The organism is Ideonella lacteola (assembly GCF_038066555.1).
In the GTDB taxonomy this organism is placed as follows: Bacteria; Pseudomonadota; Gammaproteobacteria; order Burkholderiales; family Burkholderiaceae_C; genus Ideonella; species Ideonella lacteola.
Window position 1 is genome coordinate 57672 of the sequence record NZ_JBBUTG010000022.1, and the last position, 47961, is coordinate 105632.

At 65.8% G+C, this 47961-nt stretch carries 46 protein-coding genes (1 of these 46 cut by a window edge); 21 read left to right on the forward strand and 25 right to left on the reverse strand.

Annotation, left to right across the window (positions count from 1 at the left end):
• Positions 1-108, reverse strand: partial view of a hypothetical protein gene (locus AACH06_RS23865; protein ID WP_341428299.1) — the start only. Its footprint begins 366 nt before the window's first position; the window shows 108 of its 474 coding nt (coding positions 1-108); it begins with the start codon at positions 106-108; its stop codon lies beyond the left edge, outside the window.
• 137 nt (positions 109-245) lie between these two features.
• Between AACH06_RS23865 and AACH06_RS23870 the strand changes: the two genes are divergently transcribed.
• The 3 genes from AACH06_RS23870 to AACH06_RS23880 are packed head-to-tail and all read left to right on the forward strand — an operon-like array spanning position 246 to position 2559.
• Complete coding sequence (locus AACH06_RS23870) at positions 246-788, forward strand: hypothetical protein (RefSeq protein WP_341428300.1); 543 nt, start codon at positions 246-248, stop codon at positions 786-788.
• Positions 785-1780, forward strand: a complete 996-nt coding sequence (locus tag AACH06_RS23875) for a hypothetical protein (RefSeq protein WP_341428301.1) — start codon at positions 785-787, stop codon at positions 1778-1780. The genes AACH06_RS23870 and AACH06_RS23875 overlap by 4 nt, the downstream gene beginning before the upstream one ends.
• Positions 1780-2559, forward strand: coding sequence for a CsgG/HfaB family protein (locus AACH06_RS23880; protein WP_341428302.1), 780 nt, complete (start codon positions 1780-1782; stop codon positions 2557-2559). Before AACH06_RS23875 ends, AACH06_RS23880 begins: the two co-directional genes overlap by 1 nt.
• Positions 2560-2770: 211 nt before the next feature.
• Here AACH06_RS23880 and AACH06_RS23885 read toward each other — a convergent pair whose 3' ends face one another.
• The 3 genes from AACH06_RS23885 to AACH06_RS23895 form a co-directional block, all read right to left on the reverse strand.
• Positions 2771-3916 carry a hypothetical protein gene (locus AACH06_RS23885; RefSeq protein ID WP_341428303.1) on the reverse strand — a complete coding sequence of 382 codons (1146 nt, stop codon included), beginning with the start codon at positions 3914-3916 and terminating at the stop codon, positions 2771-2773.
• Positions 3913-4194: a hypothetical protein gene (locus AACH06_RS23890; protein WP_341428304.1), complete on the reverse strand. Its 282-nt coding sequence runs from the start codon at positions 4192-4194 to the stop codon at positions 3913-3915. Before AACH06_RS23890 ends, AACH06_RS23885 begins: the two co-directional genes overlap by 4 nt.
• 121 nt (positions 4195-4315) lie before the next feature.
• The gene (locus AACH06_RS23895; RefSeq protein ID WP_341428305.1) at positions 4316-5113 is read right to left on the reverse strand and encodes a hypothetical protein; all 798 of its coding nucleotides are present in this window, start codon (positions 5111-5113) and stop codon (positions 4316-4318) included.
• A gap of 231 nt (positions 5114-5344) precedes the next feature.
• Here AACH06_RS23895 and AACH06_RS23900 point away from each other — a divergent pair, with 231 nt between their 5' ends.
• Positions 5345-7594, forward strand: coding sequence for a winged helix-turn-helix domain-containing protein (locus AACH06_RS23900; protein ID WP_341428306.1), 2250 nt, complete (start codon positions 5345-5347; stop codon positions 7592-7594).
• A gap of 206 nt (positions 7595-7800) precedes the next feature.
• A complete protein-coding gene (locus tag AACH06_RS23905; RefSeq protein ID WP_341428307.1) occupies positions 7801-8808 on the forward strand; it encodes a Kelch repeat-containing protein in 1008 nt (335 codons plus the stop codon).
• Between the two features lie 177 nt (positions 8809-8985).
• Here AACH06_RS23905 and AACH06_RS23910 read toward each other — a convergent pair whose 3' ends face one another.
• Positions 8986-10011 carry a sodium-dependent bicarbonate transport family permease gene (locus AACH06_RS23910; RefSeq protein WP_341428308.1) on the reverse strand — a complete coding sequence of 342 codons (1026 nt, stop codon included), beginning with the start codon at positions 10009-10011 and terminating at the stop codon, positions 8986-8988.
• A gap of 72 nt (positions 10012-10083) precedes the next feature.
• Here AACH06_RS23910 and AACH06_RS23915 point away from each other — a divergent pair, with 72 nt between their 5' ends.
• A complete protein-coding gene (locus AACH06_RS23915; RefSeq protein WP_341428309.1) occupies positions 10084-10989 on the forward strand; it encodes a LysR family transcriptional regulator in 906 nt (301 codons plus the stop codon).
• Here AACH06_RS23915 and AACH06_RS23920 read toward each other — a convergent pair whose 3' ends face one another.
• The 13 genes from AACH06_RS23920 to AACH06_RS23980 form a co-directional block, all read right to left on the reverse strand.
• Entirely contained in the window at positions 10990-12543 is a 1554-nt protein-coding gene (locus AACH06_RS23920; RefSeq protein ID WP_341428310.1) for a methyl-accepting chemotaxis protein, read from the reverse strand. It abuts the gene before it with no gap.
• Between the two features lie 65 nt (positions 12544-12608).
• Positions 12609-13844 carry a patatin-like phospholipase family protein gene (locus tag AACH06_RS23925; RefSeq protein ID WP_341428311.1) on the reverse strand — a complete coding sequence of 412 codons (1236 nt, stop codon included), beginning with the start codon at positions 13842-13844 and terminating at the stop codon, positions 12609-12611.
• Between the two features lie 17 nt (positions 13845-13861).
• Positions 13862-15127, reverse strand: a complete 1266-nt coding sequence (locus tag AACH06_RS23930) for a methyl-accepting chemotaxis protein (RefSeq protein WP_341428312.1) — start codon at positions 15125-15127, stop codon at positions 13862-13864.
• A 13-nt stretch (positions 15128-15140) separates the two neighbouring features.
• A complete protein-coding gene (locus AACH06_RS23935; protein ID WP_341428313.1) occupies positions 15141-15515 on the reverse strand; it encodes a response regulator in 375 nt (124 codons plus the stop codon).
• The gene (locus AACH06_RS23940) at positions 15512-15766 is read right to left on the reverse strand and encodes a hypothetical protein (protein WP_341428314.1); all 255 of its coding nucleotides are present in this window, start codon (positions 15764-15766) and stop codon (positions 15512-15514) included. The genes AACH06_RS23935 and AACH06_RS23940 overlap by 4 nt, the downstream gene beginning before the upstream one ends.
• On the reverse strand, positions 15766-18093 hold the full coding sequence (locus tag AACH06_RS23945) for a chemotaxis protein CheA (protein WP_341428315.1): 2328 nt from the start codon (positions 18091-18093) through the stop codon (positions 15766-15768). Before AACH06_RS23945 ends, AACH06_RS23940 begins: the two co-directional genes overlap by 1 nt.
• Positions 18090-18530 (reverse strand): response regulator, encoded by a 441-nt coding sequence (locus tag AACH06_RS23950; RefSeq protein ID WP_341428316.1) that lies wholly within the window; start codon positions 18528-18530, stop codon positions 18090-18092. The genes AACH06_RS23945 and AACH06_RS23950 overlap by 4 nt, the downstream gene beginning before the upstream one ends.
• Positions 18527-19408 (reverse strand): CheR family methyltransferase, encoded by an 882-nt coding sequence (locus AACH06_RS23955; RefSeq protein WP_341428317.1) that lies wholly within the window; start codon positions 19406-19408, stop codon positions 18527-18529. Before AACH06_RS23955 ends, AACH06_RS23950 begins: the two co-directional genes overlap by 4 nt.
• Entirely contained in the window at positions 19405-20028 is a 624-nt protein-coding gene (locus AACH06_RS23960; protein ID WP_341428318.1) for a HEAT repeat domain-containing protein, read from the reverse strand. Before AACH06_RS23960 ends, AACH06_RS23955 begins: the two co-directional genes overlap by 4 nt.
• A 13-nt stretch (positions 20029-20041) precedes the next feature.
• Entirely contained in the window at positions 20042-21115 is a 1074-nt protein-coding gene (cheB, locus tag AACH06_RS23965; protein WP_341428319.1) for a chemotaxis-specific protein-glutamate methyltransferase CheB, read from the reverse strand.
• 39 nt (positions 21116-21154) lie between these two features.
• A complete protein-coding gene (locus tag AACH06_RS23970) occupies positions 21155-22762 on the reverse strand; it encodes a chemotaxis protein CheW (protein WP_341428320.1) in 1608 nt (535 codons plus the stop codon).
• Positions 22763-22791: 29 nt separating this feature from the next.
• A complete protein-coding gene (locus tag AACH06_RS23975; RefSeq protein WP_341428321.1) occupies positions 22792-24723 on the reverse strand; it encodes a methyl-accepting chemotaxis protein in 1932 nt (643 codons plus the stop codon).
• 242 nt (positions 24724-24965) lie between these two features.
• The gene (locus AACH06_RS23980) at positions 24966-26051 is read right to left on the reverse strand and encodes a substrate-binding domain-containing protein (RefSeq protein ID WP_341428322.1); all 1086 of its coding nucleotides are present in this window, start codon (positions 26049-26051) and stop codon (positions 24966-24968) included.
• Positions 26052-26199: 148 nt separating this feature from the next.
• Between AACH06_RS23980 and AACH06_RS23985 the strand changes: the two genes are divergently transcribed.
• The 7 genes from AACH06_RS23985 to AACH06_RS24015 are packed head-to-tail and all read left to right on the forward strand — an operon-like array spanning position 26200 to position 34489.
• Positions 26200-27873 (forward strand): OFA family MFS transporter, encoded by a 1674-nt coding sequence (locus tag AACH06_RS23985; RefSeq protein ID WP_341428323.1) that lies wholly within the window; start codon positions 26200-26202, stop codon positions 27871-27873.
• A gap of 25 nt (positions 27874-27898) precedes the next feature.
• Complete coding sequence (locus AACH06_RS23990) at positions 27899-28384, forward strand: formate dehydrogenase subunit gamma (protein WP_341428324.1); 486 nt, start codon at positions 27899-27901, stop codon at positions 28382-28384.
• Positions 28381-29940 carry a formate dehydrogenase beta subunit gene (locus AACH06_RS23995; protein ID WP_341428325.1) on the forward strand — a complete coding sequence of 520 codons (1560 nt, stop codon included), beginning with the start codon at positions 28381-28383 and terminating at the stop codon, positions 29938-29940. Before AACH06_RS23990 ends, AACH06_RS23995 begins: the two co-directional genes overlap by 4 nt.
• A gap of 14 nt (positions 29941-29954) precedes the next feature.
• A complete protein-coding gene (gene fdhF, locus AACH06_RS24000) occupies positions 29955-32858 on the forward strand; it encodes a formate dehydrogenase subunit alpha (protein WP_341428326.1) in 2904 nt (967 codons plus the stop codon).
• Entirely contained in the window at positions 32855-33694 is an 840-nt protein-coding gene (fdhD, locus tag AACH06_RS24005) for a formate dehydrogenase accessory sulfurtransferase FdhD (protein ID WP_341428327.1), read from the forward strand. The genes fdhF and fdhD overlap by 4 nt, the downstream gene beginning before the upstream one ends.
• A 32-nt stretch (positions 33695-33726) precedes the next feature.
• Entirely contained in the window at positions 33727-34206 is a 480-nt protein-coding gene (locus AACH06_RS24010) for a nuclear transport factor 2 family protein (protein ID WP_341428328.1), read from the forward strand.
• Between the two features lie 4 nt (positions 34207-34210).
• A complete protein-coding gene (locus tag AACH06_RS24015) occupies positions 34211-34489 on the forward strand; it encodes a formate dehydrogenase subunit delta (protein ID WP_341428329.1) in 279 nt (92 codons plus the stop codon).
• 48 nt (positions 34490-34537) lie between these two features.
• Here AACH06_RS24015 and AACH06_RS24020 read toward each other — a convergent pair whose 3' ends face one another.
• Complete coding sequence (locus AACH06_RS24020) at positions 34538-34912, reverse strand: hypothetical protein (protein WP_341428330.1); 375 nt, start codon at positions 34910-34912, stop codon at positions 34538-34540.
• A 270-nt stretch (positions 34913-35182) separates the two neighbouring features.
• Here AACH06_RS24020 and AACH06_RS24025 point away from each other — a divergent pair, with 270 nt between their 5' ends.
• Together AACH06_RS24025 and AACH06_RS24030 are read left to right on the forward strand one after the other, a co-directional pair.
• Complete coding sequence (locus tag AACH06_RS24025; RefSeq protein ID WP_341428331.1) at positions 35183-36064, forward strand: serine hydrolase domain-containing protein; 882 nt, start codon at positions 35183-35185, stop codon at positions 36062-36064.
• A 128-nt stretch (positions 36065-36192) separates the two neighbouring features.
• Complete coding sequence (locus AACH06_RS24030) at positions 36193-36975, forward strand: hypothetical protein (protein ID WP_341428332.1); 783 nt, start codon at positions 36193-36195, stop codon at positions 36973-36975.
• Positions 36976-36978: 3 nt separating this feature from the next.
• Here AACH06_RS24030 and AACH06_RS24035 read toward each other — a convergent pair whose 3' ends face one another.
• Positions 36979-37443 (reverse strand): hypothetical protein, encoded by a 465-nt coding sequence (locus AACH06_RS24035; RefSeq protein WP_341428333.1) that lies wholly within the window; start codon positions 37441-37443, stop codon positions 36979-36981.
• 91 nt (positions 37444-37534) lie between these two features.
• Positions 37535-41164: a hypothetical protein gene (locus AACH06_RS24040; protein ID WP_341428334.1), complete on the reverse strand. Its 3630-nt coding sequence runs from the start codon at positions 41162-41164 to the stop codon at positions 37535-37537.
• A 124-nt stretch (positions 41165-41288) separates the two neighbouring features.
• On the opposite strand from AACH06_RS24040, the gene AACH06_RS24045 reads away from it, so the two are divergent.
• The 5 genes from AACH06_RS24045 (at position 41289) to AACH06_RS24065 (ending at position 44203) form a co-directional block, all read left to right on the forward strand.
• Positions 41289-41675 (forward strand): hypothetical protein, encoded by a 387-nt coding sequence (locus tag AACH06_RS24045; protein ID WP_341428335.1) that lies wholly within the window; start codon positions 41289-41291, stop codon positions 41673-41675.
• 424 nt (positions 41676-42099) lie between these two features.
• Entirely contained in the window at positions 42100-42747 is a 648-nt protein-coding gene (locus tag AACH06_RS24050; protein WP_341428336.1) for a tRNA-uridine aminocarboxypropyltransferase, read from the forward strand.
• A 38-nt stretch (positions 42748-42785) separates the two neighbouring features.
• Complete coding sequence (locus tag AACH06_RS24055) at positions 42786-43487, forward strand: prepilin peptidase (protein WP_341428337.1); 702 nt, start codon at positions 42786-42788, stop codon at positions 43485-43487.
• Positions 43488-43554: 67 nt separating this feature from the next.
• On the forward strand, positions 43555-43818 hold the full coding sequence (locus AACH06_RS24060) for a hypothetical protein (protein ID WP_341428338.1): 264 nt from the start codon (positions 43555-43557) through the stop codon (positions 43816-43818).
• Between the two features lie 82 nt (positions 43819-43900).
• Positions 43901-44203 (forward strand): cupin domain-containing protein, encoded by a 303-nt coding sequence (locus AACH06_RS24065; RefSeq protein ID WP_341428339.1) that lies wholly within the window; start codon positions 43901-43903, stop codon positions 44201-44203.
• Positions 44204-44266: 63 nt separating this feature from the next.
• Here AACH06_RS24065 and sorU read toward each other — a convergent pair whose 3' ends face one another.
• Complete coding sequence (sorU, locus tag AACH06_RS24070) at positions 44267-44593, reverse strand: SorU family sulfite dehydrogenase c-type cytochrome subunit (protein WP_423222078.1); 327 nt, start codon at positions 44591-44593, stop codon at positions 44267-44269.
• Between the two features lie 64 nt (positions 44594-44657).
• The gene (sorT, locus tag AACH06_RS24075) at positions 44658-45857 is read right to left on the reverse strand and encodes a SorT family sulfite dehydrogenase catalytic subunit (RefSeq protein ID WP_341428340.1); all 1200 of its coding nucleotides are present in this window, start codon (positions 45855-45857) and stop codon (positions 44658-44660) included.
• Positions 45858-46176: 319 nt separating this feature from the next.
• Between sorT and AACH06_RS24080 the strand changes: the two genes are divergently transcribed.
• Positions 46177-47346 carry a rhodanese-like domain-containing protein gene (locus AACH06_RS24080; RefSeq protein WP_341428341.1) on the forward strand — a complete coding sequence of 390 codons (1170 nt, stop codon included), beginning with the start codon at positions 46177-46179 and terminating at the stop codon, positions 47344-47346.
• A 120-nt stretch (positions 47347-47466) separates the two neighbouring features.
• Here AACH06_RS24080 and AACH06_RS24085 read toward each other — a convergent pair whose 3' ends face one another.
• Entirely contained in the window at positions 47467-47667 is a 201-nt protein-coding gene (locus AACH06_RS24085; RefSeq protein ID WP_341428343.1) for an IS3 family transposase, read from the reverse strand.
• Between the two features lie 126 nt (positions 47668-47793).
• The coding region (locus AACH06_RS24090) for a transposase (protein WP_341428344.1) at positions 47794-47961 on the reverse strand (168 nt) is incomplete at its 5' end.

Below are 47961 nucleotides of genomic sequence, written 5' to 3' on the forward strand. Positions count from 1 at the left end.
CGGCCTGCTCAGCAGCCAGGCCCAGGACAGGATCTGTACACACAGAACAGAGGTCAGAACACCTGCGGCGCAAGCCAGCCGGGACGTGTCGCGAGGAAAAGCCTTCATGGTCCAAGCGCCAACGAAATCGGCGCGTCCAGGCGGACATGGCCCACGCATTCAGCGGATGGGCGACTGCGATGTCCGCTTTGGCGACGAGGCTGCGTTGGTGCGGTCGTACCCCTGACAACACGGAAGGACGCTTTGTGAAGAACACGCTCTCCAATCACCGCGCCGGGCGAGCGCCGCTGGCCGTGGCCCCGGCCCCGGCCATCGTTCCGGTCATCCCGCTGGCCATCGTGCTGGCGTTGGGCCTGACGTCCCCGGCGCAGGCGCTGGAAACGGCCTGCGCCAAGGGCATCACCCAGGCCAACATGAAACTGCTGGACGCGCCTGCCTTTCACCAGAGCAAGCGCTTCGCCAACACGAGCCTCGAGATCATCAAGGTCGACGGCAAGCTGTTTCAGCGAATGGGCAACGAACCCTGGGCCGCGTCGCCGTTGTCCCTTCAAGACCTGCGCCAGGGTGCGCTGACACACCAGCGCCTGATGCAGAGCTGTGAGCGCGACGGCGCCGACGCCGTCGACGGCGTTGCTGCCGAGGTCTATCGCCTCACGGTCAAGGGCCCGGGCGGAGCTGCGGTGGCGCTGAAGGTGTGGATCGGCGCTGCGGATGGGCTGCCCTACCGGGAGGAAGGCGCCGATCTGAAGAGCAGCACGTCGTACCGACACGTCAAGGCGCCGCTATGAAGCTGGCAGCTGTGCCTTCCATCTCGCGGGCCGCCGTGGCGGTGGCCATGCTGCTGTCGACCGGCATCGCCCCGGCGCAATCCACCGGGCATTCGCTGAGTGCGCGCAGCGCCGCGCCGGTGTCCCCAGCGGGCGAGCTGGGCGTGGCGGGGGCGTGGGAGCGGCTACCTGGCTGCGCGCGAAACATCGCCGCCGGTACGGCCGACCAGGTCATCGTGACCGGGTGCGAGCCTCGAGCCAGCGCCGTGCGAGATCTGTTCAGGTACGAGGCAGCCGGGTCATCCCCGGGGCGGTTCGTCCCGATGGGCGGCCAGGCCAGCGCCGTGGCCATCGGCGGGCCCGATTCGCAAGGCGTGTGGGCCATCGGGCCGCAGGGCCAGGTCTTCGCCAGCACCGGCGGCGTGTTCGACAAACCCACAGCGGCCGGTACTGTCTCGTGGGTGCGGGTCGATTTCTCGGCGACATCGATCGCCGCCGGGCCGGACAGCGTGTGGATCGTGACGACGCGACCCCACGTGAGCCCCTACGGGAATGTGGCGGCCTACGGACGCTTGCAGTGCGACGTGGTGGGGCGAGGCGCCACGCCCTGCCGCGTGACCGGATGGAGCGAGCTGCCGATCGCCGCCGCACAGGTGGCCTTGGGAGACGAACCGTGGATCGTCGACACGCAGGGCACGATCCAGCGGCTCAGCGCCGGCCGTTGGCAGACGGTGCCCGGCTGCGCGCGCGCCATCGCGGCGCGGGGCGCCCATGTGTGGATCCTGAGCTGCGGCGCCAGCACCCAGCCCGGTGGCCAGGAAGTGCTGCAGTGGACCCGCCAAGGCTGGGCACCGACCGGCGGCTATGGGCAGGCCCTGGCGGTCGACAGCCGCGGCGACCCCTGGGTGGTCGACGCGCAAGGCGGCATCTGGCACCAGCGCCGCCAACGCCATCCCCAGCCGTTTTCCACGGTGCTGAGCGATCAGCACCGTTCATCGAAAGAAAGACCATGATGAATGCACGACCCGCTTCGGTGTCCCATCGCCATGCCTCACGTCGCTGCGCGCTGATGGTCGCGGCGGCTCTGGCGCTTCCCGCGCTGTGGGGCTGCGCCACGAATCGCGCGCAGGAAGACCGATCTGCCACCTCACAGGCCCTGCGCAAACTGCCGCGCAAGACGCAAGAGCAGCGGGTGGCCGTGGCCGTCTACGAGGTCAGCAGCGGCCTGCCCGAGCTCCCCGCGCGGGGAGCGACGGAGATGTTCAAGACTGCGTTGCTCAAGTCGGGCCAGTTCCGGGTGGTCGAGCGAGCGAAGCTCTCCCGCGGCGTGGTTGCCGAGAAGCAATTGAACGCGGCCGGCCAAACCACCGGAACGTCCGCGCAGCAGCCGCTGCGGGGGGCCGAATACATCTTCCAGGCCGAGATCACCGAGGTGAACGCGGGTGCCGACAACTCGTCGACAGGCATCAACATCGCCGGTCTGCAGCTCGGGCGAGGCAACAGCTCCGACACGATCGGGCTGGACATCTCGATCGTCGACGCGAACACCGGCGAGGTGGTGGACGCGGTCAACGTGCGCCGGGCGCTGGGCGGCTCGAGCGCCAGCGTGTCTGGTGTGGGCACGCTGGTGAGCCGGGTGATGATCGAACGCGGCAAAACACCCAGCGCCTACACACCCGAGATCGAACACAACAGCGCGCGCAAGGACAGCCTGGATGTCGGGTTGCGCGAATGCCTGGAGGAGGGCGTTCGTCTGCTGGCCTTGCGTTTTGACGCCGCGACCGTTCGCTGAACCTTACTCGGTGAGACCTCGGCGGCGGCGCGATAGCGAAAGTACCGGTCGGTCGGCGGTGGTGCGGCAGGGCGCTGGCGCCGGAGGCCGCTGCGTTGGCTGTAGTCGGTGGTCTGCGTTGAGGCGTCGGCTTGCTGCTGCAAGGTACGGGCGCACGCCAGATCGACGGCCGTGACGCCGGCCACCGCCGCTCGCCGGGGGACAAGCAAGGCTAACGTGCGACAGGCGTAGCCACCCAATTGCGCTTCAAACCCTTGTAGTAGCCAAAACCGGAAAGTACACCGAGGTTGTTCATCGCGGTGACCAATAGCCCTGTCCAGTCCGCCCCAGAAGCGTCGAGAAGGCTCTCCAATGGATAGCACTGGTTGTCTTGAACCAGACCCGTGTGCGCATATTCTCGAGAACCACCGTAGGTCACGGCGATCAGCCCATCATTGGTGATCTCTACCGGCTCGACGGCATGTCGGCCGCATGCCGGCAAGGAGCGCATGGCGCCACCGTCGAAAACAACTCCAGCGAATTGGCCGCCCGTGGGGGCCACCTTGGCGAGGATTTGGCCCGCGTCGTTCAGGGAGATGGCGTACGAGTCCCCGCCACCTGGCGGCAAGAAGACCTGGGCGCTGCCATCTGCCTTCCAAAGAACTACGTTTCGCTTGCCGTCAGGCTGCACAGCGGAACCTATCACATCGCCTTGGCTGTTGATGTCATTCACGTACGGATAGGCCCCCTCGAGAAAGGTTCGGGAACCACCCCGCCAAAGGACTCCCGTCTCCTTGTCCTGCCCGTTGAACCGACAGTCCACAACGAAAGCCGCTTGGCCAGCCTGATTCAAGCCGCCTACGCTGGCACTTCCCGATCCAGGGTCGCACCCTGCCAGATCTCGAAGATCATGAGGAACACCGTCGCTTGTCCAGAGTGCGGCCTGGACCCCGCTGAAGGGCACTTGGTAGCTATTGGAGATGACTTCGCCGGCGTCGTTGGCCTGGCCGATGCCGCAGTAGACACCAGTCTCCTGCAGCGGCTCGGCCTTGCCCCCGCTCAGCTTCAGGTAGTTGACTCTCTTGTCAGACTTCAGCTTCTTGCCACACCCCAGGATGTGGCCTTGGTCGGTGATGCTCACGATGACCTGCGATTGAATTCCGCCACTCTTCCCGACGGGCTCAATGCGATACGAGGGTGGAGCGGACATCGCGCCAGTAGACCCGGCCAAGATGGCTACGGCGGCGACGCTCGATCTGAGCTTGAGGGTGGGCACGCGACGTTTCTGCATTTCGGCCGCCAAGGATTTGAAGTGACATTGCATGGTTCTGGGGGTCTTTCTATTGCGCCGAAGAAGCTGTGTGGCGCTGTGATTCATCTTACGCGGCGTTCTTCGCAGGCCCACTGAGCTCGCGCCCAAGCGCCAAGCGCCAAGCGCCAAGCGCCGGCGAGGGCGGCCGCCGCATGGCGGGCGCTGCCCAGCCAGAGCGACTGGGTCTGCACCATCAGGTTGAGGCTGCTTCGCATCATGTCGGCGGTGATTTCGGTGTAGGTGTCCCCCAGGCCGCGCACCGTTTCATTCATCGCATGGGTGGCCCCTTCATCGGGCGCCCAGGCCTCGCCGGTCTGCATCGCGGTGCTCGCTCCTCGGGTCATTTGAGTGAGCACCTCGGGCGACCAGGCCAGACGAGCCCAAACCGCGGCATTGTTCTGGGCCAGATGAAAGAGGGGTTGGAACGGGCGCCGATGCAGCAGGGCATCAGCGCGAGGGGCCGTGTCAGCAACCCACGGCGGTCAGGTAGGCCGAGGGCGGATTCTTGCCAGGCTTGGCCATCGACGACAGCACCAGGGCCTCGTTGCCGCTGTTACTGCCGCCGATGTAAAAGAGGAAATCCGGCTTGCCGTCATGGTCGAAGTCGCCCAGGGCACCGATGCTCACCTCCCAGCCGTATCCGCCCAGATCGTATTCATAGCGCTGCCCGTCGATTTCGAGAGTGAATTGCACCCCCGAGCCATACGGGCGGCCATCGGCCGTGCGAAAACCGTTCTGCACGGTGAAGGCGTAGGGCTGGCCGTTCAGCGCCATCTGGAAGCGGTAACCCAATTCAGGCTGGAGCGTGGGCGTGCCGTTCTTGAAGCGGTGCAGGGGCACGCTGCCCGCCTGCCAAGCCACCCCCGGCGTCCGCACGAACAGATCGGCGGCCTCTTCAGCGGAGACCTCTTTCAGCTCCGAGGGGCCGGGCTGCTCGGCAGCCCGCGTCACCTGTTGGACGATCGGCGCCAGGCGTTGCCGGGCTTCGTTCTCCGCCAGCGGGCGCACCGTCAGCGTTCCGGCGGCATGGTCGATCATCAGCACCACCCAGTCGGTCATGGGCCACTGCCGCGCGGGCTTGTTCTCGAAGGGCGCCGGAATGAGATAGGTGCCGACGTCACCGCCCCATTCGCCTTGGCGCACCATCGCGCCCGGAGGCGACAGCGGTTCAGCCGCCTGGGCGGCCAGTGATGCAGCGGCGAGCGCCAGGGCAAGGGCGGTGGGCCGGGCGTAGAGGCCCAGCGGGCCGGCGGGTGCGTTCATTCGGGGGGCGGTGCAGGTCGATGTCGTCATGGCTGCGCATGATGCCCGCCCGCGCGTGAAGGTGGCGTGAGAGTTTCTTCACGTGCCCCACCGTACTCTTCACAGCCGTGAAGGAGGCTCTCGAGCCGGTGCCGCACGGAGGGAGGCCGACCACGCGGACAAGCTCGCATGGGCACCGGGGGCCCGCTCAGGCATGCTCGCGGCAACCCAACTCTGTCTGGCCGCGTGTCGATGCCGCCTTCCTCGAATGCACCCCGTGACCCTTGGCTGGGCGGCTTCACATTGGGCGACTGGCGTGTCGATGTGGGCGGTAATCGCCTGCAGCGTGAGGGCGAGGTGCGGGCCTTGCGCCACAAGGCGATGGAGTTGCTGGTGCTGCTGGCCCGCCATGCGGGCCAGACGGTCAGCCGGGACGACATCGTGCAGGCCGTGTGGGCGGGCAACCATTTCGTGGCGCCCAAGGCGATCAACACGGCGGTATGGACGATCCGCCAGGCCTTGGGGGACGACCCTGACGCGCCGCAGTACGTGGAGACGATCGCCAAGAAGGGCTATCGCCTGATCGCGCCGGTCAGCCTGCTGGCCGAGCCGGTCGAGTCACCACCGATCGACGCCAGGTCGAGTGCCACGGCCGACGCGCCATCGAGCCGCCTTGACGAGGAGGTAAAAGCCGCCGAGCTGCCTGCCGAGCCGGGCAGAGCCGTTGCCAAGCTTCCCGCGAGTCGTCGTGCTGCGGTCTGGGGCGCTGCCCTGTTCTTGCTGCTGGCCGGCGGGGCGGTCTGGGTCAGCATCTCATGGCGGGACGACGCGCCGATGAGCGGCGCCGTGACGCCAGCTGAAAAGGGGCCCATGGTCGCTGCGCCCACGCCGGTGCCTTTGACGATGGACCCGGGGGTGGAATACCTGGGCGCCTTGTCGCCTGATGGGCGTCAGCTCGCTTTTGCTTGGTGGCGTGGCCGGGGTGTGGGCGAGTTGCACCTGCGTCGGTTGGATCAGCCGGGAGCCAGCCCGCAAGCCGTGTCGCCGGGTCATGGCGATGTCAGCAGCGTGGACTGGGCGCCCGATGGGCATCGCCTGGCGTTCACGGCGCTGCAGGCCGATGGCGGTTGCCGTCTGTGGCTTCAGGGGATGTCGGTCGAGGCGGGTGGCGACCCACCCGCCCGTGAACTGGCGCGCTGCGCACCGCTGATGACACCGGCGCTGGCGTGGTCGCCGGATGGTCGCGCCATCGTCTTCAGTGCCGAGCGTGACGGCGCGGGCGGGCTCTTCAGCATCGCGCCGGACGGCACAGGCTTGCAGCGACTGACCACCGCCCCGCCCGCGGCGATGGCCGACCACCAGCCCAGCTGGTCGCCAGACGGCCGTCGCCTCGCCTTCATGCGGCAGGACCCGGCCGACGGAACGCGCGACATCTATGAATGGCAGCCCGGCAGCGAGCCGGTCAGGCTCACCCGCCTGAAACTGCAATTCGCCCACGGCCTGACGCACAGCGCAGACGGCCGCGACTTGATCTTTTCGACCACGCTGCAGGACACCCGAGTGCTTCAGCGTTGGGACCGCGCGACCGGCCAGGTGGTGCCGCTCGGCCTCGAGGGCAGTGCGCCTTCACGGGCGCGCGACGGCAGCCTGGTCTACGCGCTGATCCGCACCCACGTGAGCATCGCGCGCATGGCATGGGGTGGCGCGCCGGTGCGCATCGGGCAGGCGGTGGTTTCCGATCGTTGGCCCAGGCCTGATTCGGTCGGCAGGCGCATTGCGTTCGTGTCGCGCCGCACCGGGGCGCAGGAACTGTGGCTGGCCTCGGCCGATGGGGCCGGGGCGCACGCCATCACCTCGTTGTCTGGTCTGGTGGAGGCCCCCGCCTGGTCGGCGGCGGACGATCGGCTGGCCTTCATCGGCCCGTGCGGGCCCGGTCGTCGGGTGGGGCTGTGCGTCATCCGCGCTGATGGCAGCGGCCTGCAGCCCCTGGCGGCGGATGCGGCGGCCTACGGCGAGCCAGCCTGGCACCCGCGATCGGCTGACGTGTGGGTGGCGAGCGATCGGGGCGGCCCCTGGCGGCTGTGGCGCTTTCCGGTGGATGGCGGAGCACCGCAGATGCTGGAGACCGACCAGCCACCCGGCCGATCAGTGCAATGGCTGGCCGATGGCAGCGGCTTTGTCTACCAGCCGCGGGGCGACAGGCGCCTGCGCTGGCGGGCCATGAGCGGGCCCGGGGCGGGCCGAGAACAACCCGTTGACGTGGCCGGTCCGGGCGAGGAGTTGGTTGACTGGCGGCTCGCCGGCTCGTCGATCACGGCGCTCGTGCGCAGCGACCGGGACATCTGGCGGCGTGTCGATCTGCGCACGGGGCAGCGCCAGATGCTGGCCAGCCAGGCCTTGGGGGGCCTGCCCGAGCGCGCGCGGTTCGAGCTGGACGGGCCGGATTCGGTGTGGGTGGAGGTGGCCAACAGCCATGTGGCCGACCTGATGCGGTGGCGCTGACGCGCCGATGTCGGCTCCCAGCGCGGTGGAAGAGTCTGCCGCAAGTGGTTGTCGCTGCTCATGAAATAACTTTTTGACATGGCGTGGATGGGAATCGGATAGGCGCCGTCTTGCCGTCGCTCGCTGCCGCCGGTCTCATGGCAGGGCCCGCCTGCTGGAACGGCCCCGTCTCGGTGGCCGGGCATGGCGGATGACGGACCCGCTTCATGACCGACCGCCGCCACATGCTCCTCACGCTCTCCGCCGCCCTGATGGCCGCCTGCGGCGGTGGCGGTGGTGACGCGGCGGCTTCACCGCCGCCCCCACCCCCTCCGCCACCGCCGCCGCCGGAGGGCTGGAGCCGCCTGGACGACATGCCCACCGCGTTGGCGAAATTCGGCGCCGCTGCGGTAGGCACCACATTGGTCACGGCGGGCGGGTACGACACCCTGCGCACCTCGCTGCTGCTCGACACCGCCACCGGCCGATGGCGCACCGGCGCGCCGCTGCCGCGGGGCACGGACAACGTCTCGGTGCAGGCGCTGGCGGGCCGGGTGCATGCGGTGGGTGGCGAGGCGCAGACGGCACACAGCGCCTGGGACGCGGCCAGCGGCACCTGGTCGCCGCGCCGGCCCGCGCCCTCGGTCCGTTTTGCCTCGGCCAGTGTCGTACTGGATGGGCGCCTGCACCTGATCGGCGGGTGGAACTACAGCAACAGCGCCAGTGCCTCGCTGGCCAGCCACGACATCTACGACCCGGAAACCGACAGCTGGACCAGCGCAGCGCCGATCGCCACGGCGCGCAACGCCGCCGCAGCGGCGGTGCTGGATGGCCGCATCGTGGTGGTGGGAGGTCGGGCACCGGGCATCCGCGCGAACGACCAGACCAGCCTGGCCAGTTGCGAGGTGTATGACCCGGCGGCCGATCGTTGGAGCGCCGGGCCGGCCTTGCCTCAGCCCCGCGCCAGCCTGGCCGCGGTGAGCTTGTCGGGACGGTTGTATGCGTTCGGGGGCGAGAGCACCCCCGGTGGCGTTCGCGCCTCGGTCACCCGGCTCTCTGCAGTGGATGGCACCTGGACGGTGCTGCCTGACATGCCCCTGGCCGTGCATGGCCTGGCTGCGGTGGCCGTGGGTGGCGCCATCATCGTGCTGGGTGGATTCACCGGCGCTTCAGATGCGGTGGGCACCCAGTCCGCCCAGTGTTGGCGTTACGAGCCGCCGGCTGGTGGCCTGTAACGTTCAAATGGGAGTAGAGGACGGTGCGAGACGGTATGCAATGCAAGGCGCGAAGCACAGCGATGCCTCGTGGCATCGCGAGCATTCGCAACGCCGCAGTGTGTGCCGTATCGCGACGGCAGCCGCTTCCGATTTAGGCGTTACAGGCCACTCGTCAATATGGCGGCCCGCCCGCCGTCAGCCCGCACCCCACAGGCGGGCCACTGCGGCCTGGTACAGCGGAATGCCCACCAGCAGGTTGAAGGGGAAGGTGATGCCGAGCGACAGGCCCACGTAGAGCGCAGGCCGCGCCTCGGGCACGGCATGCCGCAGCACCGCGGGCACCGCGATGTACGACGCACTGGCCGCCAGCACGGCCAGCAGTACCGCATCCGGCGCCGCCAGATCCAGCGCCCAGGCCAGGCCAATGCCCAGGGCCGCGTGCAGCAGTGGCGCACCCACCGCGTAGAGGAACATCGCGCGCGGCATGGTGCGCAAGCCCGGCAGCTGGCGTGCGGTGAGCAGGCCCATGTCGAGCAGGAAGAACGCCAGCAAGCCCTTGAACAGGTCGCCGGTGAACGGTTTCATGGCGGCGGCGCCGGCATCACCCGTGAGCAGGCCGACGACCAGGGCGCCCAGCAGCAAGACCGTGCCGCCGTCCGTCAAGGCCTCGCGCAGGTGATGGGCGATGCCTGAGCCGCGCAAGCCGGTGGAGCCGGGCCAACTGAGCACCATGGCGCCGCCGCCGGTGGTGCCCGTCGTCGCGCCCGCGGCGGACGCCGCCCTCAGCGAGCTGGCCATCAGGATGCCGATGATCAGCGCGGGCGATTCCATCAGGGCCATCGCGGCCGCCATGTGGCCGCCCGCGGGGGTGCCTTGCGATTCCAGGATGTGGCTGGCGGTCACGAAGGTGACGGCGCTCACGCTGCCGTAGGTGGCGGCCACGCCCACCGCGTCCATCGGCGGCAGCACGCGGCGCAGCCACTGCCAGTCGAGCAGGGGAATGATCACCGCCAGCGCGGCGGCGGCGCCGAGAGACGCCAGCACCGCCGGCGTGAAGCCGGACTGCGCCAGCGCGAATCCGCCTTTCAGGCCCAGGGCCATCAGCAGGTACAGCGAGAGGAAGCGCGACAGCGCAGGTGGGATTTCGAGATTGGATTTCACGACGCCCGCGAGCAGGCCGAGCACGAAAAACAGAAGGGCAGGGTCGAGCAGGGGATTCATGGGCCGGCATCGTAGGTGTGACGGTGAATCAAGGAAAATCAATAGTTCTTATCCTGTCCATCGAGAACACCGATGCATGCCACCTTTCGGCAACTCCGCTTGATGGTGGCGCTCGCTGAAACCGGCTCCGTCACCGGTGCGGCGCGTGCCTGCCACGTCACCCAGCCCACCGTGTCCATGCAGCTGAAGGAACTGGCGGATTCGATCGGCCTGCCGCTGTATGAACAGGTGGGCAAGCGCATCTTCCTCACCGAGGTGGGGCGCATGGTGGTCGAGTCGAGCCGGGCGATGTTCTCGGAGTGGGAGGCCCTTGAACAGCGCATCGCCGAGCACCAGGGCCTGAGCCACGGGCGGCTGCGTCTGTGCGTGGCGAGCACGGCGAAGTACTTCATCCCCCGCATGCTCGGCCGCTTCTGCGAGGTGCACCCGCGGCTGGATATCTCGCTGCAGGTGCTCAACCGTGACGGGGTGGTGGCGCGCATGCGGGCCAACGAGGACGACCTCTACATCCTCTCGATGCCACCTCAAGACCTGCCCCACGATGGCCAGCACTTTCTCGCCAACCCGCTGGTGGTCATCTCATCGTTGAACCATCCGCTGGCGCAGCGGACCCGGGTGTCATCGAGTGCGCTGCAGCGAGAGGCCTTCATCCTGCGCGAGCTGGGCTCGGGCACCCGCATGGCCACCGATGAGCACTTTGCCCGGCTGGGGCTGAAGCCTCGTATCCGCCTGGAGCTGGGCAGCAACGAGGCGATCAAGCAGTCCGTGGCGGGTGGGCTGGGCCTGGGCTTGGTGTCGCGCCACGCGATGGCGGAGAACCCCGCTCAGGAAGGTCTGGCCGTGCTGCGGGTGCAGCACTTTCCGGTGCCCTCGTCATGGTCGGTCCTGTGGCTCAAGGGGCGTCGGTTGTCGCCGATCGCCCAGGCCTTCATGCGCCACTTGCAAGAGCTGGCGCCGACCTGGGACGTTCACTCCTGATCAGACCTTGAAGTAGCTCACCGCCGCGGCCAACTCTTCGGATTGCATGCGGAGGCTGTCCGCCGCCGCGGCCGATTGCTCGGCCAGCGCCGCGTTCTGCTGGGTACTTTGGTCCAACTCGGTGACCGAGGTGGACACCGCCGCAATGCCCGCCGATTGCTCCTGGGCTGCGTGACCGATCTCGTGGATCAGATCGACCACGCGGCGCACTTCGTGGACGATGTTGCCCACCGATTGGGTGGCTTCGCCGACCAGTGAGGTGCCGGCATCCACGCGCTCGACACTGGTCGAGATGAGCGACTTGATCTCCTTGGCGGCTTCGGCCGAGCGCTGCGCCAGCGATCGAACCTCGCTGGCGACCACCGCAAAGCCGCGCCCCTGTTCACCGGCGCGAGCCGCCTCGACGGCCGCATTGAGCGCGAGGATGTTCGTCTGGAATGCGATGCCGTCGATCACACCGATGATGTCGCTGATCTTGGCCGAGCTACGGTGGATCTCGTTCATCGTGTCGGTCACGCGCTGCATCACCTCGCTGCCATTCGCCGCTGCCGTGCTGACGGCCGAGGCGAGGGTCGATGCCGTCATCGCGCTTTGGGCGTTGTGATCGACCGACCGGTTCATCTGCAGCATTGCTGACGCGGTCTTTTGCAGGTTGCTCGCCTGGTGCTCGGTGCGCTGCGAGAGGTCCGCGTTGCCACTGGCGATCTGGTTCGAGCCGGTGGCGATCGAATCACTGGCTTGCCGCACCTTCTCCACCACATTGCGCATCTGCTCTTGCATCACGGTCATCGCACCCAAGAGGCTGCCCGCTTGCACTTGATGTTCGTCGCCCAAGGCGGTCAGATTTCCGTGAGCCATAGAGCCCAGATATTGCGTGAGCCGCTCCGGCTCGGTGCCCAGTGTGCGATTCACGTTGCGCCACAGCAGGTAGCCCAACGCGGCCGAGAGACCGAGGGTGGCGAGGGCGGTGATCACCATGGCCATTCGTTGCCAGGCCGCCGCGACGGCGGTGTCTTCCACGTAGTCGCGGGTGCGGCGCTCGGTGAGGTCCATGTAGTCGTGGATTGCCGTGGTGAGAGCCAGCAAGGTCGGCGTGCACTCTTTTTCGATGCGAGCGATGGCTTCGTCTTTGGCGCCTGTCTTGAGTTGCTCGACGATTTGCGCGGCGACCGGGCTGTACTTGGCCTCGACCTGGGCAATGCGCTCGATGCTTTGCATCACCTCCACCGGGGCAGCGGCCTGCTTGACGGCGAGTCTCAGTTCATCCAAGGCCCGCGTGGTCTCGCGTTGCGCCTGCTCGAATGCGTCCAGGGTCTTTTGGCGGGAAGCGGCGTCAGTGAGCAGCGCCAGGTTGCGCACCGCGATGGCCCGATCGTCGGCAACTTCCCGCAGACGAGTAGCGATCTCGAGGCGGTGGTAGATGCCTTGCGTAAAGGTCTCAAGCCGATGTCCGATTGCGCCAAGGAAATAGAACGAGCTGGCGCCGAGCACCAGAACAGCGCCGTTGATGACGACCAAGATGCCGATGAGGCGCGATTTGAAAGTGGAGAACATGAGGGAAGGGCTCCTAAGGCATCTTGGTGAGAGGGCACTTTGGTGACGTTGACCGCGGTGGACGGTCAGTCCACTGATGCGGGTTGGTTGTGGACTTCTGCTTTCACGTCTCGAGCCCGAACGAATTCCGACGGTTGCAGCCATTGCACGATGCGGTCCTGCTGTTGCATCGCGTCTCGATCCCCGAGGTCGATCAATGCACGGGTGTATGCCCGCTCGAACAGCAGGTAGCTGGCCAGGGCCGCGCCGCGGCGCTCGCCTTGGCGCGCCCCGGACGCTTGAAGCAGCAGGCGTACGGGCTTTGGCAGGCTGGCGATGTGGTCGGTGGCCATGTCGTCCAGCCGCTCGCTCGGCGACACCACCAGAGCATCTACGGGGCGCAGCGTCTGCTCTTGCCGAATCGAGGGTGGAAGCGACCGAAGCGTCCGGTTGATGCGCTCCATGCGTTCGATATCGGTGGCCAAGGCATCGAGAAAGATGCTCGACAGGCTGTGCCCGGCGACCTGCGCCAGGCTCGGATAGCGGGGGTCGTCGTCGGTCGGCAACTGCGGCTCGCTCATCCGGCCAGCACCGATGATGACCAGCTGCCTCGCGCCCAGATGGATGGCGGGCGACAGCGGCGCTGTTTGACGCATCGAGCCGTCTCCATACCAGGCGCCGCGGCCGTCATGATGAAGCCGAGTCGCCGGAAAGATGAAGGGAATCGCCGATGAAGCCAGCAGATGGTCATGAACGATGGTGGCTGGCAGGGCCAATCGCTGGGAACGTATCCAAGGTGCCGTGGCGGTGCGGCTTTGGTAGAAGGTCACATGGTGACCGTTGCTGTAGCTTGACGCAGTCACGCCGAAGGCCTGCAGATGTCGACGGGCGAGCATGACGGGCAAGCGATGCATGGGAATCAGCCTACGTATCAACGATGCCAGAGGCGTGTTGTCGAGCAGGGACCGAGGGCGCCATCGGCGAAGTGCCCAACCCATGGACAGCAGCGCCATCCAGCGAGCGCCGTTGCCCATCAAGCTCAGCATGTCGCAGCGATAGACCTGCTCTGCGTGGAAATTTGACCAGGTGTCGACGAGGCGCTGGATCCCTTGATCAAAGTCGTCTGCGTGGCAGGCCAATGCGGCGGCATTGATGGCGCCCGCCGATGTTCCAGTGATGATGCCGAAGGGATTTCGCTGAATTGAGCGCTCAGGCAGGTGCTTTTTTCGAAGCCTTGCGATGGCGGCCAGCACCCCCACTTGGTACGCTGCCCGCGCACCACCGCCACCCAAGACGAGACCAGTCAACGGCAGCTCGTACATGCGTTCTCCCGCCCGGTTCAGAACATTTCGATGCGGGGGCCGTGCATCACGGCCAGCTCCATCGGCCGAGCCGGCTCCAGGCTGACGACTTCGCCGCTATCGCGGCGCTGGCCGGCGGCCAGGGAATGGGCCACGCGCTGGGCGTGCATCACGTAGTCCTTGGTCCACAGCTGAAGCAGCTCTTCCAACTGAACGGGCGGCGGTGGCGCCTGGCCGTCGATCAGTTGGTAGAGTTGCGCAAAGTGCGTCGACAGGCTGCACAACGCGTTATTGATCTGTTCGAGCAATTGGCGGTTGATGTCTTGGAATTGCATGTCGCCCATGGTGTCGATGATGTCGGAGGTGATCCGCTCGACACCGGCGTCCATTTCGACGGACAGCTCGTTCAAATAGGGCACGACCTCGCCGAGCGTGCGGCTCATCGATTGAATGTGGCGAGCGATCTCGTCCAATTGGGCAGATGATCCCTCGCCCATGCTGATCTCCAATTGGCCGGCTTCGTGGTCGATGCCGCGCGCCACTTCGTCAATGCCTTCCATGACCTGCTTCGCCGTCTCCGCGGTTTGGGTCGACAAGCGCCGGACCTCGGCGGCTACGATCTTGAAACCCGCGCCTTCAGGGCCCGCGCGTGCCGATTCGATGGCAGCATTGATCGCCAGCAGGTTGGTTTGACGCGCGATGCTGCCAATCATCTCGGCCAATGGCGTGAGGCGTCGCACTTGATCAGCCGAGGCGCGCACGCGATCAAGCAGGCTCTGGCGCGTGCGTTCAAAGGCGAGCTGGTGCTGGGCCAGTTGGGATACCGCGCAGGCGTGTCGATCCGCCTGGCTGAGAGACTCTGCGGACAGTTGCTCGGAGCGGTCGACTGCCGCCACGATCTTTTGATGCAGGCCGCCTGTTTCCCGATGGACCCGCGTGAGGCGCTCTCCCATGTTCATCACGGCAGTCTCTGAGGTCTGGATGGTGGCGCAAACTTGCTGGGTCAAGACTCCGAATGCCTGCTGAAGCGATGAAATGTCCTGCGTCACCAGGGCCGCGGGAAAGGTCGCTGAGTCAGGGCTTGGCCGAGCCCAGCGTGCGGTCCAGTCGCGAAGCTTGTAGCCGGTGGCCAAGCCGGCCAGAACACCCCAGTAGGGAAGGGATGTCCACGCATCCCCGGGCGTGATCAGCTCGACCGAGACGGCTACGGCCAGAAGCAATGCGATCGCGACCAGCCCCCGGGCGTGATGAGAGATGGCTTCGGCCAGGCGGTTGGCTTTCGAGACTCTCGGCGAAGGATGCATGGTTCACTCCGTTTCAGGCGTGAGCAGCCGGCAACAGTTGACGAATCACCTTCAGCAGGTCATTGCCCCCGACGGGTTTGACCAACCATCCTGTGGCGCCGTTTCGCTTGGCTTCGTCTCGCTTGTTCTGCTGACTCTCGGTCGTAAGCGCCAAGATAGGTGTGAATCGAACGAGGCGCCTTGCCTCGCGAATCAATTCGAGGCCGTCCATACGCGGCATGTTGATGTCGGTGATGATCAGATCGGGCTTCAGGCCAGCAGCGAGCCGCTCCAGCGCGGAGGCGCCATCGGTGGCGGTCTCCACGGTAAAGCCGCTCATCTGGAGCGTGCTGCTCAGGCTCATGAGCATCGTTGCCGAGTCATCGACCAACAAAATCTTCTTGCTCATGACCCGCTCCTTGGTGAAGGTGTTGCCGACTGTTCCAATGCTTGGCAGAGCCATCGATCGGCCGGCTTGGACTTGATCCCGGGCTTCAGCGCGAGCAGCGTCTGAAGCACAGCGGCGTGCACGTTCTCGCAATGAGCCAGATCCACCTGGCGACGAGGCTTCTCACGCAGCCAGGATGCGAGCGTTTCCGCGTCGTCAGGGCCGATGTGACCCTCGAATTTGGCGACCGTCTTGAGGTAGTGAATGCCCATCACAACAGCTCTTTCGGGTTGAGAATCATCAAAACACTGCCATCGCCCATCAATGCCGATCCGGCAAAGCCCGGCAGCCCACTGAGCACGCCTTCCATCGGGCGAAGGATGATGTCGCAAGTACCGTCGAACTCGTCGACCACCAGGCCCACCGGCTCAGCCCCGGAGCGCAGAACCAACACGGCGTGCTCACCGTCCGCGTTGACGCGGGGAGGCTGCTCGAGAGAAAGCAGAGAGTTCAGAGGCCGCAGCGGAACGACGCGCCCTCGCAGTACGACCGTCTGCGCCTGTTTGAAGCAGTGGATCTGCTGCGCCGGCACGCGAACGGTTTCAACGATGAGATCCATGGGAACACCGAAGCGGCATCCCGCAGCGCGGACCATCATCACGTGGGTGACCGCCATCGACAACGGCAGCGAGAGGCGGATGCGTGTGCCTTGTCCACGAACGCTGCTCAGGCTCACCTGACCATTGACCCGCTCGACAGCGGTTCGAACGACGTCCATGCCAACGCCCCTGCCGGACAGGTCCGAAATGCTGTCCGTCGTCGAGAAGCCGGGCAGGAATATCAGTTGCACTGCCTCCGTGTCGGTGAGTGCATCGACGCGGTCGGCGGGGATCAGGCCGCGCTCCACGGCCTTTTGTCGCACGCGGGTGGTGTCGACGCCAGCCCCGTCATCGGCGATATCAATGATCACCCGATCTCCCTCATGGCTGGCGCTGACGCGCAGAGTCCCCACGGCCGGCTTGCCTGCCGCGCTGCGCTCGGCCGGCGGCTCGATGCCGTGGTCGAGACTGTTGCGCAGGATGTGGATCAGCGGGTCCGCGAGAGACTCGATGACGTTTTTGTCGGCCTCGGTGTCCTCACCTTCGACGATCAGCTGCACTTCCTTGCCCAACCGCTTCGAGGTGTCACGCACCAGCCGACTGAAACGCTGGAAGACCGTGCCGATAGGCATCATGCGTACCTGCATGATGGCGTGTTGCATGTCCTCCGCGATACGGTTGATGACCGCATACTGATTCTTGATCTCGCGGGCCAACTCTCTCTGGCCAAAGTGCGCCTCGGCTCGCTGTGCGAGGTAGGGGAGCGCATTCTTGGCGACCACCATCTCGCCGATCAAATCCATCAGGCGGTCGATCTTGTCCTGCGCCACCTTCAGCACGCGCTGCGTGGAACGGTCAACCACCGACATGTCGTCGGCCTGAATCGTCGTCGTCTTGACGGAAGTGACCTGGGCGAGACTGGTGTCAATGGCTGTCGACGACGCCGTGCCGGGCTCCACCAGATTCGCCCAGTTAGACAACGCGACCGCACCCGCCCGCGGGTCAGGTACCGGCGGGATGGGCGCATCGATGCTGGCCCCGCGTGCGGCGCGCAGTACGGGTAGAAGCCGCGTGAGAACCTGGGCAACGCTGGCGACCGTTCCGGCGGTATTCCCGCCACGACTCAGCACGGCCAATTGGTCCTGCCACAGCGCGAAGGCCCGGTCGTGAACCAGCTTCTGCGCAGCTTCTGCCGACTCGTCCTGTGCGCCAACCACATCGTGGAATCGGCACTGCTCGGGCACATAGCGGAAATGGTGTTCCAGAACAGACTTGGGCGCATCGCTCAGTATGAGGAACCCCACGCGGCAGACATAACAGTCGAACTGATCAACTTCGCCCCAATCGGCGGGCTCGCTGTGTCGCAGTTCGCGCAGCCCGGGCGTCTGCCGAACCATGGCCCACGGGTCCTCGCCTTTGAAAAAGCACTCCGGCTCCGGCGTGTAGCGAACGATGCACGCGCCGCCGTCTTGCTGCCAGTGCGGCGGCACTTCGTTCAGCCATGAGGCATCGAGATTTGCGCCAGCTTCGGCCGCCGCGCCACCAGCCGCGCCACCGGTGTGGCCAGTCGAGGTGGTGTCCGCTGCGCCCATCTCGGGCACCGAGCCGCGGGACATGAACCTCCGAAGATCACCGGCCAACTGATGCGATCGGGTGTCGCAAGAGGCAGGCAGTTGGCCATCCACGGCGATGGCGTCGATCATCTCGACGCTGAAATCCATGGCGGACAAGAGGCTGTCTGCCATCTCGCCGCTGTATGGCAGCTCGCCGGAGCGAACCCGGTCGAGCATGTCTTCGGCAGCGTGAACGACCCGCTCGAGAGCGCCGAATTCAAATAGGCCACAGTTGCCCTTGAGCGTGTGCACCGAGCGAAACAACTCGTTCAGCAGCGCCGGATCTTGCGGGAAGCGCTCGATGTCGAGCAAACGCTGTCCAATCGTCTCCAGGCACTCACGCGCCTCGACGACGAATTGCTCCAGGATGTCGGACGTGCTGTTCATCGCTTGGCCCCCGATGAAATATGTGACGCGGCGGCGCGTGTAGCAGCAGGCGCATCTGCCAGCAACAAGGCGGCGCTGAGCACGAGCTCTGCGGGCCTTGCCGGCTTGACCAGGTAGCAGTTGGCGCCGGCGTCCTGCGCGGCGCGTGCGTCGTGGAGCTGGGCTTCGGTTGAGACCATCATCACGGGGGCCTGTAGATCGGGTGCCAGTCGCCGCAGCTCTCGTACAAATCCGTAGCCGTCCAGCTTGGGCATGTTGACGTCCACCACGAAGAGATCAAATGGGCGCCCGGCGTTGGCCGCGGCGACCTTTTCGAGCGCCTCGACGCCGTTGATGGCCTCGTCCGTTTCCCAACCGGCGTCACCGAAGAGCTTGCGGTGATACAGGCGTACGGTGGCCGCATCGTCGACCACCAAGATGCGCGCAGGGCCCGTCATGGCGCCTCCCCATCCAAGGGTTTCTGGTAGACCATCGCGTCGGCAAATCGTCTGACGCGATAGAGGGAAGTGATGCGACTCATCGATTCCGAGTGCCCCAGGCAAACAAAGCCGCCTGGCCGAAGGGCGTCGAACAGCGCTTCGGCAGCCACCCGCCTCGACATGTCGTCGAAGTAGATGAGAAGGTTTCTGCAGAAGACGATGTCGATATCGCGGAACCGCCGTGTATCGGCGGGATCGCTCAGGTTTACCTGACTGAACTCGACAGCCGCGACCAACTCGCGGGAGATCGCCCATTGCCCGTCTGCCAGCTTGGTGAAATAGCGATCCAGCCACGGACGTGGCACGTTGGCGACGGATCGAGCGCTGTAGATGCCGCGCTGCGCCGCCTGCAGAACGGTGGTGTCGATGTCGGACGAGAGGATCTCGACGTCGTACGAATCGATCAGAGGCCACTGTTGGAGCAATTGCATGGCGATCGAATACGGCTCTTCGCCGGTGGACGACGGCACCGACCAGATGCGGATTCTTTCTCCGCGCGGTTTGTGCCGAATCAGCTCTCCGAGCAGGTCTCGGGTCATGCAATCGAACTGGTAGCTCTCGCGAAGGAAGTAGGTTTCATTGACTGTCATCGCGTTGACCAGTTGCTGCAGCTCTTTGCCGTCGTGTTCAAACCGCAGACTGATGAAATAGCTGCGGAAATCGTCCGCACGCGTCGCCTCTATCCTTTCGAGCAGCCGTTTGTCGACGAAGTAGCGTTTGTTGTCGTCAAAGAATATTCCTGTCTTCCGATGGAAAAACTCTCTGAACTTGTAGAAATCCGCGTCGCCGATCGTTCGACACGATCGGGATGGCGACGATGACAATGCGTGGTTCATGTCGCCTCGATTCGAGAAAGCGCCAGATCGACCGCAAACACCAGGAACGGGTCGTCTTCGAACCTGGAGCGCACCTCCAGCAGGGCAGGTCTTTCCGCCGAGCCGCCTACTTCGGTCAACACTTCAATCGCGGCGGCTACCACGTTGATCTGCGATTCAGCACGCAGTACCTGAACCAACCATGTGCAGACGCTCGGATGACGCAGTTCGCCCATCAGGTTCACGGTGAACAGACGAACGTCGACGTCTGGGTCGTTCAAAAGCGCTGAGATCGACGGCGCGACATCGTCGGGCATCGCCGCCAGGGCCTCGATCGCGCCGTTGCGCAGCGGGGCTTGCTCGCTTCGCAACAGAGGAAGCAGGGCGCGGACGGCACTCTCGCCTGCGATGGCGCTGAGGCTGGTGAACAGCGCCTCCCGGACTGACGTATCGGCCTCGCGGGCCAGCGCCTCGCCCAATGCGGACACAGCTGGCGGATGATTGGCAAGATCACGCGCCGCCCAACGCCTCAGGGTGCTGTTGCTACTGTCGAGCTGCTCGATCAGACCTTCCAGGTCTCGTGGATGCTCCCGGTCCTGGACCTGGTGAAGTGGAGTAGGTGGCGTTTTGCGAAGTCCCATGATGTCCTCTCGCTCAGTGCAGCTTGGCCCAGCGCAACAATTGCGCGCTCACTTGATCCGACGGCAGAACCACCTCTGCCCCCTGTCTGGCGATCAGCTCTTGCGGCATACCAAACACCACGGCGGTCTCGGCGGACTCGGCGATGGTGTGTCCGCCTTGGGCCCGAAGCCGTGCCATGCTGGCCGCGCCGTCGTCACCCATGCCAGTTAGCAAGACGCCGACCAACCGATCCGCCGGCATTTGGCGCAGGGCGCTGTCAACCAGCACATCGACACACGGATGCCACGGATGGGCAGGTGATTCCGCAATCGGTTGCGCCACCAAGCGCCCAAGGCGCTCGGCCACGACGAGATCTCGCCCTCCCTGGGCAATGACGATCTGACCGGCCTGCAGCGGCATCGGGCCGTCGCACTCACGCACCTGCAGCTCGCACATCTGGTCCATGCGCCGGGCGAATGCTGAAGTGAAATGCGCCGGCATGTGCTGGACCACGAGGACGGGCCAAGGAAAGTCGGCGGGCAGGAATGGCAGAACGTCTTCGAGAGTGCGGGGACCGCCGGTGGAGACACCCACCAGAACCAAGCCAGGAGGCTGGCCGCTTCTGTGCGCGACGGCTGGCCGTTGCGGTGCGAGATTGGTTGAGGCAGGCTTGCGCCCGGTCGGTCTTACCTGCCGGAGTGGTGCACGGCGGGCGTCGCCACGAACCTGAGCCTGACTGGCGGCTTGAACTTTTCTCACCAACTCGTCGGCGATGTGGCGTAGATTCAGAGAGATCGTTCCGCCGGGCTTGGTGACATAGTCGACCGCGCCGAGGGCAAGCGCCTCCAGCGTGCTCATGGCGCCTTGCTGCGTCAGTGAGGACACCATCACCACTGGGGTGGGATGCTCCGTCATCAAGAGTGACAGCGCGGTGAGGCCGTCCATCTCGGGCATGTTGATGTCCAGCGTGATGACGTCGGGGCGGAAGTCGCGCACCATCGCCACGCCTTCTCCGCCGCTGCGTGCGGACACCACTTCGAATCCAGCGTCGCTCAACACCTGGCGCAAGACTTTGCGCATCAGGGCTGAGTCATCGACGATCAGCACTCGCTTTCCGGTAGTTGTTGGCGCAACCATGCTGGCCCCTCACGCAGCCAGAGGCAATCCGGGCTGTGTCGCCTCGTCCGATTGCTGGGTTGCCATGTGGTGTTGCCAAGTGAGCAACTGGACAGGGTCGATCAGCAGGACGAGACGGCTGCCGTCGCCCAATCGAGCCACCTGGGGAATCAACTTCGCCTGATCACCGCTGACATCGGGCGCCGGCGCCAAGCAGGAGGCCGGTACACGCAAGACTTCAGCCACCGAATCCACGATGAAGCCGGTTCGGCTGCCGCCATGGGCGAAGACCATGATGCGTTGCCGGTCGTGGCGCGCCACCGGCGGTAGTCCGAGCCGGTGACGTTGATCAATGACCGGAAGCACCGCGCCGCGCAGGTTGATCACCCCTTCGACAAAGTCGGGGGTCCGAGGTACGCGAGTTAGCGTCTCGGGAACCCGCACGATCTCTTGCACGCAGGTGATTGGCACGCCAAACTCTTCGGCCCCCAGCCGGAAAACCACCAACTGAAGGTCTTCCCGGGTGTCGGTCGCGGATTCGTTGGAAGTCATCTCATTCTCCGGATGGGATGCGTCGTCATTGCGGTCTGCCGTATCGCTCCATTGCTGCGCGGCGGCGGCGGCTTCACGCACGGATTGCAAGCCGAGCAGGCGCGACGTGGATAGCACCGAAATCAGCCGACGCCCTTCGTCGAGCCGGCAGATGGCGTCGAATTCCGCCAGTTGCCCGTCGCGAGCCAGCAATTCCGGTACGGCGTTGGCCAGCGCCTGAGGCACGCTGATGACCTCCTTGACCGAATCGGTGATCAATCCGATCGGACCGCAACCGTGACCTGTTACGACGACAATCCGCTGCCGCTCGTCGTGCTGTTGCGTGTCAAGCTCGAACAGGCTGCGCAGGTCCACCAGCGGCAGGAGTCGTTGTCGCAGGGTGATGACACCTCGCATGTGGGGGGGAGACTGCGGCAACGTGGTCATTCGCTCGGGCAGTTGCACGATCTCCTGCACCTCTTCAATGGGCACGCCGTACTCCTGCGCGTCGACCGTGAAGCTGACTAATCGCAATTCGGCGTCCATCGCGCCGGCTTGTTCACTCGGCTTCGCCAACGCGTGGTCGGATGTCTGCGTGGTGCTGCCGCCGATTTCGACCGTGGACACGGACGCAAAGGCATGGCGTACCAGTTGGGCAAAGTCGAGCACCATCAGCAGATCGTCCTGCCCGTCGTCACCGGGCCGGCGAATCAGACCGGACAACGAGTCCAAGCTGACCAGGTTTCCCAGGCTTCGCGCCGGCTGCAGTTGGCCAGGTTCGACCTGCACGACGCTGCACACCCGGTCCACCAAGAACCCGAGCGCCTGTCCGCAGTGGATGACCAGTGCCCGTGATGCATCGCCGTGATCCTGATCGGGCAATCCGAGCAGCCTGCGAAGGCTCATCAACGGCAAAACTCGGCCGCGAAGGTTGGACAGTCCGAGAAGCGCATGCGGTGCCAGCGGAAGTCGAGCGACTTCTGGCAGTCGAATGATTTCCTGGACGGGCCCCATCGGCACCGCGAACTTCTCGCCGGCCAATTCGAAGCTGACGAACTGCTGGTCCGACTCGACCGGAGCCAGCAAATCCAAGTTGGCGTGGGTCATTTGGTTCCCCGATCCGTTCGGCTCGCGAATCAGTTACTTTGCAGTTCGTCGGCGAGTGACGAGATTTCCTCGATCGCAGCGCTGAGTTCGTCAGCGCCCTGCGACTGTTGCTTGGCGGCCGCGGCGGCTTGCTCTGCCGCCTTCTCGGATTGCGCCGCAGCTGCAGAGATCTGATCGACGCCCGTGCGGACTTGGGACAGTGCGGCGACGATCTCGGCAGCCGTGGCGGCCGCATCCAAGTTGCCCCGCTCCACCTCGCCCACGTCACGTTCCATGTGCTGAAGATTCACCGTGATGCTTCGGGTTTTCTCCACTTCGGACTGGGCTGCCGACATGATTTCGGCCAGGTCTCGGCCTACCAAGGCAATCTGGTCTTGAATGCTCTTGACCAAATCCTTGATCCGATCGGCGTTTTCAGCCGAGTCGTGCGCCAGATTCCGAATGTCTGTGGCCACCACGACGAAGCCCTTGCCATATTCGCCGGCACGTGCGGCTTCAATGCTGCCATTGACCGCCAGCATGTTCGTCTGCACAGAAACCTGGGTGATGGCATCGACGATCTTGTCGATCTTGCGGCTGACGAGTTCCAGCTCCTTGATCTGCTGCATGCTGACCCGGGTGGCATCAACGCCTTTGCCAATGCTGGCGACGAGGGTGTCAATGTGCTGCTTGTTTTCGCCCATCAAGCTGCGAATCCCGTTCGCGCGGTCTCGCGCCTGATTGGCTCGCTGTTGCGAGACTTCGGCCCCTTTGCCAATCTGCGTGATCGCGGCGGCGGACTCGGCCGTGGCCTGCGCCTGAGCCTGGGCGCCCTTCCTGATCTGGTCTAGGGCGATCATGACTTGGCTGGCTGCCCGCGTGATCTCCTGCACTGTGCTCGACAGTTCCTCTGCCGCGGACGCGACTTCTTCGGCGCTCTTTGCGATGTCCGTCGAATTCTTCAGCTCGTCAGCGATTTCCGACAGATTCGCGGCTGTCTGTTCACACTCGGCCAGCGCTGCGGCCTGTTCTTCAATCGTCTTGGCCGACTCTTCGCATGCGGAGCTCTGCTCGGTGGCGGCTGCCGCGATTTGCTCGGCGCTTTTGAGTGCCTGTTGCGCCGCCGTGCTGCTTTGCGTAGCCGCTGAGGCGATCTGCGCAGCGCCAGAGACGATGTCAGCGGCGTCGTTGCGAATGCGTTCGAGCTGGTCGATGATGACTTGGCTCTTCTCAACCTCAGTTTGAATCGTGCTTGCGGAGTCGTTGATTCCACCGGCGATCGTCTTCACCTCGGCCTGAATCTGAACCACCAGATCCTGGATCTGTTTGGCGCTCTTCTCGCTTGTCTCGGCCAGCGTGCGTACCTCGTCGGCCACTACGGCGAAGCCCTTGCCGTGCTGTCCGGCTCGGGCAGCCTCGATCGCTGCATTGAGCGCAAGCAGATTGGTTTGATCGGCGATACGGGCTACGGCTTTGACAATGTCGCCGATGTTGGCGGCCTGGCGCTCCAGCTCGGCAACCATCTTGACCGAGTTGGCCTGTCGGTCCGCGGCCACGCCGACGGCGTCGATGGTGGCGGACACTTCCTGATTGATCTGTCCGGCCAGATCGCGCATTGCCTCCGCCTTGCTTTGGGCGGCCTGGCAGGCACCGAGTTGGCGACCCAGGGCGCCATTGATCTGGGTGATTGCCGCCAGCGATTGTTGGGCCGCACCGGCAGCTTCTTCAGCGCCACTGGCGATCTGGTCGGAGGCGCGCTTGAGCTCTTCCGCGGCCGACGCGGCCTCATTGATACCGGCCGCCAATTCGGCACTGGCGCTGGCCACCCGTTCCGCCGCTTGTTGCTGCTTGGCGACCGTACGGGCCTTGCGGCGGTTGGCTTCCGCGTCGCGGCTGATGTTCCTGGTGGCAGCCTCAGGCGCGCCAGTTGGCAGCGGGCGGTGGCCATTGAAGGCTTCCCGATTCTTCATCACGAGGGACATTTCCGGCTCCTTGGTTGGTGCGACCAGAGTTGCCCGGCTGAAGTAGCGATCAGGCAGCGTCTGTTGGCATCAATGTACGCCGACAAATGATCAAAGTGATAGGAAAGATGATCCGACGCTGCCTTTGTGTGATGAAAGCGGTGATATTTCGCAGCAAAGCGTCAGCCTCGGTCGAGAGGCTTAAGTGATACAAATGATTTTTTCGAGCGCGGCGAAGGGACTGCAGCCGTGCGCTGAAGAGTTCAGCCCTCTTGGCTCTGCATCGCCGGGTAGGCTTCGATCAGTGGCGTTGCGGTGCCAGCGGCGCGGGGGTCATAGCCCGGCAAGTCCGCCAGGTGCTGCCGAAAATCGGGATCGCGCAAGGTGGCGAGCACCGCGTGCAGTGCTGGCGTGTCCATCACGTCGTCACGGCACAGCAGAAAGTACCGCTCGAACGCGATGGGCACGAAGTCGAGCTTGAAATGGCGTGCCGGGGGTTCCAGGCCGAAGCCCACATCGGCCATGCCGCTGGCCACGTAGGCGGCCACGGCGGCGTGGGTGTATTCGCCTTGTTCGAAGCCGGCAATCTGGGTCGTCGCGATGCCCTGCGCCTTCAGCAGGCCTTCCAGCAACAGGCGGGTGCCTGAGCCCGATTGGCGGTTGATGAACCGCACGTGCGGCCGGGCCAGGTCTGCGAGCGAGTAGAGCTCTTTGGGGTTGCCAGGGCGGACCATCAAACCCTGCCGACGGGTGGCGATGTCCACCAGCGTCAGCGGCATGCCGTGCAGCCAGGGCCGATAGTGCTCGACGGCGGTCTGCTCCATCGCGCCCAGCGGGATGTGCATGCCGGCCACATCGCAATCACCTTCGCGCAGGGCGGCGGCGGCGGCCGAACTGCTGGCGTAGTTGAAGGCCAGCTTCAGGCCGTCCTGGCGCAGCCGTTCGATCAGCCGCTCGATGGCAAAGCCATGGCTGGCGTGAATGCGCAGTGCCGATGGGGCTTCGCGCAGCGCATCGCCCAACTCTTCGGCCAGCTCCGAGGACAGCGATTCGAGCGAGGGCTTCAGCCGGGCGTGGATGCGCTTGTCGGCCCAGACGATGCGCGCCCCCAGATCGGTGAGCGTCGAGCCGCGACCGCGTTCCATCATCAACAGCTGCGCTTCGAACAACTGCTCGCCCTGCCGCACGAGATCCCAGGCGCGGCGGTAGGACAAGCCCATCGAGCGGGCGGCCAGCAGCAGACTGCCTGTTTCGGACACCTGGACCAGCAGCTCGATCAACCGGGCGGGAAGTGGCGGGCCATTGGGATCCTGGATCGTCCAGACCGGGCGGATGGAAACCTGCTTCATCAGGGTCAATGCTTAGGAAGCGGACTGCCAGTGCATCGGCCCGGAAACAGCATATTGCGCGCCTGCGCAAACGCCGTGAGGATGCATGCTGAAATCTGCTGGCCCGGATTGTCCGCCGGATTGTTGCCAGCCACTACAAGGAGACTGGATGTCGTCGGTGATGAATGCGGGGGCCGTTGCGGCCACCTCTGCGGATGCAGGGTTCCTGTCCAAGGAACGGATCGTGGCGCCACCCGGCTTCAATCGCTGGCTGGTGCCGCCGGCCGCGCTGGCGATCCACTTGTGCATCGGCATGGCCTACGGCTTTTCGGTGTTCTGGCTGCCGCTGTCGAAGGCGATCGGCATCAAGGATCCGGTCAAGTGCGCGGCCGACGTGGGCTTCTTCCAGGAGCTGTTCGTCTCCACCTGCGACTGGAAGATCTCGACGCTGGGCTGGATGTACACCATGTTCTTCGTGCTGCTGGGCAGCTCGGCCGCCATCTGGGGTGGATGGCTCGAGCGCGCCGGCCCGCGCAAGGCCGGTGTCGTCAGCGCGGTGTGCTGGTGTGGCGGCATGCTCATCTCGGCGTTGGGCATCAAGTTCCACCAGTTCTGGATGATGCTGCTCGGCTCGGGCGTGATCGGTGGCATCGGGCTGGGCCTGGGCTACATCTCGCCGGTGAGCACGCTGATCAAGTGGTTTCCTGATCGGCGCGGCATGGCCACCGGCATGGCCATCATGGGTTTCGGCGGCGGGGCGATGATCGGCTCACCGTTGGCGGCCGAGCTGATGAAGACCTTCGCCACGCCCACCGATGTGGGCGTGATGCAGACCTTCGTCGTGATGGCGTTGGTCTACTTCGTGTTCATGATGGGCGGCGCGCTGGGCTATCGCGTGCCGCCTTCGGGCTGGAAGCCTGAAGGCTGGACGCCGCCGGCTGCCCAGGCCAGCAACGCGATGATCACCAGCCGCCATGTTCACGTGAAAAGGGTCTGGGGCATCCCGCAGTTCTGGCTGGTGTGGATGGTGCTGTGCATGAACGTGTCGGCCGGCATCGGCGTGATCGGCATGGCCAGCCCGATGCTGCAGGAAGTGTTCGGTGGCAGCCTGATCGGCGTAGCCAAGAAGTTCGGCGAGCTCGACAAGGCGCAGCTCACCGCCATTGCGGGGGTGGCCGCCGGTTTCACCGCGCTGCTCAGCCTGTTCAACATCGGTGGGCGATTCTTCTGGGCCAGCCTGTCGGACAAGCTGGGCCGCAAGCTGACCTACGTGGTGTTCTTCGTGCTCGGCGCGGGGCTCTACTTCAGCGTGCCCGGCAGCGCCGCGGCCGGCAGCACGCTGCTGTTCGTGGCCGCTTTCTGCGTGATCCTCAGCATGTATGGCGGCGGCTTCGCCACCGTGCCGGCCTATCTGGCGGACTTGTTCGGCACGCAGATGGTGGGCGCCATCCACGGCCGGCTGCTCACTGCCTGGGCCACGGCCGGCATCCTGGGCCCGGTGGTGGTGAACTACATGCGCGACTATCAACTCGGCCTGGGCATTCCTCGAGAACAGGTCTATAACCAGACCATGTACATCCTGGTGGGCATGCTGGTGGTGGGCCTCATCTGCAACCTGATGGTGCGGCCCGTCGCCGACAAGCATTTCATGTCCGACGCCGAGCTGGCCGAAGAAAAACGCCTGGCGCATGACCGCGCCATCGAAACGGCGGTGGGGCCGGGCACGATGACCTTCCATCGCACGCCAATGGTCTTCGTGGTGGCCGCGTGGCTGGCCGTGGGCATTCCGCTGGCGTGGGGCGTCTACCGCACCTTGCAGACCGCCGGCAAGCTTTTCCACTGATCTTCGGGCCGAGGGCCATTCATTCATGAAGCCGACCACGAGTTCTGCCGAGACCCACGACCGGGTGGCGGCGCTGATTGCCGAGCACCGCGGGCAGAAGGGCGCCTTGTTGCCCCTGCTGCATGCAGTGCAGGACGCCCTGGGCCATGTGCCTGACGACGTCGTACCGGCGATGGCCAGCGCACTGAACCTTTCGCGCGCCGAGGTGCATGGCGTGCTGACCTACTACCACTTCTTCCGCCGCGAGCCGGCGGGGCGCACGGTGGTGCAGGTGTGCCGCGCCGAGGCCTGCCAGGCCTGTGGGGCCGAAGACCTGCTCAAGCGCGCCGAGCAGGTGTTGGGCTGCGCGCGCCACGACACCCGCGCCGACGGCGCGGTGACGCTGGAGCCCGTCTATTGCCTGGGCTTGTGCGCCTCGTCACCGGCCATCCAGATTGGCGATCGCCTGCACGCCCGGGTGACGCCTGAACGGCTTGACAGCCTGCTGGCCGGCGTGAAGGAGGTGGCATGACGCCCGTTACGATCTATGTGCCTCGCGACTCGGCGGCCCTGGCTGTGGGCGCAGACGAGGTGGCCCAGGCGCTGGCCGACGGTGGCGCGGCGCGCGGCCAGGCGGTGAAGGTGGTGCGCAATGGCTCGCGCGGCCTGTTCTGGCTCGAACCGCTGGTCGAGGTGGAAACGCCGGCCGGCCGGGTGGCCTACGGTCCGGTGTCTGTCGACGACGTGGCCGGCCTGCTGGACGCGGGGCTGCTGCAGGGTGCTGAGCACCCCCTGCGACTGGGGATCACCGAGCAGATCGACTACCTGGCGCGTCAGGAGCGGCTCACCTTTGCCCGCATGGGTGTCACCGATCCGCTGTCGCTGGCCGACTACGCCGCCCATGAAGGGTGGCAGGGCCTGGAGCGTGCGCTGACGATGGACGGCGCCGCGATCGTGCAGCAGGTGCTCGACTCCGGCTTGCGCGGCCGTGGCGGCGCGGCGTTTCCGGCGGGCATCAAGTGGCGCACCGTGCAGCAGGCGACGGCAGCGCAGAAATACGTGGTCTGCAATGCCGACGAGGGCGACTCGGGCACCTTCTCGGACCGCATGACGATGGAGGGCGACCCCTTCATGCTCATCGAAGGCATGGCGATCGCCGGCCTCGCGGTGGGGGCGACGGAGGGCTACATCTACATCCGCTCGGAGTACCCGCATGCGGTGGCCGTGATGCGTGAGGCGATTCGGCTGGCCACCGATGCGGGCTACCTGGGTGCGAATGTGCGGGGCAGTGGCAAGGCCTTTCACCTGCAGGTGCGCAAGGCGGCCGGGGCCTATGTGTGCGGCGAAGAGACTGCGATGCTGGAGAGCCTCGAAGGCAGGCGCGGCATCGTGCGCGCCAAGCCGCCGCTGCCGGCCCTGGAAGGCCTGTTCGGCCAACCGACCGTCGTCAACAACGTGATCAGCCTGGCGAGCGTGCCGCTGATCCTGGCGCGTGGCGCGGCGTTCTATCAGCACTACGGCATGGGCCGCTCGCGCGGCACCTTGCCGTTTCAGCTGGCGGGCAACATCCGCCGCGGGGGTCTGGTGGAAAAGGCCTTCGGCCTGACGCTGCGCGAGCTGGTGTTCGATTTCGGCGGTGGCACCCGAAGCGGCCGGCCGGTGAAGGCGATTCAAGTGGGCGGCCCGCTCGGTGCCTATGTGCCCGAATCCCAGTGGGATACACCGCTGGACTACGAGGCCTATGCGGCCTTCGGCGCGGTGGTCGGCCACGGCGGCGTCGTGGTGCACGACGACACGGCCGACATGGCGGCGCTCGCCCGTTACGCGATGGAGTTCTGCGCGCTCGAGAGCTGCGGCAAGTGCACCCCTTGCCGCATTGGCAGCACCCGCGGCGTGGAGGTGATCGATCGTGTGGTGCGTGGCGAGAACCGCATGCAGCAGGTGCATCTGCTGCGCGATCTGTGCGACACCATGCTGCACGGCAGCCTGTGCGCGATGGGCGGCATGACGCCGTATCCGGTGCTCTCGGCACTTGACCACTACCCGGAAGACTTCGGCATGGCCGCCCCCCAGGGCCAGGCCGCCTGAAGAAAGGAAGCACCATGCTCCAACATCATCAAGCCGAGATCGACCACGGCACGCCCGCCCGCCAGAGCACCGAGACCGTGTCGCTGACCATCGACGGCTACCCCGTTGCGGTGCCGCGCGGCACCTCGCTGATGCGCGCGGCGGTCGAGGCGGGCATCCAGGTGCCCAAGCTCTGCGCCACCGACAGCCTGGAGCCCTTCGGGTCTTGCCGGCTGTGCCTGGTGGAGATCGAGGGGCGCCGCGGCTATCCGGCGTCTTGCACCACGCCGGCCGAGCCGGGCATGGTGGTGCGCACCCAGACGCCCAAGCTGCAGCAGTTGCGGCAGGGGGTGATGGAGCTCTACATCAGCGATCACCCGCTCGATTGCTTGACCTGCGCCGCCAATGGCGACTGCGAGCTGCAGGACATGGCAGGCGTCACCGGCCTGCGGGCGGTGCGCTACGGTGTGGCCGGCGAAGAGGTGGGGGGCGTGTGCGGTGCCCACCACACCAAGGCGAAGAAGGACGAGTCCAACCCGTACTTCACCTACGACCCGGGCAAGTGCATCGTCTGCAACCGCTGCGTGCGCGCCTGCGAGGAAACGCAGGGCACGTTCGCGCTGACGATTTCGGGCCGAGGTTTCGACAGCCGCGTGTCCGCGGGCCAGGACCAGCCCTTCATGGACAGCGAGTGCGTCTCCTGCGGCGCCTGCGTGCAGGCCTGCCCGACGGCCACCCTGCAGGAAAAGACAGTCATCCAGATCGGGCAGGCCGAACACAGCGTGATCACCACCTGTGCCTATTGCGGCGTGGGCTGCGGCTTCAAGGCCGAGATGAAGGGCAACACGGTCGTGCGCATGGTGCCGTGGAAAGATGGCAAAGCCAACGAAGGGCACTCGTGCGTGAAAGGCCGATTCGCCTGGGGCTATGCCACTCACAAAGACCGCATCACCCACCCGATGGTGCGCGACAAGATCACCGACCCTTGGCGCCAGGTGAGCTGGGCCGAGGCGATCGACTTCGCCGCCACGCGCTTCAAGGCCGTCCAGGCGCGCTACGGCAAGGATTCGGTCGGCGGCATCACCTCGTCTCGCTGCACCAACGAAGAGGTGTACCTCGTCCAGAAGCTGGTGCGGGCTGCCTTCAGCACCAACAACGTCGACACCTGTGCGCGCGTGTGCCACTCGCCCACCGGCTATGGCATGGGGCAGACGTTTGGCACCTCGGCCGGCACGCAAACCTTCCGCTCGGTGGAAGAGGCCGATGTCATCATGGTCATCGGCGCCAACCCCACCGATGCGCACCCCGTGTTCGCCTCGCGCATGAAGAAGCGCCTGCGCAAGGGGGCGCAACTCATCGTGGTCGACCCGCGGCGGATCGATCTGGTCAGCTCGCCACACGTCCAGGCGCAGCACCACCTGGCGCTCAAGCCGGGCACCAACGTGGCGGTGATCACCGCGATGGCCCATGTGGTGGTCACCGAAGGGCTCGTGAACGAAGCCTACGTTCGCGAACGCTGCGACCTGCCCAGCTTCAACGACTGGCGCGAATTCGTGTCGCGCCCCGAGAACTCGCCCGAGGCCTTCGAGGCCGAAACCGGGGTACCTGCCGAAGAAGTGCGGCGGGCGGCACGCCTGTTCGCCAGCGGCCCCAACTCCGCCATCTACTACGGCCTGGGGGTGACCGAGCATGCCCAGGGCTCGACGATGGTGATCGGCATCTGCAACCTGGCGATGGCCTGCGGCATGGTGGGCCGCGAGGGCGTGGGCGTGAACCCGCTGCGCGGCCAGAACAACGTGCAGGGCAGTTGCGACATGGGCAGCTTCCCGCACGAGCTGCCGGGCTACCGCCACATCAGCGACACCACGGTACGCAGCCAGTTCGAGGCGGCCTGGGGCGTGCAGATCAGCCCTGAGCCGGGGCTGCGCATCCCGAACATGTTCGAGGCGGCCTTGTCGGGCAGCTTCAAGGGCCTGTACTGCGTGGGTGAAGACATCGTGCAGTCCGACCCCAACACCCAGCATGTGGCGGCGGCGCTCAGCGCGATGGAATGCATCGTCGTGCAGGACATCTTCCTGAACGAAACGGCCAAGTACGCCCATGTGCTGCTGCCAGGCTCGAGCTTCCTCGAAAAAGATGGCACCTTCACGAATGCCGAGCGGCGCATCAGCCGGGTGCGGCAGGTGATGCCGCCGTTGTCGGGCGTGGGCGATTGGCAGGCGACGATGATGTTGTCGACCGCGCTCGGCTATGAGATGCACTACGGGCATCCCGAAGACATCATGCGAGAGATCGCGGCATTGACCCCCAGCTTCGCCGGCGTCACCTACGAGAAAATCGACCGGTTCGGCAGCCTGCAGTGGCCCTGCAATGAGAACACCGACGAAGCCGGCACCTCGCTGATGCACGTGGGCCACTTCGTTCGCGGCAAGGGTCGCTTCTTCAACACCCAGTATGTGGCGAGCGACGAGAAGGTCAACGCCCGCTATCCGTTGCTGTTGACCACCGGCCGCATCCTCAGCCAGTACAACGTCGGTGCGCAGACCCGTCGCACCGCCAACAATCTGTGGCATGACGAAGACCAGCTGGAGTTGCATGCCCACGATGCCGAAGAACGTGGCATCCGCGAGGGCGACTGGGTGGGTATTGCCAGCCGTGCCGGCCAGACGGTGATGCGCGCGGTGATCAGTGATCGCATGCAGCCAGGCGTCGTCTACACCACCTTCCACTTCCCCGAGTCCGGTGCCAACGTCATCACGACCGACAGCTCCGACTGGGCCACCAACTGCCCCGAATACAAGGTGACGGCGGTGCAGGTGACGAAGGTGATGCAACCGTCGGATTGGCAGAAGCAGTACGCCGACTTCAACCGACAACAACTCGAGTTCCTGGCCAAGGCGCAGGCTCCGCGCGCGGCGAAGGAGGCCGTCGGCAAATGAAGCCGACGGAGGGCCCTTTGCTGCCACCGGGCACCTGCCATGTCGACGTCACCGCGTGGCGGGCGGGCGCCGCCTCGGCCCATGCCGATGTGTTGGCCGACGAGGTGCCGGTGGCCCTGTCTTTCAACGGCATCTCGCATGCCGTGATGATGGCCAGCCCGGCCGATCTCGAAGACTTTGCCCTCGGTTTTGCATTGACGGAAAGACTCATCGACGGCCCGCAAGAGCTCTACGGCGTCGAGTTGCACGAGGTGCCCGAAGGCATCGAAGTGCAGCTGGAGGTGGCCGCTGCCTGCGAGTGGCGCTTGAAAGAGCGTCGCCGCACGCTGGCGGGCCGCACGGGCTGTGGCATTTGCGGCACCGAGAGCCTGGCCCAGGTGCGCCGCCAGTTGCCCACCGTGCCCGCGGTGCCTGCCGTGCGCTTGCAGCCTCATGCGCTGGCCGAGGCCCAGCAGGCCTTGCGCGGCTGGCAGGCGGTTCAGCAGCTGACCGGCGCGAGCCACGCGGCCGCCTGGTGCGCCACCGATGGCCGGGTGCGCCTCGTGCGCGAAGACGTGGGCCGCCACAACGCGCTCGATAAGCTCGTCGGCGCCATGGTGCGCGCGCGGGCCGAGGCGGCCGATGGCTTCATCCTGATCACCAGCCGCGCCAGTTTCGAGATGGTGCAAAAGACCGCGATGGCCGGTGTCGGCGTGCTGGCCGCCGTGTCGGCGCCGACCGCGCCCGCGGTGGAGATCGCCCGCGAATGCGGCCTGGCGTTGGCCGGCTTCGTGCGGGGCCCCGATTTCGTGGCCTACACCCACCCCGAGCGCTTCGGCCTGGCATCCGAGCCCTGAAGCGCCACGTTGAACCTTTCCGCTCCTCTTCCATGACCGACCTTGAACCCCTGCGCTCCCCGTGTCCGCCTTTTGACGAGGCGGCCGCCATCAAGAAGGTGAGGGCGGCCGAAGACGCCTGGAACGCCCGAGACCCCGAGCGTGTGTCACTGGCCTACTCGCCAGACAGCGTGTGGCGCAACCGCGCCGAGTTCCTGCAAGGCCGTGCGGCGATCGTGCAGTTCTTGCAACGCAAGTGGGCCCGTGAGCTGGATTACCGGCTCATCAAGGAGCTGTGGGCCTTTGGCGATCACCGCATCGCGGTGCGCTTTGCCTATGAATGGCGCGATGATTCAGGACACTGGTACCGCTCTTACGGCAACGAGAACTGGGAGTTCGACGAGCGCGGCTACATGAAGCGCCGCATCGCCAGCATCAACGACCTGCCCATCGCCGATACCGACCGAAAATTCCACTGGCCATCCGGCCGCCGCCCGGACGAGCACCCCGGGCTGACTGAATTGGGACTCTGACGCCATGGACATCGACAACCTGGTGAAGATGGCCAACCGAATCGGCCAATTCTTCGCGGCCATGCCCGATGCCGAGGCCGCTTCGAAGGAAATCGCCCAGCATCTGCGAAAGTTCTGGGAGCCGCGCATGCGCCGCGAGTTGTTGGCCCATATCGACGCCCGCCAAGGCGAGGGCCTGTTGCCGATCGTTCAGCAGGCGGTGCTCACCCATCGCGCTTCGCTGGAGCCGGCGCCCGCCACTGCCCCCGCCCCTGTGCAGGCGACCGGCCAGGCGGCGAACTGAGCCTGCCGGCCACCGCCTGGACCGGGTCGGCTCACTGGCGATCTACCGTCAACCGGGCAGCAGGCGGCTCAGCCCCACCACCGCCCCCACCAACAGCGCGGCCAGCGCCGCCAGCAACCACCACTTCGCCTTGTGGGGCACGCCCGGCGCGAAGGGGCTTTCTCCCGAGCGCCGGCGGGTGAGCACTTGGCGCAGCTGTTGCGGATCGACCTGGTTCCACACGCAACCACAGCCGGTGCAGGCCATGAAGCCCTGGGTCGTGTCGATGGCGACCGAGCGTGAGAGGGCGAAGAACGCCAGGCCGGCGGGATAGAAGCGCCCCTTGAAAACGTTGTCGTCGTCCGAGGCGAGCAGGCTGCCTGCGGTCACATCGGTGCTGCCGCACCGTGGGCACGGGCGCGGCGAATCTTTCGCTGTGGACATGAGAGTTGTGCGATGCCGCCGAATGGCGGCTTGCGCTGGATGATGCCATTGGCATGACAACGCGTCGCCAGCCCGGATGCGATGATGGCCCCGGCACGCAGGGTGCCGCGAACGAGGCGTCACATGGTTCGATCGGCATCCCCATGCCAAACAGACTGCCGAACAGGCTGCAGAACAGCCCACCGGGCCCGCGCATGGGTGGTGGCTGCGAGCGCCTGTCTGGCCTGGCTGGGGTGTGCCCCCGCGGCGGCCGAAGGGGACTCCAACACCGTGGCCAGCCGCGTGACGGCATTGCTGGCACGCGAAGGCTTTGCCGGCGAAGTGCTGGTGGCCGATCGCGAGCGCGTTCAGGTGAACGAGGTGGCGGGCGGCGTGCCCCAGCGATCGACATGGCGTTGGGCGTCTGTCAGCAAGCAGGTGGCCGCCGCCTTGACGATGCGCCAGGTGCAGGCCGGCCTGGTGAAGCTGGATGAGCCGGTGATGGGGCGCCTTCCGGCAGCCACCGCCCATCCACGCATCACCTGGCGCCACCTGTTGATGCACACCACCGGGCTCGAAGACATCGAGGTGTCCGACTGGCCGGCCGACCCGGTGGGGGCTTGCCTGGGCAAGGCGCGGCAGCCTCCTGGTGAGCGGTTCGAGTACCGCAACTGCGACACGGTCTTGGTCGCACGGCTGCTGCAACAGGTGACCGGCCGGCCCTACGCCCAACTGCTGCACGAGGAGCTGACCGCGGCCGTGGGCCCACACCGGGTGTCGATCGCCTCCAGTCCGCCCGAGCTGGCCGCCTATGGGGCCGCCGGCGCCCTCACGGGCACGGCACTCGACTTGTTGGCGTTCGACCGGGCCTTGCTCGCGCGGCGTTGGCTGCAGGCTGAATACACCCAGGTCATGTGGACTGGCGAGCCGGCGCTGGGCTACGTGGCCCTGGGGGCTTGGGCCTTCGAAGCGCCGATTCGTGGCTGCACCCAGCCCGTGGCCCTGGTCGAGAGGCGCGGCGCCGTCCGCGGCGTCCAGGTGCGCAACATCATGGCGCCGACGCTCGGCAAGATCGTCATCGTGTTCACCCTGGCAGAAGACTTCGAGTTCGGCGAGGTCTGGCAAGGCCAAGGCTTCACCCACGACCTGCTCTCGGCGGCTCTGTGCGGATGAGCTGCTGAACTGGTGGCCAGAACGCGCGTCGACGCTTCCTACGGCGGCTCAGGTATTGAGGAACGCTCGCGATGGACGCGTCCCGCGTACCATGCCGCCCCGACACATTCACACCAGACGGAATCCGCATGTCTTCACGACTTTCGACCCGGCACGCGCTGATGTCGTTGGCCATCGGCGTGGCGCTGCTGGGGGAGGGAACCCCGGTGCTGGCGGCCACCAAGATCCCGGGCATCAATGCCCCGGTGGCGGGCGTGCTGCCACACGTCGAAGGTGAGGTCGATGGCAAGACCTTTCATGTCCGCGCGCCGGCCTCGTTGGAGGAGTCGGTCCAGTACATGGAGGCGGATGACAAGCCGATGGTCGACCAATGGGGCCTGTCCTCGGTGTTTACACGCCTGGGTTTTCGGCAACTGGTGATCTTTCCGGATCGCAGCGCCCTGATCATCACGGTGGCGATGCCCGACTCGGTCAAGGAAGTGCGCACCGGCAGCTGGCCGCTGGGTGGGACCACGATCGACAACACCAATGAGGGTTCGAATGAAGGCTGGTCAGGCGCTTGCCCGGCACCCGAGCCGGACAACGCGCACGTGATCATCACGCACTTCGCGGCACCGCCGGTGGGCGCGCCGGCGCCGATGCGCAGCATGATTCCTGCCGGCCGGGCCATCAAGACTTACGAGTCGCATCTGACCTTCCCTCAGGTGGACGAAGGCACGCTGGAAATCACCAAGGTCGACCGAGCAGGCCGGGTGGGTCGTGTGGAAGGGCGGGTCAAAGGGCAGGTGAGCCGAATTCGGGTGTTGCTGCCGAACATGGGCCCGGACGAGGCGTGCAACCGTGCCAACTACAACGTCGAGACGCAACGCTTCGACGTCAAGTTCCACCTGGAGATCGGCAGGGGCTTCTGATCGTCAGCGGGTGACGGCCACCATGATCGCCTGGCCCGCGCCCGTTGAGTGAAAGGCGTGCCAGGGCGTGCCCTGCAGCAACGGCGCCCGGTCGACGTTCGTCCAATCGACAGTGCGGGGCAGGCCCGGGGTGAAGCGTTCGCCCGGGATGGCATGGGCCATCAGGCAATTGCACAGCTGATTGCACATCTCCCGGCAGACGTCTTCCACCTGATCGACGCTCAGATCGGCATCCGCCGCGCCGAACATGTGGGCAGCCAGAGCTCTGGCCGATTCGGCACCGACGCACAGCAGCACGGTGACCTGCCGGGTGTCCCACTGAACGGGCAGCGTCACGCAATGGCCGGGCGCCGCCGGTTGCCAGGCGGCGCAGCGAACGAACGACGCCGTCTGGCCCGACAACAACTGCCAGACGCGGGCGATTTCTTCGCAGGTATCGGTGAGTGGGCGTGTGCTGAGTTCCAGCATGGGTCAGTCATCGCGCGCAAAGGCGAGATGACTGGGAATATCGGCCGGCCACACCGGAACTTCAGCACTTCTTCTGCCCACATCGGCTTCGTCAGCCGCTGAACGGGTCGCCGTTCTCTTTGCCTGGGTCGAAGGCGGGGTTGTTGGGGTAGCCCGCCGTGTCCAACGGTTGGCGGCCGCCAAAGATGTCCCAGAGCGCGTCGCCCGGCCGCACCACGTGGAACTCGAACTCGCCGGTCGGCCGGGTGGGCGTGGCCGTGGGGGCCGGGGTGGTGGCGGGCGGGCGTGGGTCCGTCCAGCCGCGCTTCATCACCGTCGCGTAGTCCAGACCACGGGCGCCCAGCACGGCGTTGTAGGCCCCCAGGGTGTCGACCGCGCCGGAGATGGGCTCGCCCGCCGCGCCCAATGCCTCTTGCATGAAGGGGGCGTAGGCATCGTTGGGGCCCGACTTGGTGATCTCCATCGTCTTGTCGTTCATGTGCTTGTCGATCAGCTCGTGGGTGTAGGGCACCACGGCCTTGGACAGCTCGTCGGGCGTCAAGCGGTGCAGGTAGTCCATGCGCTGCTGATAGCTCAAGCCTTGGGCATCGGCCCATTGATTGATGGCCACCATCGGGCTGACGCCATGCCCGGTCTGGTTGAGCAACTGCTTGCTCTGTTCGGGCGTGAACCCCAGGTCGCTCAGCGCCGACTGGATGCCCTCTTTGCCGGCCATCTGCTCATTGGTGTACCCCAGGCCGATCGAACCCATCCAGCCCGGTGCGTCGTTGGGCTCCATCAGGTTGGCATCGCGGGTCTTCTGGCCCTGCCAATAGCCGGCCAGCGCCAGCTGCGACCCGGCGACCAGCAGGGTGCCCAGGCCGCCGGTGGTGAGCCCGGCGGCGATGTCTGCTTCGAACAGACCCGCGATGGACGCGCTCTCCAGCACCTGGCCGACCACGGTCGTCCCCTGCGCCCACTTCTCGAACGTGGTGGACCCGCTGCCAGGATCCGTCAAGGTGCTGAAGTAGTAGGCCTCCGGGGCCAGCCAGCCGACCCCGACACCCTTGTTGACCGCCTTGAAGATCGGGTTGTCGGTGATGTGGGCCACCTGGTTGAGCAGAGGCTTCTGGTCCAGGTTGCTCACGCCGGTGCCCACCGCCAGGCTGGTGAACTTGGCGGTGTCCAGCGTGGCCGACGCCGCGCAGAACGCGCCATAGAACTCACCCGCGAGCGACTGCCGCTCTTCGCCAGGCCGGATGACCAACTGGTTGTAGGCGTTCAGCGCATTCGTGGAGCCGCCGACGAAGCGCATGCTCATGCCCCACCGGCCGACAGACGGATCGGTGAAGGGCGTCTGGTTGTCGCGGTGCGCCTTGATCTCGGTGGTCAGCTGCTCGCGGTGCTTGTCGATGATCTTCTGGACGTCCTTGGGGTCTGCGCCCGGGCCGAGTGCATTGATCTCGGACTGCGCTGCTGCGGCCGATTTGACGGCCTCCTGGCCCAGCTTGCCCCCGAGATCGCGATCCACGCCCAGCCAAGGCATCCACCCCGGGGCGCCGGCAAAGCGCGACACCAAAGGCGAGCTGCCCACCGCCTTCGTCAGATCGGTGCCGGGGTTCGCGCTGAAGGCCTTCAGGGTGCCACGCTCCGCGCCGCGCAGGTAGATCTCGCCGAAGGCATCCACGCCGTTCTTGACCATCCGGATGCCGACCGCACCGTAGTGCAGGTCTTCCGGGCCATGGGCCTTGATGGGCAGATCCGCGCGCAGTTGCTGGCCGATCCAGTTGTCACCCACGGTGGCTTGCACGCCCTGGTCGAACTGATCGTTGATGGCTTGGATGCGCGCAGCGTCAGGTTGCGGCTTGGCCAGCTCGGCCTCCATCGACTTGCGCCACTGTTCGACGTGCCCCGACAGTCCCTTGGCCTGATCGGCCGACAGCATCGGGCGGCCGGTTTGCGGATTGGTCTTGCCCGCCATCGATTCGATAAAGCCCTGGCCCACCGTCGACCACGACTTCGCACTCTCTTTCGAGGCCTGATACGGGCTGAAGAGAAGCTCGCTGTCGACCGATTGCTGCAGCTGAGGGCTCTGCTGAATGGCGAACATCACCTTTTCCTGCTCGCCGTTCTTGTAGTCGGTCTGCCAACGTGAGGTGCTGCCCTTGCCAAAGTCGATCAGGCGTTCGAGCTCAGCGTCCTGGCCCACAACGCTGTCACGCTCGCCGAAGATCGCCCCCGCGGTGGTGTCTTGCACCACTTGGCCGGCGCGGCGCCCCTTGTCGCCCATGGCCAGCCAGGCTGCATCGGCCTGGTTGGCGGCCAGCGGCTCGCGGGCCCGGAACGCCGAGGTGGTGGCCAGCGCGGCGGCGGCATCTTTCGGGTTGGTGAAGTTGCGGTTCACGAACCCGGGGGCGGCGGTGGCCTTTTGCCAGTCGTCGAACGCTGCCGCGGTTTCCGAGCGCAGGGTTTCCAGGCCCTTTTTCACCCCGAACACCGCCACGTTGCGCTGATCGTCGTGCCGGCCATCGTCGAGTTGGCGGACCAGTGCCGTGGAGAGCTTGCCCTCGCCGCGGGCCACCGCTTGGTCGATGTCGAAGTTGGTGGTGTTCGATGCGTTGAACACGTCGGGCTGGTCGATCTGGCCCTTCAACCAGGTGGCCAGCTGCGGCGTGATCGGCGCCTGGTCATTGAAGGGCACGTCGTGCCCCTCGGCCAGTGTGCTCAGGCCGTTGTAGAGGCGGGGGCCGACCGTGCCATCGGCCGGATTCCACTTGTCGATGATCTCGGACTTGACCGCCTGGTACATGGGCGCCGCCACCTCGGGCGGCAAGGTCACCGATTGGGGGTTCTTCTTGTCTTTGTCCGAAGGCGCATACCAAGTGGTCGCGCGGGTGATCCAGTCGCCCGTGGCCTCGCCGCGCGCGTTGGGGCTGACCGATGCCAAGCGCTCGGGCGGCTTCAGCTGGTTGATCTGGCCCTTGAAGTCGTCGACGGTGAATTGATCGCTGACGCGCTTCCAGGTATCGGCCCGCTCGGCCCGGTTGCCGGCTTGGTCGAGGTTGGTGTTGAGGATCTTCAACGCCGCGGGCATGTCGCCCCGGTTCATCGCCTCGGTGACATAGGTCTGCGTGTAGTCGGCTCGGACACCGGGCAGCACCTGATGCAGTACCTGCTGGTACTCTGGGTCATTGGCGTGTTCCAACGCCAGCTTCTTGGCCGCGTAGCCGACGGGGTCGGTCTGGGCTTGCAGACGCAGCGGGTCATTGATCGACGAGTCGCTGGTCGCCACACGCGCTGCCTCGCCTTTGTCGATGCCGGCGCCGTGGTCGTCCGACTTGCCTCGCAGGTCCCAGCGCACCTCTTCGTTCGTCACGACATGCAGAGGCGGCACTTTGGCGCTGACGAGCACCTTGTCTCCGGGATGGATGAGGTCGGGGTCGCGAACACCCAGGGCGTCCAGCTTCTTGCTGTTCCCATCGAGGATCTGATCGATGCGGCCGACCTGCGACGTGCCCCATGACTGCGCAGGGGCCAGCGCGCGGCGGTCTTCGCTGTCAGCGGTGGCCAGGCGCGGCGCCAAGGTGTCGAGCTGCGTGTTGAGCGTGCCGCGCTCGGCTTTCAGCGCCGAGATGGCGCCGTAGTATTGGTTGGCGGCATCGCGCCAAGCCGGCGTGCCAGTCGCCTTCGGCCCGAGCTTCAGCAGCTTCTGCCGGCCCGACTCGAGGCGGGATTCGAGCAAGCCCACGCGCTCGTCTGTGACGGTCTTCTCATGCGGGTTCGTCAGGTTCGACGTGCTGGGAGCCGGGGTGCCCTGCGGCCCCTGGGCCGTCGCGCCGGGAGCGCCCGGGGAGGATGGCGTGCCCGTGGAAGGCGATGCCGGTGCGGCCAGCAACGCCGGAGGCGCCGTGTTGAACAACGAGAACGGCTGGGCGCCGCCGAGCGCGTTGGCCGACGACGCCGACGGTGCCGAAGATGGCAAAGGGCTCTGCAGCGGCGTCTGGGGTACGACACCGGCCGGGAAAGCGGGGCGCGCGAGCGACGCCGGAATCGTCGACGAACCCGGCGGCTGGGCGCTGGTGGTGGGGTGGCTGACGGGCGTGGTCGTTGATGTGCGCGTTGTGGCGGTGCCCACCGGATCGGACGTGGTGGGAACGGTCAATGCGACCGGCGGCATTGCCGACGCCGATGGGTTGACCTCCACCAGATTCGTGTTCCGATCCAACTGCACGCCACGCGCCACTTCCACATAGCGCGGTGGCGGAGGAGGAGGAGGGGGCGGAGGTGGGGGAGGCGGGAGTGGAGGAGGCGGCGGCGGCAGGCTGATACCGGTGGCGTCTGAAATCAACATCCTCGTGCTCCTGTGCGGTGGCGTGGTGGCGCTAACGGTGACGGTGGCCGCGTGGGCACGCGGCCACTGAGGCGCCGTGCGCTCAGCGCTGCGCCTGAAGCGCTTGGTTTGCAGGCGCCGTCGGCCGCGATCTTGGCGACGAAGAACTGAGACCTCAACGACGAGAGTTCGTAAGGCTCGCCAGCGCCGCGGCGGCCACGCCCATGGCCGGACCGCCCATGTGGTGCCACACTCAGCCGCCCATGGCGGGCCCACCCAGCGTCAGCGGGGTGACCGCCCGGTGAGGCGGAATGCGTATCATCGGCCGCCTACTTTTCGACCCGCCCATGACCGCCCCCGTGTCGGGCGCCGACCAGAGCCCAGGCCGTCCTGTGTGCGTCCGGTGCCTGCGCCCCTCAGCCACCTGCCTGTGCGCGTTGGTGCGCCCCACCGATCACCGCACCGAGGTGCTGGTACTGCAGCATCCACAAGAGCAGCGCCAGGCCAAGAACAGCGTGACGCTGCTTCGGCTGTCGCTTGCCCACTGCGACGTGCTGGTCGGTGAACGGTTTGCGCCCCAGATGCTGCGCGAACGCTTGAGCAGCCCTAGCTGGGACACCCTGCTGCTGTACCCCGACGTGCCGTCTGCGCCGGCCATAGAAGCCAAAGCGCCTCAGAACGATGGCCGTCCAAGGCGATTGGTGGTGATCGATGCCACCTGGCGCAAGAGCCTGCGGATGCTGATGGAGCATCCTGAATTGGCCGCTCTGCCACGCCTGGCGCTGACGGCACCGGCACCCACCCGCTACCGACAGATCCGCGCTGCGCGCCGGCCCGATCAGGTGTCGACCCTGGAGGCCACGGTGCAGGCACTGGACATGCTGGAAGGCCCCGTTTTCAACCCCCAACCTCTGCTCGACGCCTTCGGCGCGTTTGTTGCACAGGTTGGGGCGTGGCGACGAGGAGGGCTGACTCCGCGCAGCCACCCCGGTTGATGCCGCTACCCTTGGGGCAGTCACTTCACAGAACCTCCATGATGTCTCCAACCTACCTGCCGCTGGCCGGCATCATCTTGTTCATCCTCTGCGCCGCGTGGGTTCTGGCGCCGTTGGCCGAGAGAATTCCGGCCCGATTGGAGCGCCAGTGGGACATCGAGGTCGAAGAACATCTGCGCACCCGCAGGGAGCACACCCCCGCCGTGAACCACAAGCTGACCCTCGGCCACAAGGTATGGCTGGCGTGCATGGCCGCACCGCTTGGATATATGGTCATTTCCATACATGGCGCGAAGGATGAGGGAACAGTTTGGAGCGTCTACTTTCTGAGTCTTCTGCTGTTGGCTGCGATCAACATCAGGACCGGCCTGCTGCCGGATTCAATCGTTCAACCGATCCTGTGGCTGGGTCTTCTGTTTCACACTCATTCGGGTGCCGGCCCAGAGCACCTCTACGGTGCAGCTCTGGGCTATGTGATTCCCTACGGGATCTACTTGGCGTTGAAAACATTCACCGGCAAGGAGCTTTTGGGCCAGGGGGATATCAAGGCGCTGGCCATGTCGGGGGCTTGGTTCGGAACGAGCGCGCTCGTTCCGTTGTTCTGCGGGATGTTGGCCGGCATCGTCATCTGGGGTGTGCTTGTTCGCTTGGCACGGCGCCGATCATCCACGCAATGGGCCACGGGACCTGCGCATCTGCTGGCCAGTGTTGCAGCCACATGGTGGCCCTTGTGGCTGTAGCCTCAATCTCATGGCAGAGTTCGAGGTCGGGTTCGCCCCATCCAGGACCCAAGTGGGGGTGAACGCGATGAGGCGCCGCGACACCTTGGCGGAGGGGCGATCCACGTTGGGGAGTTTCGCGGCAGCACCGGGCGAATATGTCTACATCGGAAACTTTGCGGTCGATTGCTACAAGACGCCCATTCCCTGGCGCTTCTACACCCAAGGCAAAGCCGATTTCGCTGATCACATGGCGCAGTTCAAGGCGAAGTACCCGGCCCTTCCGATCGACAAGGTGACCTACCGGCTGTTTTCAACCATCGAACTGGGCGAGCCCTATGAACTCAAGTAGACCGGCCCACGCTACGAAAAGGACCCTTGCCGTGGTCTGAACAGGCCCTGGTCCCATCATCCCGACGCATCCAGAATTCGCTATGAGCAAGACTGACCTTCTATCTATGGCCTCTGGCCTGGCCGCGGCTTGGCGGTCCACCGTGGTGGGGCAGGCTGCTGGCACCCAGGTGAAGGTGCTTCGTATGGATGCAACGGCGTACCCTGACGAGGCCCATCCGTTCGACGAAGCCTTGCTGGTGCTGGACGGGGTCATGAACCTGCAACTGCGGGGAGAGGCGGTGCAGGTTCGGGCTGGCGAGGTCTACGTGGTGCCGGCTGGTGTGCCGCACGCCGTCGCACCGGGGAGCCACGGGACCTTGGTGATCATCGATCGTGGCGATTGAGTCGAGACGCCGGGCCGCGTGCTGGGCCGTGAGACCCGGCGCGGACCGCGAGCCATCTGTGGCTCATGGTGTGCGGCCCGCTACGGTGGACACATAACGCACCAAGGCCTGGATCTGAGCTTCGCTCAAGCGTTCGCGGAAGGCCGGCATCACGCCGACACCGTTGCGCAGGGCCTTGTCGATACGGGGCGCGTCGGGGCGCAATAGGTCGAGGGAGGGGCCGATCTCACCCGTGGCCCCGGCGTCGTTCAAGGTGTGACACACCGCGCAGGCTGGCGTCGCTTCTGCGGTGAACAGGCGCCGGCCCATGGCCAGTTCAGCGTCGCTGTCTGCGGCAAGTGAGGCAGACGGGGCTGGCGCCAGGACGGCGCCGCAGATCAGAAGCGCCACCCAACCCCGCAAGGCGCTGCGCGACCGGGCAGGGGACGCCCCCGGCGCCCCCTTCGCATGGCCATCAAGCCACGGTGACCTTGACCGCATGGTCGGCCCAACTGTTGTTGTTGTAGCCGCCGACGTTCTCGAGCCGATCCTGCGGCTGAACCTGGCCCGAAGCATCGGTGGCACGGCTGGCCAGCACATGGGTGCCCGCGGGCAGCTCGGCCGAGAGTACGAATTGGCGCCAGGCGAATCGGCCCAGGTCTGGCCCGAACAGCTGTGCCGCCTTCCAGCTCTTGCCCCCATCGAGGCTGACTTCCACTTGCTTCACGGCCTGGCCGCCGCCAAAGGCGACCCCCACGATCTGAACGCGACCCGCCTTCAACGGGCCGCCGTCGTCGGAAGGCGAGTTGATCCACGACTTGACGTTCATCTCCAGCACCGATGGCTGGCTGGCGTTGGCCGTGCCGCCGGGAGGGGTGAGACGGTAGCCGTGCGCCATGATCTTCGCGTCTGACTCTGCATCGGTGAATGCCAGACGCTTGATGTACTTGATGTTGTTGACGCCCTGGTACCCCGGCAGCACGAGCCGCAGCGGGCCGCCATGGGCGATTGACAGGGGCGTGCCGTTCATCTCCCACGCGAGCAGGGCCTCGCCCAGCGCCTGGATGGGCACGGAGCGCTCGACGATCACACTCTTCGGATCGACGCCTTCGGGCAGCTTCTCGCCACCCGTGCCGGTGATGAACTTGCGGCCGTCGGCCACGCCACCCAGCGCCTGTGCCACGGCGCGCAGCGGCACGCCTGTCCACATCACGCACCCAGCGGCGCCTACTGTCCAGGGCGTGCCGCTGGGCTTGCTGGGGAAGAAGCCCCGGCCATTGCCCGAACACTGCAGCACCGTGGCCACCGACTCGATGCCCAGCGTCTTCAGATCGCGCAGGGTGAGTGCGCGCGGCGACTTGACGCCTTCCACCCACAGCTCCCAAGCGTCGCGATCCGACAACACTGATGCATCCGGCGGTGGCAGGTTGTTGCGGATGTAGAGCTGGTCAGACGGCGTGATCACGCTCGCCCCGAAAGCGCTGCGGCGGGTCTCCAACGTGTTGGCGGAATGCACCGTCAGCGCGTTCGCATCTTTCCACGCCGCATAGGCGGGCAGCGCCTTGTTCTGCGCGCGTGCCTGGGCACTCAGCCCTCCGAGGCCAGCGGCAGTCAACGCGACGGCGCTGCCTGCAAGGAGCTTACGTCGAGGCAGGAAAGGGCCAGAGTCAGTCATCTATGAAACCTCCTAGGACAAGAACCAGGCTACGAAAGTGCTGAAGGCGGCCGGGCCGCCGGTGACGAGTGTCATCACACGATCATCTGGGACCGGGTGGAACGGACCGCGGACATGCCGCTGCGCTCGAAACCCGGAGGAGTATCGGTGGACGTCGAGCCCCACGATATAGAGCCCGAGCGACTTGCTTGCCTAGGACGAAAGTAACGTCGTTTTGTTGTGGGTCGTTACAGGTGCGGGCGGAGTGCTGCTGCATGATCGCGCCCCGTCGGGCTGCCTGCCATGGGGAGCCCCAAAGTGGCAATAGGGGAGTGCTCCGATGAAGACGCTGGCGGGTGCCGTGGTGTGTGCAGTGGCGGTGTTAGCCCCCATGCGTTCATGGGCGGATCTTTCCGCGGTGGTGGCCATCGAACCCACGGCGCGCAAGACTGGATTGATGCTCTCGCGCTACGCCACGGAGGCCAAGCTGGGCAAGCTCTTGGGCCAGCCGGTGAAAGTGGCCACTTCGGAAGACATGACCGATGTAATGCGTGCCACGCGCAGCGGCGGCTACGACGTCTTCATCGCGCCGGCCCAGGTCGCAGCGTCAGCGCTGGCCCATGGCTACGAGCTGGTGGGCTCGACCGATCCCAATGAGCAATACGTCCTCGTGGGTCGGGCTGCGCTGCAGTCGACTGCAGACGTCAAGCAGGGCCGGATCTACCTTCCCCAGCAGGATTCCATCTACACCTACATGGCGCGCGGCATGCTGACCGCCAGCGGCCTGTCGCTTCGCGATCTGCGCTCGGTGGAGTACGCGCGCTATCCCGTCGCAGGCCTCACGGCCGTGAGCCTCGGCCTGTCGGATGTGACGGTGGTGCGCCGTGAAGACTGGGAGGCCTGGCAACGCGACAACCCGACGGCCGCCAAGATCCTGGCCAGCTCGGGCTCGGTGCCCGGGGGATTCTCGGTGGCGGTAAAGAAGGATCTGCCGGCTGACGTGAGGGCCAAACTTGCCAAATGGTTCGCCGACCCTCCGGGAGAGAGCGGCCTTCGTCCCGCAGCGCACCAGGCCGCACTGACGCAGTACCAGGCCGTGGCCCAGCTCGGCACCTTTACGCCAACCCAGTTGCCTGGCGCCACCGTCGTCACCGCAGCGCAGGTGCAAGAGCTGGTGGCCAAAGGCGCGGTGGTTGTCGATACCCGCAATGAGCGCGAGTACGAAAGCAAGCACATCCCGGGCGCCGTGTTCGTCCCGTATCACGAGAAAAGTCTGAAGGACGTGGTGTACGAGGCGTCTGCTGACGACTTCTCAGCGCTGTCAAAACTCGACCCAAGCAAGCCCACGATCTTCCATTGCAACGGCGCCGAATGCTGGAAATCCTACAAGGCCAGCCGCGCCGCCATCGCCAAGGGATTCAAACAGGTCTACTGGTTCCGCGGCGGCATGCCCGAATGGGAATCTGCGCGCCTGCCGGTGGAGCGCGATGTTCAGGTGGCGAAGCGCTAGTTGCGCCTTGTTTGGAGGGAAGGACTGCAGGCGCTGAGTGAAGCCACGAAGTGAGGTTGCCCCAGAAAACCGCAGTGCATAGCCCGATCATCAAGCGGCAGATTTGCGCTGCGCCGCCGGTCAGCGTTGTTCGAACTGCATCGGGCTGAGATAGCCCAGTGCCGAATGTAGTCGCGAGTGGTTGTAGAAGGCGATCCAGTCCGTGACCGCCTGCCGGGCCTGCTCGAGGGTGGCGAATCGGCGGCCATGTACGCAGACGGGAGTATCCGAAATTCTGTGTTTGAGGCGCTCTGAGACTTTTGGATGGTCTGCACAAAGCATGGCGCGACGTGCATGGACGCTGAAGAACACGGAATCTGGGCTCGAGATGCCAGAAACGGCTTCAGCCCGAGCTCTTGGGCGCCGATTCGGCGAGCGTAGCCCAGGCTTTCGCCGATTTGGACGCACTCATGCCCCGGCTCCCAGCAAGCGCCGACGCACCAGCCACAGGTTCGCCAGCGCGAACAGCGTGTGCAGTTGCGCCGTGTTCTTGGCCAAGCCGCGGTAGCGCACCTTGACGTGGCCGAACTGGCGCTTGATCACCCGGAACGGGTGCTCGACCTTGGCCCGGATACG

Bases quoted from the DNA above. Each gene is read 5' to 3' on its own strand.
- AACH06_RS23925 (WP_341428311.1), bottom strand. From the start codon at position 13,844: ATGTACGAGCTGCCGTTGACTGGTCTCGTCTTGGGTGGCGGTGGTGCG.
- AACH06_RS23915 (WP_341428309.1), top strand. From the start codon at position 10,084: ATGCATGCCACCTTTCGGCAACTCCGCTTGATGGTGGCGCTCGCTGAA.
- fdhD (WP_341428327.1), top strand. From the start codon at position 32,855: ATGAAGCCGACGGAGGGCCCTTTGCTGCCACCGGGCACCTGCCATGTC.
- AACH06_RS24020 (WP_341428330.1), bottom strand. From the start codon at position 34,912: ATGTCCACAGCGAAAGATTCGCCGCGCCCGTGCCCACGGTGCGGCAGC.
- AACH06_RS24055 (WP_341428337.1), top strand. From the start codon at position 42,786: ATGATGTCTCCAACCTACCTGCCGCTGGCCGGCATCATCTTGTTCATC.
- fdhF (WP_341428326.1), top strand. From the start codon at position 29,955: ATGCTCCAACATCATCAAGCCGAGATCGACCACGGCACGCCCGCCCGC.
- AACH06_RS24015 (WP_341428329.1), top strand. From the start codon at position 34,211: ATGGACATCGACAACCTGGTGAAGATGGCCAACCGAATCGGCCAATTC.
- AACH06_RS23955 (WP_341428317.1), bottom strand. From the start codon at position 19,408: ATGAACCACGCATTGTCATCGTCGCCATCCCGATCGTGTCGAACGATC.
- AACH06_RS23930 (WP_341428312.1), bottom strand. From the start codon at position 15,127: ATGCATCCTTCGCCGAGAGTCTCGAAAGCCAACCGCCTGGCCGAAGCC.
- AACH06_RS23890 (WP_341428304.1), bottom strand. From the start codon at position 4,194: ATGACCCGAGGAGCGAGCACCGCGATGCAGACCGGCGAGGCCTGGGCG.
- AACH06_RS24060 (WP_341428338.1), top strand. From the start codon at position 43,555: ATGAGGCGCCGCGACACCTTGGCGGAGGGGCGATCCACGTTGGGGAGT.
- AACH06_RS23985 (WP_341428323.1), top strand. From the start codon at position 26,200: ATGTCGTCGGTGATGAATGCGGGGGCCGTTGCGGCCACCTCTGCGGAT.
- AACH06_RS23885 (WP_341428303.1), bottom strand. From the start codon at position 3,916: ATGAATCACAGCGCCACACAGCTTCTTCGGCGCAATAGAAAGACCCCC.
- AACH06_RS23940 (WP_341428314.1), bottom strand. From the start codon at position 15,766: ATGGGCATTCACTACCTCAAGACGGTCGCCAAATTCGAGGGTCACATC.
- AACH06_RS23970 (WP_341428320.1), bottom strand. From the start codon at position 22,762: ATGACCCACGCCAACTTGGATTTGCTGGCTCCGGTCGAGTCGGACCAG.
- AACH06_RS23875 (WP_341428301.1), top strand. From the start codon at position 785: ATGAAGCTGGCAGCTGTGCCTTCCATCTCGCGGGCCGCCGTGGCGGTG.
- AACH06_RS23880 (WP_341428302.1), top strand. From the start codon at position 1,780: ATGAATGCACGACCCGCTTCGGTGTCCCATCGCCATGCCTCACGTCGC.
- AACH06_RS24080 (WP_341428341.1), top strand. From the start codon at position 46,177: ATGAAGACGCTGGCGGGTGCCGTGGTGTGTGCAGTGGCGGTGTTAGCC.
- AACH06_RS23895 (WP_341428305.1), bottom strand. From the start codon at position 5,113: ATGAACGCACCCGCCGGCCCGCTGGGCCTCTACGCCCGGCCCACCGCC.
- AACH06_RS23900 (WP_341428306.1), top strand. From the start codon at position 5,345: ATGCCGCCTTCCTCGAATGCACCCCGTGACCCTTGGCTGGGCGGCTTC.
- AACH06_RS23920 (WP_341428310.1), bottom strand. From the start codon at position 12,543: ATGTTCTCCACTTTCAAATCGCGCCTCATCGGCATCTTGGTCGTCATC.
- AACH06_RS23905 (WP_341428307.1), top strand. From the start codon at position 7,801: ATGACCGACCGCCGCCACATGCTCCTCACGCTCTCCGCCGCCCTGATG.
- AACH06_RS23950 (WP_341428316.1), bottom strand. From the start codon at position 18,530: ATGACGGGCCCTGCGCGCATCTTGGTGGTCGACGATGCGGCCACCGTA.
- AACH06_RS23980 (WP_341428322.1), bottom strand. From the start codon at position 26,051: ATGAAGCAGGTTTCCATCCGCCCGGTCTGGACGATCCAGGATCCCAAT.
- AACH06_RS23995 (WP_341428325.1), top strand. From the start codon at position 28,381: ATGACGCCCGTTACGATCTATGTGCCTCGCGACTCGGCGGCCCTGGCT.
- AACH06_RS23935 (WP_341428313.1), bottom strand. From the start codon at position 15,515: ATGAGCAAGAAGATTTTGTTGGTCGATGACTCGGCAACGATGCTCATG.
- AACH06_RS24050 (WP_341428336.1), top strand. From the start codon at position 42,100: ATGACCGCCCCCGTGTCGGGCGCCGACCAGAGCCCAGGCCGTCCTGTG.
- AACH06_RS24030 (WP_341428332.1), top strand. From the start codon at position 36,193: ATGTCTTCACGACTTTCGACCCGGCACGCGCTGATGTCGTTGGCCATC.
- sorT (WP_341428340.1), bottom strand. From the start codon at position 45,857: ATGACTGACTCTGGCCCTTTCCTGCCTCGACGTAAGCTCCTTGCAGGC.
- AACH06_RS23910 (WP_341428308.1), bottom strand. From the start codon at position 10,011: ATGAATCCCCTGCTCGACCCTGCCCTTCTGTTTTTCGTGCTCGGCCTG.
- AACH06_RS24065 (WP_341428339.1), top strand. From the start codon at position 43,901: ATGAGCAAGACTGACCTTCTATCTATGGCCTCTGGCCTGGCCGCGGCT.
- AACH06_RS23960 (WP_341428318.1), bottom strand. From the start codon at position 20,028: ATGGGACTTCGCAAAACGCCACCTACTCCACTTCACCAGGTCCAGGAC.
- AACH06_RS24035 (WP_341428333.1), bottom strand. From the start codon at position 37,443: ATGCTGGAACTCAGCACACGCCCACTCACCGATACCTGCGAAGAAATC.
- AACH06_RS24085 (WP_341428343.1), bottom strand. From the start codon at position 47,667: ATGCTTTGTGCAGACCATCCAAAAGTCTCAGAGCGCCTCAAACACAGA.
- AACH06_RS24010 (WP_341428328.1), top strand. From the start codon at position 33,727: ATGACCGACCTTGAACCCCTGCGCTCCCCGTGTCCGCCTTTTGACGAG.
- AACH06_RS23975 (WP_341428321.1), bottom strand. From the start codon at position 24,723: ATGTCCCTCGTGATGAAGAATCGGGAAGCCTTCAATGGCCACCGCCCG.
- AACH06_RS23945 (WP_341428315.1), bottom strand. From the start codon at position 18,093: ATGAACAGCACGTCCGACATCCTGGAGCAATTCGTCGTCGAGGCGCGT.
- AACH06_RS23990 (WP_341428324.1), top strand. From the start codon at position 27,899: ATGAAGCCGACCACGAGTTCTGCCGAGACCCACGACCGGGTGGCGGCG.